Annotated in this window: 49 protein-coding genes (1 of these 49 cut by a window edge); 27 read left to right on the top strand and 22 right to left on the bottom strand. The window is 62.8% G+C overall.

All coding sequences use genetic code 11. The features are described from left to right. The 4 genes from NCHOL11_RS14335 to NCHOL11_RS14350 form a co-directional block, all read right to left on the bottom strand. On the bottom strand, positions 1-338 hold the 5' portion of the coding sequence (locus tag NCHOL11_RS14335; protein WP_176502295.1) for a spinster family MFS transporter. Its footprint begins 1,012 nt before the window's first position; 338 of the gene's 1,350 nt are visible here — the first part of the coding sequence; the start codon lies at positions 336-338; the stop codon falls past the left edge of the window. A 198-nt stretch (positions 339-536) separates the two neighbouring features. Further along, a complete protein-coding gene (locus NCHOL11_RS14340; RefSeq protein ID WP_097093232.1) occupies positions 537-1,466 on the bottom strand; it encodes a phytanoyl-CoA dioxygenase family protein in 930 nt (309 codons plus the stop codon). 75 nt (positions 1,467-1,541) lie between these two features. After that, complete coding sequence (locus NCHOL11_RS14345) at positions 1,542-2,897, bottom strand: spinster family MFS transporter (protein ID WP_097093233.1); 1,356 nt, start codon at positions 2,895-2,897, stop codon at positions 1,542-1,544. Between the two features lie 122 nt (positions 2,898-3,019). Further along, positions 3,020-5,107 carry an acyl-CoA dehydrogenase gene (locus NCHOL11_RS14350; RefSeq protein ID WP_097093234.1) on the bottom strand — a complete coding sequence of 696 codons (2,088 nt, stop codon included), beginning with the start codon at positions 5,105-5,107 and terminating at the stop codon, positions 3,020-3,022. A 154-nt stretch (positions 5,108-5,261) separates the two neighbouring features. Here NCHOL11_RS14350 and NCHOL11_RS14355 point away from each other — a divergent pair, with 154 nt between their 5' ends. From NCHOL11_RS14355 to NCHOL11_RS14395, 9 genes are all read left to right on the top strand, one after another. Then, complete coding sequence (locus NCHOL11_RS14355; RefSeq protein ID WP_097093235.1) at positions 5,262-6,077, top strand: enoyl-CoA hydratase; 816 nt, start codon at positions 5,262-5,264, stop codon at positions 6,075-6,077. Then, positions 6,074-6,865 (top strand): enoyl-CoA hydratase-related protein, encoded by a 792-nt coding sequence (locus NCHOL11_RS14360; protein WP_097093236.1) that lies wholly within the window; start codon positions 6,074-6,076, stop codon positions 6,863-6,865. Before NCHOL11_RS14355 ends, NCHOL11_RS14360 begins: the two co-directional genes overlap by 4 nt. Before the next feature lie 145 nt (positions 6,866-7,010). Continuing rightward, positions 7,011-8,897 carry a flavin-containing monooxygenase gene (locus tag NCHOL11_RS14365; protein WP_097093237.1) on the top strand — a complete coding sequence of 629 codons (1,887 nt, stop codon included), beginning with the start codon at positions 7,011-7,013 and terminating at the stop codon, positions 8,895-8,897. A gap of 10 nt (positions 8,898-8,907) precedes the next feature. Further along, on the top strand, positions 8,908-9,804 hold the full coding sequence (locus NCHOL11_RS14370) for an IclR family transcriptional regulator (protein WP_097093238.1): 897 nt from the start codon (positions 8,908-8,910) through the stop codon (positions 9,802-9,804). 4 nt (positions 9,805-9,808) lie between these two features. Further along, complete coding sequence (locus NCHOL11_RS14375; RefSeq protein ID WP_097093239.1) at positions 9,809-10,900, top strand: Zn-dependent alcohol dehydrogenase; 1,092 nt, start codon at positions 9,809-9,811, stop codon at positions 10,898-10,900. After that, entirely contained in the window at positions 10,897-11,772 is an 876-nt protein-coding gene (locus NCHOL11_RS14380; RefSeq protein WP_097093240.1) for an alpha/beta hydrolase, read from the top strand. Before NCHOL11_RS14375 ends, NCHOL11_RS14380 begins: the two co-directional genes overlap by 4 nt. Positions 11,773-11,863: 91 nt before the next feature. After that, positions 11,864-13,054, top strand: a complete 1,191-nt coding sequence (locus tag NCHOL11_RS14385) for an amidohydrolase family protein (protein WP_097093241.1) — start codon at positions 11,864-11,866, stop codon at positions 13,052-13,054. A gap of 28 nt (positions 13,055-13,082) precedes the next feature. After that, positions 13,083-14,564 carry a class I adenylate-forming enzyme family protein gene (locus NCHOL11_RS14390; RefSeq protein WP_255254849.1) on the top strand — a complete coding sequence of 494 codons (1,482 nt, stop codon included), beginning with the start codon at positions 13,083-13,085 and terminating at the stop codon, positions 14,562-14,564. Positions 14,565-14,594: 30 nt separating this feature from the next. Continuing rightward, positions 14,595-15,401, top strand: coding sequence for an SDR family NAD(P)-dependent oxidoreductase (locus tag NCHOL11_RS14395; RefSeq protein ID WP_097093242.1), 807 nt, complete (start codon positions 14,595-14,597; stop codon positions 15,399-15,401). A 9-nt stretch (positions 15,402-15,410) separates the two neighbouring features. Here the strand turns inward: NCHOL11_RS14395 and NCHOL11_RS14400 are convergent, their stop codons facing one another. Continuing rightward, entirely contained in the window at positions 15,411-16,316 is a 906-nt protein-coding gene (locus tag NCHOL11_RS14400) for an alpha/beta fold hydrolase (RefSeq protein ID WP_097093243.1), read from the bottom strand. Between the two features lie 190 nt (positions 16,317-16,506). On the opposite strand from NCHOL11_RS14400, the gene NCHOL11_RS14405 reads away from it, so the two are divergent. After that, positions 16,507-17,346 carry a helix-turn-helix domain-containing protein gene (locus NCHOL11_RS14405; protein ID WP_176502296.1) on the top strand — a complete coding sequence of 280 codons (840 nt, stop codon included), beginning with the start codon at positions 16,507-16,509 and terminating at the stop codon, positions 17,344-17,346. Here the strand turns inward: NCHOL11_RS14405 and NCHOL11_RS14410 are convergent. Further along, on the bottom strand, positions 17,340-17,960 hold the full coding sequence (locus tag NCHOL11_RS14410; RefSeq protein ID WP_176502297.1) for a cysteine hydrolase family protein: 621 nt from the start codon (positions 17,958-17,960) through the stop codon (positions 17,340-17,342). The two genes, NCHOL11_RS14405 and NCHOL11_RS14410, sit on opposite strands and share 7 nt — an antisense overlap. A gap of 173 nt (positions 17,961-18,133) precedes the next feature. On the opposite strand from NCHOL11_RS14410, the gene NCHOL11_RS14415 reads away from it, so the two are divergent. Beyond that, entirely contained in the window at positions 18,134-20,086 is a 1,953-nt protein-coding gene (locus tag NCHOL11_RS14415) for a flavin-containing monooxygenase (RefSeq protein ID WP_097093246.1), read from the top strand. Positions 20,087-20,128: 42 nt separating this feature from the next. Here NCHOL11_RS14415 and NCHOL11_RS14420 read toward each other — a convergent pair whose 3' ends face one another. The 6 genes from NCHOL11_RS14420 to NCHOL11_RS14445 form a co-directional block, all read right to left on the bottom strand. Further along, a complete protein-coding gene (locus NCHOL11_RS14420) occupies positions 20,129-20,923 on the bottom strand; it encodes a hypothetical protein (protein WP_097093247.1) in 795 nt (264 codons plus the stop codon). Positions 20,924-21,022: 99 nt separating this feature from the next. Continuing rightward, on the bottom strand, positions 21,023-21,928 hold the full coding sequence (locus tag NCHOL11_RS14425) for an NAD-dependent epimerase/dehydratase family protein (protein WP_097093248.1): 906 nt from the start codon (positions 21,926-21,928) through the stop codon (positions 21,023-21,025). A 208-nt stretch (positions 21,929-22,136) separates the two neighbouring features. Beyond that, positions 22,137-22,883, bottom strand: a complete 747-nt coding sequence (locus NCHOL11_RS14430; RefSeq protein ID WP_097093249.1) for a glucose 1-dehydrogenase — start codon at positions 22,881-22,883, stop codon at positions 22,137-22,139. Continuing rightward, entirely contained in the window at positions 22,880-23,920 is a 1,041-nt protein-coding gene (locus NCHOL11_RS14435) for a hypothetical protein (protein WP_097093337.1), read from the bottom strand. The genes NCHOL11_RS14430 and NCHOL11_RS14435 overlap by 4 nt, the downstream gene beginning before the upstream one ends. Before the next feature lie 85 nt (positions 23,921-24,005). Then, positions 24,006-25,052, bottom strand: coding sequence for a hypothetical protein (locus NCHOL11_RS14440; protein WP_097093250.1), 1,047 nt, complete (start codon positions 25,050-25,052; stop codon positions 24,006-24,008). 135 nt (positions 25,053-25,187) lie between these two features. Further along, entirely contained in the window at positions 25,188-26,804 is a 1,617-nt protein-coding gene (locus NCHOL11_RS14445; protein WP_097093251.1) for a class I adenylate-forming enzyme family protein, read from the bottom strand. A 115-nt stretch (positions 26,805-26,919) separates the two neighbouring features. On the opposite strand from NCHOL11_RS14445, the gene NCHOL11_RS14450 reads away from it, so the two are divergent. The 8 genes from NCHOL11_RS14450 (at position 26,920) to NCHOL11_RS14485 (ending at position 34,364) form a co-directional block, all read left to right on the top strand. After that, entirely contained in the window at positions 26,920-28,098 is a 1,179-nt protein-coding gene (locus tag NCHOL11_RS14450) for an acyl-CoA dehydrogenase family protein (protein ID WP_097093338.1), read from the top strand. Further along, a complete protein-coding gene (locus NCHOL11_RS14455; protein WP_097093252.1) occupies positions 28,095-29,153 on the top strand; it encodes a phosphotransferase in 1,059 nt (352 codons plus the stop codon). Before NCHOL11_RS14450 ends, NCHOL11_RS14455 begins: the two co-directional genes overlap by 4 nt. A 19-nt stretch (positions 29,154-29,172) precedes the next feature. Beyond that, a complete protein-coding gene (locus NCHOL11_RS14460) occupies positions 29,173-30,147 on the top strand; it encodes an NAD(P)H-dependent flavin oxidoreductase (RefSeq protein ID WP_097093253.1) in 975 nt (324 codons plus the stop codon). Positions 30,148-30,149: 2 nt separating this feature from the next. Continuing rightward, the gene (locus tag NCHOL11_RS14465; RefSeq protein WP_097093339.1) at positions 30,150-31,034 is read left to right on the top strand and encodes a crotonase/enoyl-CoA hydratase family protein; all 885 of its coding nucleotides are present in this window, start codon (positions 30,150-30,152) and stop codon (positions 31,032-31,034) included. 21 nt (positions 31,035-31,055) lie between these two features. Further along, positions 31,056-31,475, top strand: coding sequence for a nuclear transport factor 2 family protein (locus NCHOL11_RS14470; RefSeq protein ID WP_097093254.1), 420 nt, complete (start codon positions 31,056-31,058; stop codon positions 31,473-31,475). Positions 31,476-31,492: 17 nt separating this feature from the next. Next, positions 31,493-32,254: a 3-hydroxyacyl-CoA dehydrogenase gene (locus NCHOL11_RS14475; RefSeq protein ID WP_097093255.1), complete on the top strand. Its 762-nt coding sequence runs from the start codon at positions 31,493-31,495 to the stop codon at positions 32,252-32,254. Positions 32,255-32,315: 61 nt separating this feature from the next. Beyond that, entirely contained in the window at positions 32,316-33,551 is a 1,236-nt protein-coding gene (locus NCHOL11_RS14480; RefSeq protein WP_176502298.1) for a serine hydrolase domain-containing protein, read from the top strand. 18 nt (positions 33,552-33,569) lie between these two features. Continuing rightward, complete coding sequence (locus NCHOL11_RS14485; protein WP_097093257.1) at positions 33,570-34,364, top strand: SDR family NAD(P)-dependent oxidoreductase; 795 nt, start codon at positions 33,570-33,572, stop codon at positions 34,362-34,364. Positions 34,365-34,428: 64 nt separating this feature from the next. Here NCHOL11_RS14485 and NCHOL11_RS14490 read toward each other — a convergent pair whose 3' ends face one another. Beyond that, on the bottom strand, positions 34,429-34,710 hold the full coding sequence (locus NCHOL11_RS14490; protein ID WP_097093258.1) for a hypothetical protein: 282 nt from the start codon (positions 34,708-34,710) through the stop codon (positions 34,429-34,431). A 217-nt stretch (positions 34,711-34,927) separates the two neighbouring features. On the opposite strand from NCHOL11_RS14490, the gene NCHOL11_RS14495 reads away from it, so the two are divergent. Next, on the top strand, positions 34,928-36,247 hold the full coding sequence (locus NCHOL11_RS14495; RefSeq protein ID WP_097093259.1) for an MFS transporter: 1,320 nt from the start codon (positions 34,928-34,930) through the stop codon (positions 36,245-36,247). Positions 36,248-36,275: 28 nt separating this feature from the next. On the opposite strand, the gene NCHOL11_RS14500 is transcribed toward NCHOL11_RS14495, so the two are convergent. Genes NCHOL11_RS14500 through NCHOL11_RS14515 form a run of 4 tightly spaced genes read right to left on the bottom strand, consistent with a single transcriptional unit; the run spans position 36,276 to position 41,173 of the window. Further along, positions 36,276-37,721 (bottom strand): FAD-binding oxidoreductase, encoded by a 1,446-nt coding sequence (locus NCHOL11_RS14500; protein ID WP_255254850.1) that lies wholly within the window; start codon positions 37,719-37,721, stop codon positions 36,276-36,278. 2 nt (positions 37,722-37,723) lie between these two features. Continuing rightward, a complete protein-coding gene (locus NCHOL11_RS14505; RefSeq protein WP_097093260.1) occupies positions 37,724-39,448 on the bottom strand; it encodes an N-acyl-D-amino-acid deacylase family protein in 1,725 nt (574 codons plus the stop codon). Next, the gene (locus tag NCHOL11_RS14510; RefSeq protein WP_097093261.1) at positions 39,445-40,299 is read right to left on the bottom strand and encodes a Coq4 family protein; all 855 of its coding nucleotides are present in this window, start codon (positions 40,297-40,299) and stop codon (positions 39,445-39,447) included. Before NCHOL11_RS14510 ends, NCHOL11_RS14505 begins: the two co-directional genes overlap by 4 nt. Positions 40,300-40,312: 13 nt before the next feature. Continuing rightward, positions 40,313-41,173, bottom strand: coding sequence for a TauD/TfdA dioxygenase family protein (locus NCHOL11_RS14515; protein WP_176502299.1), 861 nt, complete (start codon positions 41,171-41,173; stop codon positions 40,313-40,315). A gap of 122 nt (positions 41,174-41,295) precedes the next feature. Here NCHOL11_RS14515 and NCHOL11_RS14520 point away from each other — a divergent pair, with 122 nt between their 5' ends. Together NCHOL11_RS14520 and NCHOL11_RS14525 are read left to right on the top strand one after the other, a co-directional pair. Further along, the gene (locus NCHOL11_RS14520) at positions 41,296-42,546 is read left to right on the top strand and encodes a TetR/AcrR family transcriptional regulator (protein WP_097093262.1); all 1,251 of its coding nucleotides are present in this window, start codon (positions 41,296-41,298) and stop codon (positions 42,544-42,546) included. A gap of 537 nt (positions 42,547-43,083) precedes the next feature. Then, positions 43,084-44,340 (top strand): MFS transporter, encoded by a 1,257-nt coding sequence (locus NCHOL11_RS14525; protein ID WP_097093263.1) that lies wholly within the window; start codon positions 43,084-43,086, stop codon positions 44,338-44,340. 7 nt (positions 44,341-44,347) lie between these two features. Here NCHOL11_RS14525 and NCHOL11_RS14530 read toward each other — a convergent pair whose 3' ends face one another. Together NCHOL11_RS14530 and NCHOL11_RS14535 are read right to left on the bottom strand one after the other, a co-directional pair. Next, the gene (locus NCHOL11_RS14530) at positions 44,348-45,067 is read right to left on the bottom strand and encodes a TetR/AcrR family transcriptional regulator (protein ID WP_097093264.1); all 720 of its coding nucleotides are present in this window, start codon (positions 45,065-45,067) and stop codon (positions 44,348-44,350) included. Between the two features lie 130 nt (positions 45,068-45,197). Further along, the gene (locus NCHOL11_RS14535) at positions 45,198-45,857 is read right to left on the bottom strand and encodes a TetR/AcrR family transcriptional regulator (RefSeq protein WP_176502300.1); all 660 of its coding nucleotides are present in this window, start codon (positions 45,855-45,857) and stop codon (positions 45,198-45,200) included. 177 nt (positions 45,858-46,034) lie between these two features. On the opposite strand from NCHOL11_RS14535, the gene bktB reads away from it, so the two are divergent. From bktB to NCHOL11_RS14560, 5 genes are all read left to right on the top strand, one after another. Further along, positions 46,035-47,216, top strand: a complete 1,182-nt coding sequence (bktB, locus tag NCHOL11_RS14540) for a beta-ketothiolase BktB (protein WP_097093342.1) — start codon at positions 46,035-46,037, stop codon at positions 47,214-47,216. Positions 47,217-47,391: 175 nt separating this feature from the next. Beyond that, positions 47,392-47,703, top strand: a complete 312-nt coding sequence (locus NCHOL11_RS14545) for a hypothetical protein (protein ID WP_097093266.1) — start codon at positions 47,392-47,394, stop codon at positions 47,701-47,703. Between the two features lie 124 nt (positions 47,704-47,827). Further along, positions 47,828-50,212 (top strand): PAS domain S-box protein, encoded by a 2,385-nt coding sequence (locus NCHOL11_RS14550; protein ID WP_217991093.1) that lies wholly within the window; start codon positions 47,828-47,830, stop codon positions 50,210-50,212. A 194-nt stretch (positions 50,213-50,406) separates the two neighbouring features. Continuing rightward, on the top strand, positions 50,407-52,155 hold the full coding sequence (locus NCHOL11_RS14555; protein WP_097093267.1) for an N-acyl-D-amino-acid deacylase family protein: 1,749 nt from the start codon (positions 50,407-50,409) through the stop codon (positions 52,153-52,155). Positions 52,156-52,218: 63 nt separating this feature from the next. Beyond that, entirely contained in the window at positions 52,219-52,743 is a 525-nt protein-coding gene (locus NCHOL11_RS14560; RefSeq protein ID WP_255254851.1) for a VOC family protein, read from the top strand. Between the two features lie 73 nt (positions 52,744-52,816). Here NCHOL11_RS14560 and NCHOL11_RS14565 read toward each other — a convergent pair whose 3' ends face one another. The 3 genes from NCHOL11_RS14565 to NCHOL11_RS14575 all read right to left on the bottom strand — a co-directional run bounded on the left by NCHOL11_RS14565 (position 52,817) and on the right by NCHOL11_RS14575 (position 57,245). After that, entirely contained in the window at positions 52,817-53,707 is an 891-nt protein-coding gene (locus NCHOL11_RS14565; RefSeq protein WP_097093344.1) for a Coq4 family protein, read from the bottom strand. A gap of 25 nt (positions 53,708-53,732) precedes the next feature. Continuing rightward, positions 53,733-56,201, bottom strand: coding sequence for a TonB-dependent receptor (locus NCHOL11_RS14570; RefSeq protein ID WP_097093345.1), 2,469 nt, complete (start codon positions 56,199-56,201; stop codon positions 53,733-53,735). A 294-nt stretch (positions 56,202-56,495) separates the two neighbouring features. Continuing rightward, on the bottom strand, positions 56,496-57,245 hold the full coding sequence (locus NCHOL11_RS14575) for a helix-turn-helix domain-containing protein (RefSeq protein WP_097093269.1): 750 nt from the start codon (positions 57,243-57,245) through the stop codon (positions 56,496-56,498). Positions 57,246-57,384: the final 139 nt, after the last annotated feature.

Below are 57,384 nucleotides of genomic sequence, written 5' to 3' on the forward strand. Positions count from 1 at the left end.
CCGACCATCAGGCGGGCAATGCTCATTTGCAGCATGTTGCCAGCCGCACCGCATGCCGCCGTCGCCGCGCTCCAGAGCGTGGCCGACAGTGTGAGGACCCCGCGCCGCGACCATCGGTCGGCGAAACGGGCGAGCGGCATGCTGAACAACACATAGCTGGCGACGAAACCGGGCCCGCCGACGAGGCCAAGCAGCGAATCGGACGCGCCGAATTCCGTCTTGATTGCCGGGATGAGGACAGAGAAGACGTGGCGATCCGCGTAGCTGAGCGAATTGATCGCCAGCAGCAGCAGCAAGATATAAAGCGCATAGGCCGGGCGGGCCGGCCTTTCCTCCATGGGCGCCATCATTCTCTCCTCACATTGCGGGCACCCGGTCCGCGCAGCTGAAACTTCATGGCCGGGTGCAATTATCCGAGGAGGCATGGCGCAGGCGCATCAAATTCGCAAGCGCTGAGGTGCACTGATCCGCAAATGTGGAGCGGCGCCGGACGGGCAGGCCCGGCCGGTCCGGCGCCGGCAAACCTCTCCTTTACCTCACCATTCCATCTCTGGCGGGACGATCAGGTCCTTCACGGCGTCAGGGGCATAGGTCCAGGGTTCCTCGAAGCCGACGGAGACCGAACTGTAGCCGAGGATCTGGCGCAGGACCTTGGACGAGCCCTTCATCACTTCAGGGTCGATCGTCATCGGGAAGTTGATCATGGGCTTCCACCAGGGCGGGCAATAGCCGACGATCACGCCAGCGCGCTCCAGGTCCGTCGATGTGTTCGCGCCCGTGCCGTGCAGCAGCAGGTCGGTGTAGATGAGCACGGACCCGGCTGGCGCTTCGGCAGGCACGGATTCATATTGGACCGCCCAGGATTGCGGTTCCGTGTCGCGATGGCTGCCGGGGACCATGCGGGTCGCGCCGTTGGCTTCGACGAAATCATCGAGGCACCAGATGAAGCGGGTCTGCGCGGCACCGGCGGACAAAGGCATCGCGCCGCTGCGGTCGCGGTGAATGCCCTGCTGCGCGCTGCCGGGACGGGTGACGTTGGCGCCATAGCTGTGCACCAGATAGGATTCGTCCAGTGTCTGCGGCCCCAGCAGTTCGCGGGTGAGCTGAAGCGGCATTTCATGTTCCAGAATGTCGCGGAAGAAGCGTTCCCGGTTCATCAGATGGCAGCCCGACATGCGGCGGTTGAGATCGTCATTGTCGGTGTAGAAACGGCGCACGCGCTCTTCGTCGATCGCTTCTTCGCGGGCGATTTCGGCGGCGAGGAAGTCGCGCATCTCGCGCGCCTTGTCCCGGCTGACGACCTCTGCCGCGATCGCATAGCCCGCGCGGTCGAGATCGGCGCGGATCTGATCCATGTCCTTGGTCGGTTGCGGCAGGGGACCGTCAAATTCCAGATGTTTTACGGGGCGGGTGTCCATCGCGCCCATATTGTGCGTGACTTGGCGTTTCGCGTTTCCGGTGGCCATGGCTTATCCTCTCTCTCCTATTCGTCCGTGTTCCGGATCGTCCTTATTTTATAATCCCGGCCTCACGCAATCAATTCAAACGGCCGTTGTACTTTCCTGCTTGAGGGCGCGCACCGCCATGGTCCAGTGCCAGGCGGCCCACAGGAAGAAGGCGGTGAGGCAGATCAGCGCATCCCGCAGGCCAAGCGCCGCGTCACCCCCGCGCAGATAGGCGAAAGCGTCGCTGAGCACGCCTGCGGCAAGTGGCCCCATCGATACGCCGATCAGGTTCGCCGCCACGATGTTCACGGCGCTCGCCCGCGCACGCATCGACACCGGCGCGAGGCTTTGGATGAGGGCGATGGAGGGCGCGGTCCAGAAGGAGCCGACAATGTAGCTGGGGATCAGGATGAGTAGAACGCTCTGCCCATCCGCCATGCTGAGCGCGACAATGTCCAGCGGTATGGAGAGGAGCATGCCGACGATCGGCAGCCAGAGCGCCATGTGGAGGCCTGACTTGGCAAGGCGCGTCCCCTGCCAGCCGCCTGCCCAGGTGCCGATCGCCCCGCATATGCCGGTCAGCAGGCCAAGGCCGATGCCGACATGCGCCAGGCTCATGCCATGGTTGCGGATGAGGAAGGAGGGCAGCCAGGTCGAAATGCCGGTCTGGGCGAAGGCCATGATCGCCGTACCGGCGACGATGTGGACGAAGGCGCGCCGTCGCGCCAGCACACGCAGGCTCTGGAAGAAAGTCAGCGACTCTGGCGTTTGTGCCGGTTGATCGGAGGGATATTCGGTTCCGCCACGGATCGGCTCGCGGGCGATGAGGGGAAAGAGGATCGCGATCAGGATACCGGGGACACCCGCCAGCAGGAGAGCCGTGCGCCAGTCCGTCGCCTGCGCGACGATGCCGCCGATCGAAAGGCCCGCCATGACGCCGACCGGCACGCCGATGGCGAAGAGGCCTGCCGCAGCGGGGCGCTCGCGGGGCGGGTAGAGATCGGAGATGAGGGAGTGGGCGGCGGGGGCGAAGCCTGCTTCGGCAAGTCCTACGCCCATGCGCGCGGCGAAGAAGGCGCCGAAACTGCGGGTGAGGCCGCAGAGCGCCGTCATGACGCTCCAGCTGGCGGTGAAGAGCGCGATCAGCCGCACTCGATTGACGCCACGATCGATCAGCTGGGCGATGGGAATGCCCATCAAGGTGTAGAAGATGCCGAAGGCCCCGCCGGTCAGCAGGCCGAGTTCCCAGTCAGCGAGCTTGAAGTCGGCCTTTATGGGTTCCTGAAGGATGACGACGATCTGGCGGTCGAGATAGTTGAGGCTGTAGATGAAGGCGAGCATCAGCAGCATTGCCGTGCGGCGTCGGCCCTGGAGCGGGGGTGATGCGGCGATAGCGTCCGGTCCAACCGCCGGGAGGGCATCTGACATGGTCAGCGGTGCCGGGTTCGTCATCAGCTTGTCTCCCAGGGAGCCGCCACATGCGCAACGGTTCAGGTCATGGGAGCCAAGATCATCGGATCGCGATCAGGATCAACGCGGGTGCGCAACTTTCCGCGCATATGGAAGCCCGCAGGTCAGGCGCGGGGCAGGCCGAGGTGATGCTGCGCGATGATGGTGCGGTGAACCTCGCTGGTGCCGCCATAGATGGTCTGCCCGATTGATTGGCGGTAGGATTCCTCGATCTTTGCCAAGGCTGGCGTTTTATGAGCGAGCGTGCCGGGCGCGGCCAGCGCGGCGAGATCGGCAGCGTCAGCCATGTAGATTTCGGTGGTGAACATCTTGGCCATCGGGCCGATGGAGCGGGTCATCCGGCCTGCCTCTATCGCCCAGGTGACGCGGCGACACATGAGGTCGGCGATTTCCAGATGGGTGCGCACGCGGGCAAGGCGGGCGCGGACGGCTGGCTTGTCGATCGAGCGCTTGCCCGCCGCGTCGCTGCTGCCTGCCCAATCGAGCGCGGCGCGCATGAGGCTGTGGTGATAGATGTGATAGCCTTCGCCGCCATGTTCGATTTCCATGGCAGCGGCCATGACCTTGAGCCCGCCATTGACTTCGCCCAGCCGGTAGCGATCGGGCACGCGCACTTCGTCATAGAAGGTGATGTTGGTGCGTTCATCCTGGAGCGTGTCGACCGGCTGGATCGTGATGCCCGGCAGGCTCATGGGGAAGAAGAAGATGGTGATCCCCTTATGCTTGGGCGCGTCGGGATCGGTGCGGGCGAGCATCAATATATAGTCGGAGATATGGGCGCCGGTGGTGAACATCTTTTGCCCGGTGATGATCCAGTCATCGCCATCGCGCACGGCACGGGTGCGGGCGGCGTACATGTCCGATCCTGATGCGGGCTCGGTAAAGCCAAGGCAGGCGAGCGCCGATCCGTCGGCGAGGCGCGGCAGCACTTCGGCCTTCAGTTCGGGCGAGCCGAACTTCATCGTCATGCGCGCGCCCATGTTGGTGCAGCCGATCGGGATGCGGGAGATGCCGAATTCCTCGAACACGCGGCCGAGCGCGGTGACTTCCATGGGGCTGCGGTCCTGACCGCCCCATTCACGGGGCCAGTCGGGATAGGCGAGGCCCGCTGCGGCAAGCTTGCGGTGGAGGTCGGGCAGGTGGCCGTCGGTGGAGGTGGCGGCTGCGCTTTGCAGTTCGGGCGTCACGACGGTTGCGAGGAAGGTCCGTACTTGCGCTGCGAAGGCTTCTTCGTTTGCGGTGAAGCCCATGTCCAGGCCGGGATCGCCCGCCTCGGGCAGTGCGGTCGTCGTGCCTGCCCAGAGGCGATCGCCCGCGTCGACCAGCCGGTCCTCCGGATCGCCTTCCGCCAAGGCCACGCGATCGATCGCCAGGAAATAGAGGTGGATGTCATATTCGTCGGACAGGCCATAGCCGCCGAAGGTGCGCAGCGCTCGGCGCACGGCGGCTCGCGCGGTGGTGGCGGTCCACCAGCTGGTCATGGCGGTGAGCGCGCCTGCTTCGGGCTGTTGCTGGGCGACGCCCCAGATGGTGCGCCATAGCAGCAGGCGGCCGCCCTCCATGTCGGTGATGGAGTCGGCGAGGGGGAAAGCCACCCCCTGAAACGCGCCGATGGGCTGGTCGAACTGCTTGCGTTCGGTGGCGTAGGCGGCGGCCATTTCGATGGCGCGGGTGCCCGCGCCGACCAGCCAGGCCGAGCGGAGCAGGGTTCGTTCGGTGAGGGCGGCTTCGAATGATTGCCGGGCCGCGTTGCCGCCGGCGATGATGCGCGCTTCGCCATTGGGCATGGCGGCGTGGATGGCGTCGGATTGCCAGCTGAGCCGGATGCAGCCGTCCTGCGCGTCGAAGCTGATGGGCGTAGAGGATGCCTGTTCGAGCAGCGCGGCGGCGGCTTCTCCTTCCAGTTGGCCCAGAAGCGCGCAGGCGGCGATGCCGTCCGCGATCGGTAGGGGGGCCGCGCCCCGCCCTGCCGCTTCGCAGATCAGCGCGGCTTCCATGAGGCCCATGCCAAGGCCGCTGCGGTCTTCTGGCGCGCGCATGGTGATGAAGCCCATCTCGCCCGCCTGGCTCCAGAGGCTGGCGTCGACGGCGCCTTTGGACGCGCGGGCGGCCTGCACCACCTCTTCGCGATCGAAGAAGCGCAGGGCTGCTTCCTGCATCATCGCCTGCTGTTCGCTGAGTTCGAGATTCATGCCGTTTTCACCTTGTTCGCGCCCTTCTGCTTGGCCATCCTGAAGCGCAAGATGTCAATTTGGCGGCGGCGCGCTTCCGGCAGTGCGGAAGGGCGCGGGTAACGGATGTCCGCAGCGCCGATCGCGCGCAACCAGCGGTCCAGGAGTAAGGCAGATGGTAGAATATATCCGTTACGCGGTCGAGGAACGGGTGGCGACGATCACGCTGGATCGCGCTGACCGGGCGAACGCGCAGAATGAACCTTTTTTGCAGCAGTTGAACGAAGCGTGGGAAAAGGCGGCGGCGGACGAGTCTGTGCGCGTCATCCTGCTGCGTGCGGAGGGTAAGCATTTTTCCGCCGGGCATGATGTGAGCGCGGAGGCCATTCGTGACGGGTCGTTCAACCGCATTCGCGAGACGATCCCGGAGCGTGGGCTGCTGGGCATCCATGAATGGGAAGCCAAACATTATCTCGGCTATTCCAAACGCTGGCGGGATATTCCCAAGCCTTCGATTGCCGCGGTTCAGGGCGCTTGCATCGCGGGCGGGCTGCTCCTTGCATGGCCATGCGATCTGATCATCGCGGCTGACGATGCGCGCTTTTCCGATCCGGTGGTGCTGATGGGCATCGGCGGGGTCGAATATCATGGGCATACGTGGGAACTGGGGCCGCGCAAGGCGAAGGAGATGCTGTTCACCGCCAAGCCGATCAACGCGCATGAGGCGGAACGGCGGGGCATGGTGAACCGGGTCGTGCCGCGCGCTGAGCTGGATGCCGAGGCGCTGGCGCTGGCGCGCGAAATTGCGCAGATGCACCCGCATGCGCTCGCCATGGCGAAGCGGGCGGTGAACCAGACGCTCGACATCATGGGGCAGAGCGCGGCGCTGCAAAGCTGTTTCGATATTCACCAGCTGGGCCATGCGTCGGCCTATGGCCAGACCGGCGAGTTCATCGTGGCGGGCATGGACAAGGTGAAGTCCCACTCATGAGCATCCTGACGCAGGTGGAGGGGGGCGTCGCCACGCTGACGCTGAACCGGCCCGACCGGCTGAACGCGGTGACGGAGGCGATGCTGGACGAGATCGCGCTGACCCTGCGGGGTTGGTCGGTCGATCCGGCGGTACGCTGTGTCGTGCTGGCGGGTGCGGGGCGCGGGTTCTGCGCGGGTTATGATTTGTCGGGCGAGGGTAAGGAGACGCGGGCGGAGCCGATGCGGGCCGATGAGGCCGCGGCGCGGATGAGCATTCATGCCGAGATTCCGCTGTTGCTGCACCGCATGCCCAAGCCGACGATTGCTTGTTTGCGTGGGCCGGTGGCGGGGAGCGGGCTGGTGATGGCGGCAGCGTGCGACCTGAGGATTGCGTCGCGCACGGTGAAGTTCAAGCTCGCCTTTGCCAGCGCCGGGCGGTGCGGCGATCCGGGGGGCAGCTATCTGCTCACCCGGCTGCTCGGCGCGGCGCGGGCGCGGGAGATGTTCCTGCTCGACGAGCCGATGCTGGGGGACGAAGCGCTGGCGAGCCGGTTAGTCAATCGGCTGGTTGAGGATGAGGCGCTTGAGGGTGAGTGCGCCGCCCTGGCGGCGAAGCTCGCCAGCGGGCCGACGGCGGCTTTTGCGGCGATGAAGCGCAATCTCAACGCGGCGGGAGTTATCGCGCTGGAGGAAAGCATGGCGCAGGAGGCGGCGGCGAACGCGCAGATCAGCCTGTTGTCGCATGATGCGAATGAAGCAGCGCTGGCGTTCATGGAGCGGCGCACGCCCAATTTCCTGGGCCATTGAAACGCAAGGAATAGCGGCTCTTTAAGAGGCCGTTCCGGCATTGCGGAAATGGCACGGGTTCGGCTTACCTCGGTCTTAAGTTTCGATATTGCAAAAAATGAGACGGGCGCACTCGGACGCGTCTGAAAAGAATGGGACGGGATGAATGGCCACGGCGGCAAAGGCGATCGACACTGATAGCATCCAGCGCGCGGTTGAACTGGCGGACCTCAATGCTCTGCGGATCGCGCTGTACCAAAATAGCGGGGATGAGGAGATTGGGGCTCTGCCCGCTGCTGCGCAGATGAGCGACGGGCAGAAGGCGCTGCTGAAGGAGCGCGCAGTCGAATGGTTGGCGGACAATGCCGGTCCGGTGGATCTGCCAGAGCCGCCCGAGGACGAACTGCGCCGCCTTATGACGATGCTGTCGGGCGAGATGACGGATGTCGAGTTCGAGGCGCGGCGTGATCTTCCGGCCTTCCGTGCCGTTCCCTGCGCCGTCGAATGGGAAGGCGAGAAGCCGGAGATTCCCGAGGATTTCCGCATCGTTATCATCGGCAGCGGCCCGGCGGGGATTGCGGCGGGGGTGCAATGTGAGTTGCTGGGCCTGCCCTATCTGCTGCTCGATCGTCAGCCGGAGGCGGGGGGCACCTGGACGATCAACCGCTATCCCGATGTGCGGGTCGATACGCCGTCCATCACCTATGAATATAGCTTCGAAAAGCTCTATCCCTGGGGCGAGCATTTCAACCGGGGCGAGGATGTGCGCACCTACCTCCAGCATGTCTCGCGCAAATATGGGGTGATGGCGAACAGCCGCTTTGGCCATGATGTGAAGGGTGCGGTGTTTGACGAAGGGCGCAACGTCTGGAAGCTGGACGTCGAAACGCCCGGCGGACGTCAGGAGATCGTCGCTAATGTGGTGATCACCGCATGCGGCACCTTCGCCAATGCGCAGCTGCCCGACATTGAGGGTGTGCATGATTTCGGCGGGCAGATCATCCATCCGTCCGCCTGGCCGGAGGGGCTGGACCTTAGCGGCAAGCGGGTCGCCATCATCGGCAATGGGTCGACCGGCGTGCAATTGTTAAGCGCGGTGGCGCAAAAGGCGGGGCATGTCAGTGTCGTGCAGCGCACCCCCCAATGGATCAGCCCGCGCGAAAAATATGGCGCGCCGATCGAGCCGGAACTGGCGTGGCTCAACGAGAATATGCCCGGTTACTGGAACTGGTCCCGCTATACCGCGACGATGCCGCTGTTCGACATCGATCGGTTACAGCGCGTCGATCGTGAATGGCAGGCGCAGGGGGGCAAGGTCAGCAAGGCGAATGATGATCTGCGCGCCTTCCTCACCAACTATATCCGGCAGGAAACCGGTGGACGCGAAGACCTGATCGAAAAGCTGATACCCGATTATGCGCCCATGTCGCGCCGCCCGGTGGTGGACAATGGATGGTATCGCGCGCTGACCCGCGACAATGTGGAGTTGCTGACCGGATCGGTGGCGCGCTTCACGAAGAGCGGCTTTGTGATGGCGGACGGGACGGAGCGGGACTTCGACGTCGTGATTGCCGCGACCGGTTTCGACGTGCTCAAATATCTGTGGCCCGCGCGGTACAAGGGGCTGGAGGGCAAGGACCTGCACGACACCTGGGACGCAGGCGACGGGCCGCGTGCCTATCTGTCGATGATGGTGCCGCAATTCCCCAACCTGTTCATGCTGTACGGCCCCAATTCGCAGCCGCTGACGGGGGGCACCGGCCTGCCGCAATGGTGGCTGATCTGGGCGAGCTATGCCGCGCAATGCGTCATGCGCATGCTGAAGGAAGACAAGCGGCGCGTCGATGTGAAGCCCGAGGCGTTCGAGCGCTATAATCGCGAACTGGATGCCGAGGCTCAGAACTGGCTTCAGATGACGCCTGAAGGCGGTATCGAGAAGAATTATTATGTGAACCGGGAGCATCGCAGGCTTCAGGTCAACGCGCCCTGGCTCAGCCCCGATTACCACCGCATGTGCACGGTGGTGAATTGGGACGATCTGGAATTGAGCTGAAGGAACGGCGATGCCCCGCCCGGCCCTGGCCGCGTCACGCGCCATCGACATATTGAACTTCATGGCGGCAGCGCCCTTGCGCGGCTATTCGCTGACGGAGCTGGTGCGGCAGCTGGACCTCAATCCCGCATCTTGCCACGCGCTGCTGGGCGCGATGACCCGGGACGGTTATCTCGTCCGGGCGCAACGGGGGAAGGATTATCGCCTTGGCCCGGCGCTGATCGCGATCGGTCATGCGGCGCTGCAATGCCATCCGGTGGTGGCGGCGGCGCGGAACCAGATCGCGCTTTTGTCGGCTGAGCTGGACCTGGACAGCCTGCTCACCGCACGGCTGGATGACCGGCTGATCGCGCTCGCGTCGGAAGGGCCGGGGCGTATGCCCGGTCTGGCGGTGGGGCAGCGGGTGCCGCTGATCCCGCCGCTGGGCACGCCCTTCCTCGCCTGGGCGGGTGAGCGGGAGGTGGATAGCTGGCTGGGCAAGGCGGCGGGGGCGATCGATGCCGACCGGCTGCGCCAGTCGCTCGCGATGGTGCGGCAGCGCGGCTATGCCGTCACGCAACGCAGTCCGGAGCAGGCGGCGACGGGGCTCGCCGTTCTTGGCATGACGGAGGAACCGCTGGCCGGAGACTGGCAGAAGCGCGTCGCGGAACGGATCGGGCAGATGGGCGAGGATTACCTGATGATCGAGGCGCAGCCCGACCGGCTGCATCCGGTGATGATGATCTCCGCCCCCGTGTTCGGCGCGGATGGCGCGGTGCTGTGTACCCTGTCGCTTTTCGGTTTCGACCGGCCGCTGCCGCTGAGCCGGATCGCCGCGCTGGGCGACGCAGTCGCGCGGCACTGCCGCGCGGCGAGCGGTATGCCGGGCGAGCCGGACAAGCAGATTAATGAAGTTGGGAGAGGCTGAAAAAATGCGGGCGCTGATCTACGAAGGGCCGGGCAAGATCCGTTTTGTCGAGGATGTCGAAGTGCGCGAGCCGGGCGCGGGCGAAGTGCTGGTGCGCATCGCGGCGAGCGGCATTTGCCATTCGGACATTTCGGTCATCAACGGCACGATCGACTGGCCTGCGCCTGCGGTGTTGGGCCATGAAGGGGCGGGCATCGTCGAGAAGCTGGGGCCGGGCGTCACCGAATTGGCGGTCGGCGATCATGTGGCATTGCATACGCTTGCCAATTGCGGGCGTTGCGGACCGTGCGAGAGCGGCAGGCCGACCCATTGCCGCCAATCCTATGGCAACCGCGCCCAGCCATTCAGCCGTAACGGAGAGCCGGTGTCGAGCTTTGCAGCGACATCGACCTTTGTCGAGAAGACGGTGGTGAAGGCTAATCAGGCGGTCCGGATCGACCGGACGGTGCCGCTGGATATCGCCTGCGTCGTGGGCTGTGGGGTGCTGACGGGGGTGGGATCGGTCGTCAACCGGGCGCGGGTGAAACCGGGCGAGACGGCGGCGGTGTTCGGCATCGGCGGCATTGGCCTCAACGTGCTGCAGGGGCTGCGACTTTCGGGCGCGAGCCGGATCATCGCGATCGATTTGCTGGCGACACGTGAGGAGAAAGCGCGGGAGTTTGGGGCGACCGACTTCATCGATGCTTCGCAGGGCGATGTGCCGCAGCGGATCAAGGACATCGTATCGGGCGGCAATCCCGACCATGGCAGCGGCGTCGATTGGGCATTCGAGTGCGTCGGCAATACGCGCGTGCTGAACGATGCCATGGCGAGCCTTGGCTGGGGCGGCAATTGCGTGATCGTCGGGACGACTGCGATGGGCACGATGGCGGAGGTATCGCTGACGCCGCTCTCCTTTGTCGATCGCGGGGTGATGGGTGCCCGCTATGGGGCGTCGCGGCCGCATCAGGATATCCCGTCCTATATCGCCCAGTATCGGCAGGGTAAGCTGCTGCTGGATGAGCTGGTGACGCAGCGTTATGATCTGGCCGACTTCGAACGGGCGTTCCACGACCTGGAGGAAGGCAAGCTGGCGCGCGGGGTGTTCGTGCTGTGACCGGCGCCGGTGCCTGGAATCTGCCGCCGCTGCGAGAGGGCTATGCCGCCGATGACGCGCTGATCGAGCGGCGGGCGCGGGCGGCTGGTCCTGCCGATGCTGCGGAGCGGGCGGGCGCGGCGGTGATTGGCAGCGTGCGTTGTTTGGTCATCGAGCCGCGTGGGTGTGATGCGCGGGGGGAGATGATCTACCTGCATGGTGGGGGGTATCGGCTGGGGTCTCCGCTTGCCTATGTGGATTATGCGCAAAGGATCGCGGATGAGGCGGGGTGGCGGATCATCCTGCCCTTTTACCCGCTGGCTCCCGAGCACCCCTTTCCGGCGGCGTTGCACGCTGTTGTCGCGGTTTATCGCGGGTTAGAGAACAGGCAGTCGGTCGTGGTCGCGGGCGACTCTGCCGGTGGCGGGTTGGCGGCGGCGCTGTGCGTTATGGCGGCGCGTGCTGGTGAGCGGCCTGCGGCTGCCGTGCTGGTGTCGCCGATGCTGGATTTGACGGCGCGGGGCGAGAGCCTTGATCGTAATGCGGCGCGTGACCCGATGTTTTCCAAGGCGGCCGTGCTGGATAGCGCGCAGTTATATTTGCAGGGGCATGATCCGCGCGATCCGCTGGTTTCGGCGCTGGAGGCTGACCCGGCGGACTTTCCGCCGACATTGGTGCTGACCGGCGGGGCGGAGGTGTTGCTGGATGAGGCGGTTGCCTTTGCCACGCGGCTGGCGCTGGGGGATCGGCGAGTTACGTTGCATGTCGCGCCGGAGATGGGACATGTGTGGCCCTTGCTTGCGCCCGGAACCAAGGAAGCGCGGGATGCGATCGCGGCGATTGCGGGCTTTGTGAAAGCGTTGGAACCGGCTCGATCCGGGGATTCCACGTAGCCGGAAAGCCGGTCCGCTCAATTGACCGGAAGCGGGCCGGTGCAGGACAAGTGTAGCATCAACTTATCATAGCTGACCGAAAGACATTCTGATGACGACGCCCAGCCTTCCTTTTCCCGTCTATGACGCGGACAACCATTTTTACGAGCCTGAGGATGCGCTGTTCCGGCATCTGCCCAAGAAGTGGCACAAGGATTTCCGCTTCGTGGAAGTGGATGGCCGCAAGCGGTTGGCGATCAAGGGGCAGATTTCGGACTATATCCCCAACCCGACCTTCGAGCGGGTCGCGGCGCCGGGGACGCATGTAAAATATTACAAGGCCGAGAACCCTGAAGGCCTGACCATGCGGCAGATGACGGGGAAGCCGATCGCTCCGCCTGAATCCTGGCGCACAGGCAAGGAACGGCTGGCGGTGCTGGACGGGCATAATGTGCACGCGGCGCTCATGTTCCCCACCCTCTTTTCGGTCATCGAAAAGTGGATGAGCTATGACCATGAGTTCCTGCACGATGCCCTGCATGCGCTCAATCAGTGGACGAGCGAGGAGTGGGGCTTTGCGCGCGAGAACCGGCTGTTCGGCGTGCCGGTGGTGTCGCTGGCTGACATGGACCGGGCGCTGGCCGAGACCGATTGGCTGATCAAGCAGGGCGCGCGAACGATCTGCATCCGGCCCTCTCCCGTGCCGGGCTATCGCGGCGGGCGGTCCATGGGGCTGAAGGACTTCGATCCGTTCTGGGCGCGGATCGAGGAGGCGAAGATCTTCGTGTCGGTCCATGCGTCCAATTCCGACTATGATCATCTGATCGAGATGTGGACCGGCGGGGCGGAGTGGCTGCCGTTTGAGTCCGATCCGTTCGTCAATTGCCTGAGGATCATCGAGCGGGCGATTTCCGACACGATCGCGGCGATCATCTGCGGCGGCGTGTTCGATCGCTTCCCGGGAGTGCGGATCGTCAGTGTCGAGAATGGCGCGAAGTGGGTCATTCCGCTGATCGAGCAGTTAAAGCATGTTTATGGGCAGATGCCGCAGAAATTCATGAATGATCCCGTTGACCAATTTCATCGGAATATTTTCGTGACACCCTTTGTCGAGGATGATTTCGGGCAGTTGAAAGAGCATATGCAAGTCAATCGCATATTGTTCGGCAGCGACTATCCGCACCCCGAGGGGACTGAACACCCACTCGACTTCCTTCATGAGTTGACGAACTATTCCATGGCCGAAAAGGAAATGGTGATGTCGTCGAACCTCAAGGGCCTGTTGGAAGGCGTGCGCAATTAAGGACGGCGGCCAATTAGGACTACCATCAGTGATCCAGGACGTTATCGAGCAGCTTCGCGCCAATCTGCGCGACCATAGGGATGATCGCGGCATTGAGTTCGAGGGCCGGTGGGTGAGCTGGGGCGAGGTGGCGCGCTATGGCGATGCCGTCGTCGCGCTGCTCGACGCCGCCGGTTGCCCGCCATCGGCGAAGGTCGGCATCATCATCCGCAACCGGCTGGCGCATGCGGCGGCTGTGGTGGGGCTGCTGGCGCACAGGCGGTCAGTGAGCTTCGTCTATCCCTTCCTCCCCGCGACCGCGATTTCGGACAATATCGAGAATTTGGGAGCCGCCGCGATCCTGGCGGACCAGCAGGATTGGCCGAATTTCGCGCAAGCAGCGGGACAGGCGGGCTGCGCAGGGGTAGCCTTTGGCGGGATCGACGACGCACCCAGCCTGGTTGAGGGCCTGGAAAAGTGCAAGCGATCCTCGTTCGACGATGCCCTGCCCGATGGGGGGATCGAGGTACTGTCGAGCGGGACGACCGGCACGCCCAAGCGTATTCCCATGCCGCTGAAGCTGCTGGAGCGGGCGGTGATGAGCGCGCCGGGCGCAGAGTCCGGCAGCGCGCCGCCGGTGCAGATCAATATCTGGCCGCTGGGCGGTGTGGGCGGCGTGTGCCTGCTGACCGGCGCTGCCGTCAACAACACGCCGCTGGTGCTGATGGAGCGCTTCACGGTCGATGGGCTGGTGGACGCCCTGCGCCGCCACAGGCCGGACACGCTGGGCCTCAATCCCACGGCGATCGCGATGATCATGGACGCCAATGTGTCGCCCGAGGACATGGCGAGCGTGAAGAGCGTGTCGGGCGGATCGGCCTATCTGGACCCCGACCTTCAGGAGCGGTTCGAGGCGCGCTATGACCTGCCGATCCTTTGGGGCATGGGGGCGACCGAATTTTGCGGCACTATCGTCCGCTGGACGCCGCAGATGCGGGCGGAGCGCGGAGACAGCAAGCGTGGCAGCACCGGCCTTCCCATGCCGGGCGTGGAGATACGCGCGATCGATCCCGAAAGCGGCGCGGAAGTGCCGCGCGGGACGGAAGGGCTGCTGGAGGTGCATTGCCCATCCGTGCGGCCTGATTGGGTGCGGACCACCGACCTGGTGATGATCGATGAGGACGGATATGTCTTTCACCGCGGGCGGCATGATGGGGCGATCGTGCGGGGCGGTTTCAAGATATTGCCCGAGCGTGTGGTCGACGTGCTGCGTCAGCATCCGGCTGTGGTCGATGCTTCGGTGGTGGGAATACCCGACGCGCGATTGGGCGCGGTGCCGGTTGCGGCGGTCGAACTGAGCCAGAGCGCCGGGGCGGTGGATGAACAGACGCTGCTGGCGCACGTGCGGGCCGAATTGCCGCCGACCCATGTGCCGGTGGAAATCCGGATCGTCGATGCGCTGCCCCGCACGCCGTCGCTGAAGGTCAGCCTGACCGAGATCAAGAAGATGTTCCTGGCCGACGCCGCATGAGCGGGCGCGCATAACGAAGAGGATGGGAGGATGACGGTGTCATTGCTGGGCCTTGAAGGAAAGAAGGCGCTGATCGTCGGTGGCGGGCGCGGCATGGGCGAGGCGAGCGCCCTGCTGCTGGCGGAGGCCGGATGCGACATCGCGGTGCTGGACAGCGTCATGGAACGCGCCGAACAAGTCGCCAACGAAGTGCGCGCGACAGGGCGGGCGGGCATTCCGATCGAGGCCGATATATTGGACGAGGCATCAGTCAAGAAAGCGGTGGCGGATGCGGAAGGCGCGCTGGGCGGGCTCGACATATTGGTGACGATCGTGGGGCAGGCGCTGTTCAAGCCGCTGCTCGACGTGACGTTGGAAGAATGGGATTATGACCAATCCCGGAACCTGCGCTACTTCTTCGTGACGGCGCGTGCCGTCGCCCAGTCGATGATTGCGCGCGGGGCGGGCGGATCGCTGATCTGCATCGGGTCGGTGGATGGAGCGGTCGGATCGCCGATGCATGCGCCCTATGGCGCGGCGAAGGCGGGCCTGATGCATCTGGTGAAGTCGATGGCGACGGAATGGGGGCGGCATGGTATTCGCGCTAATGCCGTGGCTCCGGGCAGCATCACGACGCCGCGCCTGCCCGAAACGGCGGAATCCCGTGCGCTGATGGAGTCGAGCGTGCTGCCGATCGGACGTCCGGGCACGACGCGGGACGTGGCGGGGGCCGTGCTGTTCCTGGCGTCGGGATTGTCGGAATATGTGACCGGTCACAGCCTGTTCGTGGATGGCGGATGGATGGCCGCGAACCATTTCGACCCGAGGGTCATGGCGACCAAGAAGAGCAACGAATAGGAACGACGTTCACTCCGCAAGGAAGCGCCTGATCGCAGACAGGCATGTGTCGAAGGCGTCATGCTGGGGCCAGTGGCCGCTTTCGGGCAGGCGCAGTTCCCGCACATCGGGGATATGGGTGAGCAAATCGGCGGGCAGGCCGGAAGGCCAGCTGCGTTCGCCATAGAGGAGAAGGGTCGGGCAGGCGATGTTGCGCCACAAGGCCCGGACATCCTCCATCGGAATGTCGGGAAATGCCCAGACGGCGAGATAGGGATCATGCTTCCATTGCCATCCAGCCTTGCCAGGCCGCCGCAAGCCATGACGCGTCATGTGCCGCGCCTGCGCAGGGGTGAGGAAGGCATGGCGTTCCCGCATCCGTTCGACCGCTTCGTCCACCGATGCGAAGATGCGCGGGGCGGTGCGGGACGCGGCTCGCCGCTCCCCGAGCCAGTTACGGGCGGTTTGGTCGATGCTTTGGCTGGAACGATGCGCCTCGATCGAGAGGGGCGCGCCGACGGCCTCGATCGCGACGATCCGGCTGATCATGTCGGGATAGGTTCCGGCAAAGCGCAAGGCGATGTGCGCGCCGAGAGAATGGCCGATCAGGATGGCCGGGCGCTGCGGACCCAGAGCGAGATGCTCCGCCAGCGCGTCGAGATCGGCCAGATAGGCCGCGAAGTCGTAGCGCCCGTCCTGCGCCCAGCCGCTATTCCCATGGCCGCGAAGATCGGGGGCAATGATGTGATAGTCGGGCAGCAGGGCATCCGCCAGCGCGTCCCAACTGCGGCCATGATCACGGCTGCCATGCATGAGGATGGCGAGCGGCGCGCCCTCCTGCGCCCATTCGGTATAGCTGAGCGGCATGCGGCCGTTGAGGAAGCGTCGCCTGACGGGCTTTGTCCTGATGGCGGAGCGGCGTTGTCTGTCATGCATGCTGGCAGTTTAGAGATGAGCGACAACGCGCTGGCGACCGGCAATGGCGGCTTTCCATATTCGCGTAATCACGTGCGTCGTAGCGGATTCCGGACGCTTGAATCCCTGTTGCGCTCAGAATATGGTAGTCTTCACCAAAATTCCGGTGACCGGCAGAACCGGCGCCCGCAAGGACGATGTAGGAGGCGGGATGAGCGCTAACTCACAGACGGAAGGCAGGTCTGGCGGCCGGGGTAGCGTGAAGTCGTGCCTGCGCACCCTGGAAGTGCTGGAATATTTCATGAAGTCGGGCGAGCCTGCGCGCACGATCGAGATCAGCGAAGCATTGGGCATTCCCAATTCAAGCGCGGACGAGATTTTGCGGACGCTCGCGAGCACGGGTTATCTGAGCTATAGCCAGGCGACGAAGCTTTATGCGCCGTCCTACAAGATCATCGCCAATGCCACAGCGATCGAGCAGAGCTTTTTCGGAAGCGGCCGGATCAATGAGGTGATGGAGGATATGCGGCGCGAGACCGGCGGGTCGGTCTTCGTCACGCAGCAGAATGATTGCTGGTCGGAAAGCGTCGCGGAGATGTCCGGCGGCTGGGCGGCCAAGCCGGACGTCGAGCCTTATTATCCGACCGAGATGATCTGCTTTCAGCGTAACAGTTGGCGGCCGGGCACCAATTTCGCCGCCGCGATGCTGGCGCAGCAATCCAATGTCGACATCATCCAGCTGGCGACCCGGACGCAAAAGCTGGGCCTGGGTCCGAAGGGGCCGACGCTGATGAAGCATCTGGTGGACCGGATTTCAACGACGCGGGCGCGCGGGTTCGCCCTGTGCCGCCGGAGCGCGTCCATTCCGGTGGACTCGATCGCCGTGCCGCTGCGGGTGCCGCATGGCGTCGCCTCCTACGCGATCGGCGTGGTGGGTGATCCGCTGTTCGTGAACGACAATGATGTGCGGCAGATGCTGTCGGGCATGCAGTCGGTCATCTACCGCTATAATGATCGCATCCGCCGCAAGACGACCGTCAGCGTTCAGTAATCGCCCGGCGTGACGAGCGCCTGCGCTATGTCAGCGGCGCTGGCGATGCGTGCCACCATGCGGAGTTGATCCCGCACGATGATGTCGTGGGTGGCGGGATCGGCCGCCGCGATGCAATCTTCCGCGACGATCGCGTGATAGCCAAGGTCGGTCGCTGCCAGGGTGCAGCCTGCGACGGCGACGTTGGTGGACACGCCGGTGATGACGACCGTCCCGATGTGCAGGCGGCGCAACAGGGCGTCGAGGGCGGTGCCATGGAAGCCGATGAGGCCGGAGCTACGCTCTATGATGAAATCTTCAGTGGCAGGGGCGAGTTGCGGCATGATCTCCGCCGCTGGACTGCCGGTCACGAGCGAGCCGCCCTTGCGCGCCATTGCCGCAAGCATGCTGTTGCGCTGGACGTCCGCGAAGTCGGGGCGATGGGCGATTGTGAGGTGGAAAACCGGGAGGCGGGCGGCGCGGAAGCGGGCGGCGAGATCGGCGATGCGGGCGATGATGCCGCGTTCATCGACTTGGGCGATAAGGCCGGAAAAGCCGCCCATGCCGGGTTCGACGATGCCGCGCTGACATTCGCTGATGATCAGGGCCGGGCGGCCATGAAGTGGAACGGGCAAAGTCTTGGCTCCTGAACAAATTCCGATGGCAAAGGAGCGCCGCGCGCGCGGCTTCGGCAACAGCGGAGCGGGCCGCTCCACAGATACGGAAAGGCGGGGTTGGCGGTTGGTTGCCGACCCGCTGCCGGTAGACATGCGGGCATAGAAGAGTGAATTTGCGTAGGAGTTGGTGAATGGCCGCGAAATATGCCGATGTGGCGGGGACTGCCCGTGCCGATTTACGGGCACGCAAGCTGCCGTTGAAGGACAGCCCGGAATTGCGTCAGGCTCTGGCCGAGGGCGAGATCCACACGCTGCTGATGACTTATGTCCATCTGAGCGGGGACGAGGCGATGCTGGACAAGTTCGTGCCCCACATCAAGTCGCCCTACGCCTATCCGCCAGAAGAGATTCCCGGCGACCTGGTCGAGGAGCTGAAGGAAAAGCTGCTTCATGTGCTGACCACGCCTGGCGCTGCGATGGACGAGGAGCCGTCCGACGCGCTGATGCACCGGATGATGTCAGCTGGCTTGGCGGAGGAGGTGGCTGACGAGTTCCTGCCGCTGCTGTTCGACCAGATCGGCTTTCGCCCCGAGCAGCCCCGCCGCGCGCGCAAGGACCGAAAGCCTGCGCCTGCCGGGTTCAAGGTGCTGGTGATCGGCGCGGGGATGACGGGCATCGCGGCTGGCGTGAAGCTGGCGGAGGCGGGCTATGACTGGGAAATCATCGAGAAGAATGAGGAGGTCGGCGGCACCTGGTGGGAAAACCGCTATCCGGGCGTGGGCGTCGATACGCCGAGCCATTTCTACTCCTTCTCCTTCGCGCTGAATTCGGAATGGCATAATTATCATCCGCTGGGCACCGACATGTTCGCTTATCTCAAGCGCGTGGCGGATGATTATGAGCTGCGGCCGAATATCCGTTTCAACACGCGGGTCGAAAAGCTGGTGTGGGACGAGGATGCGGCGGTGTGGAACGTCACCGTGCGCAAGAAGGATGGCAGCGCGGAGGTGATCCGCGCCAATGCGGTGATCAACGGGCATGGGCCGGTCAACCGGATGAAGTGGCCCGCCATCCCAGGGCTGGAAAGCTTTGCGGGCACGCGGCTGCACACGGCGGCGTGGGATAGCTCGATCGACCTCAAGGGCAAGCGCGTCGGCGTGATCGGCACGGGCGCAAGCGCGGCGCAGCTGATCCCCGCGATCGCTGGCGATGTGAGCGAACTGCACATCTTCCAGCGCAGCCGCCACTGGGTGATGCCGAGCCCGGCCGGGAATGACGAGGTCACGGACGGCGTCAAATATGCGATGCGGCATATTCCCCATTATCTGGAATGGTTCCGTTTCCGCATTTACTGGTATGCGGCGGACGGCCTGTATCCCAATGTGCTGCTGGACCCCGAATGGCCGGAGGATTCGCCATCGGTTTCTGCCGTCAATGAGACGATGCGCAAGTTTGCGGTCGGATATATCGACAAGATGTTCGCCGACCGGCCGGACCTCAAGGAAAAGCTGACGCCCGATTTCCCGGTCTTTTCAAAGCGCATCATCCTGGATCGCGGTCCCTATTTCCCCACTTATCTCCAGCCGCATGTGCATCTGGAGCAGACTGCCATCACAGAGGTCACGCCCAAGGGGCTGGTGCTGAAGGATGGGCGCGAGATCGAGCTGGACGTGCTGATCTGCGCGACCGGGTTCGATGTGGCAAACATGCTGGGCGATCTTGAGATCGTGGGCATTGGTGGCAAGCATCTGCGCAGCGAATGGGGCGCGGAAGATCCGCGCGCCTATTTCGGAATGCTGGTGCCGGGCTTCCCCAATTATTTCCACACGGTGGGCCCCAACAGCGCGCCCAATCATGCGGCGGGGCAGAACCTGATTTCGGAGCGGCAGGTCAATTATGCGATCGAATGCCTCGACTGGGTCAATGCGCAGGAGAAGAAGGCGCTTCAACCGAGCCGGTCCGCCTTCGACGCATGGCAGACCAAGGTCGAGACGCAGATGGTCAAGATGATCTGGAGCCATCCGCGCGCCTACAGCTATTATAACAATAGCAAGAAGCGGAACTTCCTATCCTGGCCGTGGCGGCTCATCGATTTCTGGAACGAGTGCCAGGGACCGCGCAAGGAAGACTTTGAACTGCTGTGAATGGAATGAGGGGCGGCCTTCGCTGGGCCGCCCCTCAAGCTTTCAAAGCTGGTCGGTGTAGGTGTCCGTGCCCGGGATCGTCGGGATGAAGGGCGATGCGATCGCGATGCGGCCGATGCCGCTTTCCTCGATCGCCTGGGCGAGGGGGACATAGGCGCTGTCCCAGACGGCTTTCGGGTCCTTGATGGAAAAGCTCAGGAAGACCGCGCGGTCATTGACCTCTACCGGCACATCCTTGGGGCTGGTCGGATCGAGCGGCAAGGGGGAGCCGGTGAGTGCCACGTCACCCGGCAGGTCGCGGGCGCGCAGCAGCGCGGAGAGGTCCGCGCTGGTCTTCCCGGGGTTCAGATCGACGATGAAGGCGACGAGCCCGCCAAAAGGGCGATCAAGCGCGAGTTCGATCGGCATGGTGCTGCCGGGCCTATTATATTCCGCGTCGAAATTGTAGAAGCTGGTGTGGATATGGTCGCGTTCCTTGAACATGCGGCCGGCGGCGTGAAGATCATTGACCTGTTTGACCGCCCACGCGTCCCAATCCTTGTGATGCCCGTCGAGGATCCAGTAGAGTGCGAGATAGGAGCCCTTCGACAGGTCCATGCTGCCTGAACCGAAGCGCTTCGCCTTTTCCGCGCGGGTGGCGACGTAGCGGCCGCCTGAAACCGTGTAGGCGCCGATCATGCAGCCGCTGTAGAAATGATCGCGCTCATACCAGCGATTATAGGCGACCTCATAGCCGGGGCGCGGTTCAACCATGGTGAAGAGCAGGGAGCCCAAGCGTATCGGCCGGTCGGCGCGCGCTATGTCGGCCCTCTCATATAAGGTTTCGCAGCTTTGCATGGGCCTCTCCTGAAATTGATGGCGCACTGAAGCGTGCGCGGGAGCCGGATTAAAGCAGTGCGGCGCCTCTTCCGGGTCGGCGGAAGGTCGCGGGTGGCACTACCGGCCTGCCAAGGCGCGATAGGCGGGGTGGCCGATGTCGCTCAGCACATCGAAATGGCGGGGCGTCCAGCCCAGTTCCCGGCGGGTACGGGGGCTGCGCGAGCGGCTGCATGTCGCCATGCCGATCAAAGTTTCGAACTTGCCCCAGCGGCGGACGCCTTCGGCAAAATCGATGCTGCGCGCCTCGATGCCGAGGTCGCGCGCGACCGCTTCAGCCAGAGTGCGGTTGTTCAGTTCGCCCGCGACCGCGTGATAGAGGGCTCCGGCTGAACCCCGCTCCAGCGCGAGGCGGTAGACCTCTGCAAGGTCATCGACATGGACGTTGGAGTAGAGGTTGAGGCCTTCCCCGAGATAGCCGACTTCGCCGGTGCGCCCCGCATCGGCGTAGAACATGCGCAGATGCCCGCAGCCGCCATGTCCCCAGATCATCGGCGGCCTGATCACCATGGCGCGCGCGCTGCCCGCCGATCCGGCGCGACGGACCATGGTTTCGGTGTCGAGGCGGGGGCAGATATATTTGGAGGGCTCGAACGGGTCGTCTTCGGCAAAACTGTCCTCGCTCCAGAGCCCGTCGGTGCGTTGCGACAAAAGGCCGGTGCCGCTGGTGAAGATGAAGTGATGGCCGCGCCCGTCAGCGGCATTCAGCAGCCTTTTGACGGCGTCATGCTCCTGCTGAAGCAGCAATTGGGCTGCGTAGATGGTGGCATCGTGATGGCGCATCATGTCGATCACCGCGTCCAGATGCGAAAGGTCGCCCCGCAAGGGGGTTATGCCATGATCGGCGAGCGTCCGATCGCCTTCGCCTGTACGGCTGAGGCCGCTGACCTGATGGTCTGACGCCCTGAAATGCCGGGCGATGTGCGATCCGAGATATCCGGTCGCGCCAAGGACGAGAATGCGCATCGGGTTCCTTCCGCGCGGGAGGAAGCAACAGCGATGCACCCGGCGTCAAGAGCCGGGCCGTGCGTTCCGGAGAGGCGGAGGCGACAGGGGAGCGTCCGCAATCAGGTTCTTGCCGTCACTCCCGAGTCCCGCTCTTTCGGCAGCGTGAGACAAGAAGTGGGACCCCGGATCAAGTCCGGGGTGACGATTATTTAGAACTGATCTTACGCTAAAGCGAGCTGACGAGATGGCCTCCGTCGACTGCCAGTTCCGCGCCGGTGATGTAGGCGCCAAGGTCCGACGCGAGCAGGAGCAGGGCGCCGTCAAGATCTTCCGGACTTCCGATGCGGCGCTGCGGGATCCTGTTGATCATCGCCTTGCCCGTGTCCGTTTCCCAGACATGCTCGTTCAGCGGCGTGACGATATAGCCCGGGCAGAGGGCATTCACGCGGATGCTGTGGCGCGCCCATTCCAGTGCCATTGCCTTGGTCATCTGTACCACGGCGGCCTTGGAAATCGAGTAGGGGCCAAGCTGAGCCCCTTGTCGAAGGCCCAGGATGGAGGCGATGTTGATGATGCTGCCCGGCGTGCCTGCCGCTACCATCGCGCGCGCCGCCCCGCGCGCGACGAGATAAGCGCCGCGCGCGTTGGTATCCATCACGCTGTCGAATTGGGTCACGTCCTGATCGAGCATTGGTCCGGTGGTGGCGATGCCCGCATTGTTGATCAGGATGTCGACGGCGCCAACCGCATCCCACAAGCGATCGATGGAGGTGGCGTCCTGCACGTCGAGCGTGATGGCTCGCGCGTTGGGGAGCGATGCGGCGAGGCTTTCCAGCTGGTCGCCCCTGCGCGCGGTCAGGACCAGCTCAACACCCTCTGCAGCGAGCGTGCGCGCGAAATGCGCGCCGAGTCCGCTGCTTGCGCCGGTGATGAGCGCGGTCCTGCCCTCAAGCCCGAAGGTGCGTGCCGTCATGCAGCCATCTTGTGCCGGGACTCCAGCGGCGCATCTGGGTGATAGCTGGTGGGGCTGGTGGCATAGGCAGCCGCCAGCGTCGCGATGAAATCGGGGTCGGACATCGGGTCTGTCGGCACCGTTACTGGAATCCCCTTCGCCTTCAGGTCCGCGATCATGATGTCGAAGGCTTGATCGGTGGTGAGGTCATCGGTGTGATCGTAGAAGCGCTTCAGGTCCGCCATGTCGGTGAACACATGCGCGCTGTAGTGGAAGAGCATGCGCATATCGCTGGCTTCATAACGGGCGACGATGCGATCGCCGTCGATGATGCGCCACCCATCTTCGCCATCCGCTTCGATCATCGATTGAAGCGTCATGCCGACCGCCATGTCGCGCTTTTCGCGCGGGCCGGATGCCTCGCCCCGGTGGAACATATGCTGATTGTCCGTCACCAGGCCACTGTTCCAGATGGGTGCGGTCAGGCGCTGCGGCGCGCGATCCGGGCCATCGGGCCAGTAGGTAAAGCCGCCATCGATGTCGCAGTCATAATACCAGGCGATCACCTGGCCCGCCTTAACTTCCCAATGGTCGAAGAGGCAGGATTTCGCCATGACCGCGCCCAGCCATGCGGGCATGTTGGTCGGATCGAGCCCGCGCCAGCTGCGACCGTCGATATGACCCGGGTCAAAGCCGTGACAGGGTGCGTTGATGTTGAATTGGAAGAGATAGGGCGCTCCGTATCGCGCTCCGTGCATTTGCCTGACCAGATCGAGCAACCTGCGGCTGTAGAATATGTCATGCGCTTCATCGATATAGGGCAGGCCATTATTGCCGAAGGTGCCGCGAAACGCCGGGGTCAGAAGGTCCGCCAATGTGATATTATGATTTCGTTCGCCCTTGGGCGTCGAGACGGCAAGCATTTCTTCCGCTGAACTGAAGTGGATGGCCTGTATCAACTTCCACGGACCCTGGGTGCGCAGGATGTCCATCATCTGTGCATTTTCAGCATCCGTGAAGATGTCGCTGATCGGCCGGGGCGGGACGATCGGGGTCATGGGGCGGCGGCGCTTCGATGGTTCCATGGGTCCTCTCTCTTATCATTAGAACTTCGTACGGCCGCCGCTGTCAGTGCATCTGTCGTCAGGCGGCCAGTGCTTCCTCCGGTTCCGGCGGGAAGATGGATGGCTTGCCGGGATCATAGGTCTGGACCAGCAGGCGGATGAACTGCTGATCGGTGAGCGGGTCGCTCGGCACTTCGAAAGTGGCGCCGCGCGCGCGCAGATCGGCGATCAGCATGTCGAACACCTGATCATTGCTGATGTCGTCGGTGTGGTCGAGCGAGCGCTTCAGTTCGCTGTAATCCATGAAGATGTCCGCGCCCCAGTGGATGAGGAAGCGGAACTCGTCTTCGGGTATCTTCTGGATGACCTTGCCGTCGGTGGTGATCTGCCAGCCGTTTGGATCTTCGGGGTCGGCGCTGATGAGCGAGTTGATCGCAAGTCCTTCGGGTTGGCGAAGGGCGGCAGGGCCGCTGGCTTCGGCCGTGTGGTACATCATTTCATTTTCAACGACGACGGCGCGGCTCCACATCGGTGCCTTGATCTGGGCGGGCTGGCCCTGCGGACCATCGGGCCAATAGTTGAAGCCGCCGCCGATCTTGCCCTTGTAATACCAGGTGATCACCTGCGCCTTTTTCGCGCGCCAATGTTCGAATAGGCCGGACTTCACCATGATGTTCATCAGCCAAACCGGCGATGTCTGCATGGAGATGCCGCGGAAGCGGGTGGCATCGACATGAGGCGTCTCGCTGCCACGGCAGGGGCCCTGAATGTTGAACAGCATATTGTCGGGGCGAGCATAGTCCGCTTTCCAGTAGCCGCGAACCAGATCGAGGAATTTATGGTTGAAGAAGCAGTCTTCGATCTCTGGATGCTGGACTGTCGATCCTTGCGCGAAATAGCCCCGGAATACCGGCGAGAGGAACATGTCCCATGTGGGCGTGAAGCCCTTTGGAAGGCCGCCGGAGGTGGTAGCCACGACTTCCTCGGGTGATTTGAAATGCTGTGCCAGGATCAAGGACCAGGGGCCGTTTTCCCGGACGACATTCAGCATGCGGCGATGCTGGTCGTCGGTATAGGCGTTTTCGATGATCTGCGGCGGGGCCACGGGGCGGAACTGGGTGGTCATGTCAACTCTCCTGAGTACCTACATCGCCGTCCGCCGTTTGGTTTGCAGCCCGTGAGAGCTGTGGCGGTTCGGTTACTGAGTGAATCCTAACTTATTCTTCCGGGGTGCGCAAGATATGACAACACATGCTGTACTTCAGGCAGGTTGGTCCGCCGACATCTCGGGCAGCCATTCACGGACTGCGGTTTTCAGCAACTTGCCGTTGGGATTGCGGGGGAGCGGCCCCTCTACGATGTAGACATGGTCGGGCACCTTGTAGTCGGAAAGATTGCGCGCGCAGAAGTCGCGCAGGGCCGTGCCATCCAATTGGCCGGGGGCGACCACGAAAGCCTCGACTCGTTCGCCGAGTACCGGGCAGGGCCTGCCGACGACAACGGCTTCGGTGACGGCTTCATGCGACATGAGCATGTTTTCGACTTCCACCGAATAGATTTTGAAGCCGCCGCGATTGATCATGTCCTTCATCCGGTCGAGCACGCGGATATAGCCTTTCGCGTCCATGGTGCCGATGTCGCCGGACCTCCAATAGCCGCCGGTGAAACCGCGCTCCGTCGCTTCTGGATTGTTCCAGTAGCGGGGTATGGTCATCGCCCCTGCGATCCAGATTTCTCCCTGTTCCCCGCGCGGGAGTTCGCGGCCTTCCTCATCCATGATGAGAATGTCGGCATAGGGCAGCGCCTTGCCGACCTTGTCCGGATGAGCGGGACAGTCGCCGAGCGGCATCATGACCGCCGGGGAGGAGGTCTCGGTCGACCCGTAGATGTTCACCAGCGTCAGTTGGGGGAGCTGGGCGGCAAGCGTTTCGATGCAGGATTCGGCCATGGGCGCGCCGCCGAATGCGCCGATCCGCCAGCTCGACAGGTCGAAGTCAGCAAAATCCGGCTCCATCAGGCACAGCTTGTACATGGCCGGGACCATGATGGCGTAGCTCATGCGTTCGGCCTGGGCGAGTTCCAGGAAGGGGCGGGCCTTGAACGCCTGCTGCATCACCACCTTGCCCGCGACTCGGATGCTGAGCATCAGGATGAGCGCGATGCCGGTTACGTGAGAGGCGGGTACGGCAAGGATCATCGACTCGCCATCGCGCAAGCCAAGATGCTGCTGGCTGCCGATGCAGTTGGTGACGAGGCCGAGATGGGTAAGCACCGCGCCCTTGGGGCGGCCGGTGGTGCCGGAGGTGTAGAGGATGCAGAAGGGATCGTCCTCGCCAACGGCGGAGCGGTGCGGGGCGTCGGTTGGCGGCTCGGCTTCAGCGTTGGACCATGAAGCGGCTTCGTCGGAATAGCGCAGCCAGTGGCGCAGCTGAGGATGGTCGGATCGGTCGGGCAGCTGGTCCTCCAGCGCGTCGTCAAAGATGATCGCCGCCGCGCCGCTGTCATTCAGCACATAGGCGGTTTCGGGGGCACGCTGGCGGATATTCATGGGCACGGCGATCAGGCCCAGCCTTGCCGCCGCCAGCAGCAGGGTCGAATAGTCTGCGCGGTTGGACAGAAGGATGGCGAGCCGGTCGCCCGCTGCCAGGTCCAGGGATGTGAGGCGCGCCGCGCAGATGGCGACGCGGGCGGCGAGGAAGCTATAGCTCCACCGCTCTTCGCCATCGACCAGCGCGATGGCTTCGGGCGACCGGCTGACGGCGTCCAGGAACATGGCGTAAATGTCTGCGGGGCGGTCCTGATAGCAATCGACCAGCCTGCCGTGATGCACTTCCTTGCGGAGTTGCAGATGCTTCATCTCTTTATCGGTCCTCTCCATCCGGCCTGTTATGCTATGCCGGTCACGAAGCCCTTGCAGGGCTTTCTAATTACACCTTGCATTGTGCTTCTTCCCTTGGCAAGCGCCAGCCAACGAAAAGGAGCGGAGAGAAGCCATGGCAGATCATGAGGATGATGCGGCAATTGTCCGCAGGGTCGAAAATTTCGTTCGCGACGTGGTGATCCCCTATGAAAAGGATGATCGGCGGGACGATCATGGCCCGCTGGACGCGCTGGTGCAGGAAATGCGCGCCAAGGCGCGTGAGGCAGGCGTCCTGACGCCGCATATCCGCGCCGACGGAACGCACATTAGCCATCGGACGACGGCGCGCGTGCTGCGTGCTTCGGGGCTTTCGCCGCTCGGGCCGCTCGCTTGCAACACCAATGCGCCCGACGAAGGCAACATGTTCCTGCTAGGCAAGGTCGCGACGGCGGAGCAGAAGCGCCGCTATCTCGATCCGATGGTCGCGGGCAACGGACGCTCCTGCTTCCTGATGACCGAGCCGGCGGCGAAGGGCGGAACCGGATCGGACCCGTCGATGATGCAGACCGTTGCGCGGCTGGAGGGTGGCGAGTGGGTGGTCAATGGGCGCAAGGCGTTCGCCACCGGGTTTGCCGGGGCCAGTTTCGCGATCCTGATGGCCAAGACGGAGCGGGATGACGGCGCGGCCGGTGCAACGATGTTCCTCGTCCCGCTGCCGCATCCCGCGCTAGTGCAGGAACGGCTGATCGGTACGATCGACAGCTCGATGCCGGGCGGCCATGCGGTGGTGAAGGTCGAAGACCTGCGCCTGCCGCCCGACGCGGTGCTGGGCGCGCCGCATGAAGGCTTTGCCTATGCGCAGGTGCGGCTCGCCCCGGCGCGGCTCACCCATTGCATGCGCTGGCTGGGCGCTGCCACGCGGGCGAACGAGATTGCGACGGACTATGCGGTCAAGCGGCAGGCGTTCGGCAAGCCGCTGATTGATCATGAGGGCGTGGGCTTCATGCTTGCCGACAACCTGATCGACCTGAAACAGTGCGAGCTGATGATCGATTGGTGCGCGGATGTATTGGACTCGGGCCAAAAGGCGATCACGGAAAGCTCCATGGCGAAGGTCGCCGTATCGGAAACGCTGTTCCGGGTGGCAGACCGGTGCGTTCAGGTGATGGGCGGGACCGGGGTCAGCCATGACACGATCGTGGAGCAGGTATTCCGCGAAATTCGCGCCTTCCGCATCTATGATGGGCCGACTGAGGTGCATAAATGGTCGCTCGCCAAGAAGATCAAGCGAGAGGCGCTGGCGAAGTCATGAATGCCGAGGAGCTGAACGCCGGGCTTTCCGACGTGCGAGAGGCGCATCGTTTCGATGAGGGCGCATTACAGGCATGGCTGCGCGAGAATGTGCCCGAAGCGCAAGGCCCGCTGACCGTTCGCCAGTTCAAGGGCGGGCAGTCCAATCCGACTTTCCGACTGGACGTGCCCGGACGCTCCTTCGTCATGCGCCGCAAGCCGCCCGGTGTGACGGTTCCGGGTGCCCATGCCGTGGATCGAGAGGCGCGGGTGATAGGCGCGCTTGGCAAGCAGGCTTTCCCGGTGCCCCGCATTTACGGTCTTTGCACGGACGATGCGGTGATCGGCAGCTGGTTCTACGTGATGGAGTGCGTCGAAGGACGCGTCTTCTGGAATTCACGTTTCGAGACCGTCGCGGCGGAAGAGCGGGTTGCGTATTTCGACGCCATGAACGCGACTTTGGCGCAGCTTCACAATTTCGATCCGGTGGCGTTGGGTCTCGATGATTTCGGGAAGAAGGGCAATTATTTCGAGCGGCAGATCGGGCGCTGGTCGCGCCAATATCTGAGCGACGAAGCGGCTGGCCGTGACGCAAACATGGACCGGCTGATCGAATGGTTGCCGGCGAATATTCCGGCAGGCGATGAAAGCCGGATCGTCCATGGCGACTATCGTGCCGACAACATGGTGTTCCATCCGACCGAGCCACGCGTGGCGGCAGTGCTGGACTGGGAGCTTTCGACGCTGGGCCATCCACTTGCCGATTTCGTCAATCATCTGATGATGTACCGGCTGCCGCCTAGCATTCTATCCGGCCTGCGGGGTGCCGACTTCGCCGCGCTCAAGCTGATGCCGGAAGAGGAGTATATCGCCGCCTATTGCCGCAGGACCGGACGAGAGGAGATCGGCCATATCGGCTTTTACCGCGCCTTCGCCCTTTTCCGGCTTGCGGCCATCTATCACGGCATTAAGGCAAGGGCACTACGCGGAACGGCCGCATCAGCGCATGCAGAAGAACTGGCGGCGCAATATCCCCTGCTCGCCCAATTGGGATGGAGCGAGGCGGAAGCGGCTTGATCAAAAGGGGAATGGTGGAATGAAGACCCGGATTACCGAGCTTACCGGCACGCGCTATCCCATTATTCAGGGTGGCATGCAGTGGGTGGGCCGCGCCGAGCTTGCGTCGGCGGTGTCCAATGCCGGCGGTCTGGGCATCCTGACGGCGCTGACGCAGCCGACGCCCGAGGCGCTGGCCGCCGAGATCGAGCGGTGCCGGACCATGACCGACAAGCCGTTCGGCGTGAACCTGACCATTTTGCCGACCGCACAGCCTGTTCCCTACGAGGCCTATGCCGAAGTCATTGCGGGATCGGGCGTCGGCGTGGTCGAGACAGCCGGGCGCAGTCCGGCCGAGTTCATCGCCCGTTTTAAGCAGGCAGGCGTCAAGATCGTCCATAAATGCACCGCCGTGCGCCATGCGCTGTCGGCGCAGCGCGCGGGGGTCGATGCCGTGTCGATCGACGGGTTCGAAGCGGCGGGCCATCCGGGCGAGGACGATATTCCGGGCATGGTGCTGATCCCCGCTGCGGCGCGGGCGCTGGACATTCCGATCCTGGCGGCAGGCGGCATGGCTACCGGGCGCAGCATGGCAGCGGCGCTGGCTCTGGGCGCTGAAGGCGTGACTATGGGCACCCGGTTCATGCTGACCAAGGAAGCCCCGATCCACGAAGCCATCAAGCAGGCGGTTGTGCAGGGTACGGAGCGCGATACGACGCTGATCTTCCGCCAACTGCGCAACACGGCGCGTGTGTTCCGCAATGCCGTTGCCGAGGAGGTGAATGTCAAGGAACGGGAGCCTGCCGCGACGTTCGAGGACATCCGGCCGCTCGTGGCAGGCGCGCGAGGGCGCGCGGCGCTGGAAAGCGGCGAAGTGGATGGCGGGCTGGTCTGGGCCGGGCTCGGCATCGGCCTGATGGACGACATTCCGACTTGCGCCGAATTGATCGAGCGCGTCGTGGGTGAATGCCGCGAGGCGCTGAGCCGCGCCGTGGCGCTGACCGGGGAGGCATGAGCATGCACTACAATACGATCCGCTACGAGGTCGAGGATGATGGCGTCCTGCTGCTGACGCTGAACCGGCCGGACAAGCTCAACGCCTTCACCGTCGAGATGTGCGAGGAACTGATCGATGCCTATGGCCGGGCGAGCCAGGATGATGCCGTCCGGGTGATCGTGGTCACGGGCGAGGGCCGCGCCTTCTGCGCGGGGATGGACCTGTCGGTCGGCGGCAATGTCTTCGGCCTGGACGAGAGCATGACGCCGACCATGGAGGATCTGCGCGAGCGTGGCGATGATCCGGCAATCCTGAAGGGCGTGCGGGATACCGGCGGGCGCGTGGCGATGGCCATGTATGATTGCCTGAAGCCGATCGTCGGGGCGGTGAATGGCGCGGCGGTCGGCATCGGTTCGACCATGCTGTTGCCGATGGATTTCCGCTTTGCATCGGAAAAGGCGCGCTTCGGCTTTGTCTTTGGACGGCTAGGCATCACGATGGAGGCGTGCTCCTCCTTCTTCCTGCCGCGCATCGTCGGTTTGGAGCAGGCGCTGGAATGGGCTTACAAGGCCGATATCTTCGATGCCGCCGAAGCGCATGAGAAGGGACTGGTTCGCGCCGTGTTCCCGGCTGAGACGCTGGTCGAGGAGGCGAAGGCCTTTGCCCGTTCGCTGGTCAAGGACCGATCGCCCGTATCGATCGCGCTGATCCGCCAGATGCTGAACCGCAACAGCGCGCAGCCCGATCCGTGGCAGGCCCATCTGACGGAATCGTTGGCGGTATTCTACACCAGCCAGGCGGACGGCCGCGAAGGGGTTCGCGCCTTCAATGAAAAACGGCCAGCGGAGTTTACGGGGAAGGCGTCGCAAATGCCGTCCTTCTTCCCCTGGTATGGCGACAAGTAATTCGAACGGAAAGGATGCAAGATGATCACATTGGAAGACAAGATCGCGATTCAGGAACTGATCGCGCGCTTCACCCGCTGCTCCGACTATGGTGATTGGGAAGGCCTGGCCACCGTTTACACGCCTGATGTCGAGGTGGAGATGGAAGGCCTGGAGATCCGTTACACTGGTGTGGAGGCCCAGGTCGAACATGCCAAGGAGTCCGACCGGCAGGCCGAGGGCAAGAACCGCCACTTCAATTTCAACATGATCGTGTCAGAGAAGGATGGCGCGGTATATGCGGAATATGCTTTCATGAACGTCAATGCGGGCAAAGCTCCCATGGACGCGAAGATCGTCGTCAGCGGCCGCCAGCGCGATACTGTCGTGAAGACGGGCGAAGGGTGGAAGATCGCCCACCGCTTCATCCAGTTCGACCAGTCGTTCAGCCTGGACTTCTAAGCCACGGAGGAGCGGTCGTGAACATCAAGGATCTGTGCGTCGTCATCACCGGCGGCGCTTCGGGGCTTGGCAGCGCAACTGCCGAACGGCTGTCGGAACTTGGCGCGCGCGTCGCGATCTTCGACTTGAACGAGGAAGCTGGCGCGCGTCTTGCCGAGCGATTGGGCGGCAGCTTCCATCATGTGGACGTGACCAGCGCCGAGTCCGTGGACGCCGGGCTGGCAGCGGCAGAGGCGAAGCTGGGTACGCCGCGTGTGCTGGTGAACTGCGCTGGCATCGCGCCCGGCTTCCGTGTCGTGGGCAAGGATGGTTCGCCCCATCCGCTGGACGCGTTCCGCAAGGCCGTTGAGATTAACCTGATCGGCAGCTTCAACGTCATTTCCCGCTTTGCCGCCAAGCTTGCCGCCGCGGGGTTGGACGGGGAGGAAGCGGGCGTGATCGTCAATACGGCGTCCGTCGCTGCCTTTGACGGGCAGATTGGTCAGGCTGCTTACGCTGCATCCAAGGGCGGTATCGTGGGCATGACGCTGCCGATCGCGCGTGATCTGGCACAGCATCGCATCCGCGTGATGACGATCGCACCGGGCATTTTCCTGACGCCGATGCTGCAAGGGCTTCCGCAGGCGACGCAGGATTCGCTGGGCAAGCAGGTGCCGCACCCCTCGCGGCTGGGCAAACCCGAAGAATTTGCGAAGCTGGTTCAGAATATCATTGAAAATCCGATGCTGAACGGGGAAGTCATCCGTCTGGACGGCGCCATCCGCATGGGACCGCGCTGACCATCCGTACTGAATGAGGAGGCGGATCGCCTTCTTGGAGAATGTGGGAAGGAAAGCTGCCGTGACCGAGATCAGCCGGGATGTGACCAATTTGCCGGAAACCGAGGCGAAGCTGCGCGACTTTGTCGAGCAGGGCGTCATATCGGGCGGCATCCTTGCCTGGGGAACGGCAAATGGTCCGGTCCGCTATCATGGCGAAGGCGTGCTGGGCTATGCGCGCAAGGATGTGGTGGACGAGCGGTCCATCTTCCGCGTCTATTCCCAATCGAAGCCGGTTACGGGCATCGGCGCGATGATGCTGATCGAAGATGGCGTCATCGGCCTGGACCAGCCGATCGGCGAGATACTGCCGGCCTTCGCAGAGATGCGCGTCATCGAAGGGGAAGACCCGGAAGTGACGCGGCCCGCGGCCCGCCCGATCACCATCCGCCATCTGCTGACCCATACGGCGGGCTTCGGCATGGACGGCATGACGCTTGGCGCCCTCTATGCCAAGCATGGCGTGACGCCTGGCACGCGGGAGTGGGTGCCGGGTCCGGGTGACCTCCCGGTTCCGGCGACCCTTGCCGAATTGGGTGAGCGCATCGCTGCGCTGCCCTTGGCGACCGACCCCGGCACACGTTTCGACTACAGCGTTGCGCTCGACGTTCTGGGGCTGGTGATCGAAGTGGCATCGGGCATGCCCTTCGAGACATTCCTGAAGACCCGCTTGTTCGATCCGCTCGGCATGGTGGACACGGGCTTTTCAATTACGGCGGATCAGGCCGCCCGCTTTGCCGACCTCCCACAGCAGGAGGAGGACGGGACATGGGCATTGGCCGATGATGCGGCAGACAGCCTCTACGCGCGGCCTTATTATCCCTCTGGCGGCGGTGGCCTGGTGTCGACGGCGCAAGATTATTCCCGCTTTGCCGCCATGCTGCTCAACGAGGGTGAGTTGGATGGCGCGCGCGTGCTGAAGCCGGAAACGGTGCGGCTCGCCCGGTCGAACCTGCTGCCCGAAGCAGTGACGCATGTCGACCTTCCGATCGGCAACACGCTGTCGAATGTCGGCATGGGCGCGGGCATGTCCGTGTCCTTGCAGGCAAGCGAGCAGACCAACAGCTTCTTCGACTGGCCCGGCGCGGTGCCCGCCGGGGTGTTCGGCTGGCCGGGCGCGGCAGGGACGGCATGCTGGATGGACCCCGAACGCAAGTTCTTCCTGCTGTACCTGACGCAATATTGGCCGTCCTGGCTGAACGGCAGCATGCGGCCGGAGATCGTCGCGGCGGCCTACCGGGATTTGGAGAAACAATAAGAAATAGGAGTGGCTGCCATGCCGGTACTGGATAACGACGCCGATTTCACGCCAAGCCTGGGATCACCGGGCACCGGGGTTGTCATCACGGGTGGCGCGTCCGGTATCGGCCTGGCGGCGGCTCACGCCTTGGCTGCGGTGGGGCGGCCCGTGGCGCTGTGGGACATCAATGCAGAAGGCGCGGCCGGATCGGCGGGCATCATCGAGGGCCGCTACGGCGTCCGTGCGGCCGGGCTTAGCGTTGACCTGCGCAACCCGCAGGCCGTGACACCGGCGGCGATAGCGACCCGCGCGGCGATCGGCGCGATCGGTGGCATCGTCCATTGCGCGGGAACCGCCGAAGCGACGGGCATTGACGGGGTGACGCCGGAAAATTGGGACGCGGGGCTGGCGCTTCATGTCCGGTCGCTCGTGTTGATTACCCAGGCTTTCCGCGAAGATTTGCGGTCCTTGCCAGGGAGCGCGATCGTGGCGCTTTCGTCGATCAATGCGACGCTCGGCAATGGGATGATCCCGATCTACAGCGCGGCGAAGGGCGCTGTAATCTCGCTCGTCCATTCGATGGCCGATGAACTGGCAGCGGATAGTGTCCGGATCAATGCCGTGAGTCCGGGCATGATCGACACGCCGATCATCGCGGAAACGAAGGCCCAATTGCCGGGCCATTTCGAGCGGCGGATCATGCTAGGCCGCTATGGTGCGCCCGAAGAATTGGGGCGCGTGATCCGGTTCCTGATGTCGGACGAGGCGAGCTATATGACTGGCGCGGAAATCGTCGTCGATGGCGGAAACATCAATTCGCAACGGCAATAGGAGGCGGCAGAACCGATCCTGGCAACGGGCGCCGCGTTCGAGACGCAGCGCCCTCTGGCAAGATTTAGAGGCGGTTTACTTCCTTGGCCGTCAGGCTGGTGACCAGGCCCTTTTCCGCCGCGCTGAGCGTGGTGGCGGGGATGACGACGAAGCGGCCGCTGTAGATGATCTGGACGGCGGTCGGCACGCCAGCGCTGTCCTTCAGGATGCGGTCGATATAACCGACCTTGCGGCCGTCAGCGGTCTTCACCAGCGCGTTCTGCTTGATGACAGGTGCGTCGGCAGCGATAGCGGCTGCGGAAACGGACAGCGACAGAGCCGCCGCGAAAGCAAAGGAAAACTTCATGATGGAACCCCTTTTAAATGGACGGCCGGGCCGATAGCACGCGATAGAAGAAAAAATAAGACACCCCTTGTTGCAAAAAATGCAATTTGCGTTTCCGGTTCGGAAATTCGGCGGATTTCGGTGGTACAGGCGGTTGGGAAAGCTTCGATATGCACTGTGGAGAGGGTTCAGGCAGGATGATTGAAGGGCTTATACAGAGTCCCAAGGGGTATCGTGCATGACCAGCCAGACGCGCGAGTCGGGGCCACGCCTCGCAGGATTTTCAGTTATCAGCATCGCGACAGGCGGGTTCAACATCCCGCTTCAAACCTATTTGCCTGCATTTTACGCGACTGTGATCGGCATGGACCTGGCGACCGTTGGCCTGGTCTTCATGATCAGCCGGTTGTGGAGCGCGGCGGCCGACCCGATGATCGGGTGGGCATCGGATCATACCCGCACGCGGATCGGGCGGCGCAAGCCCTGGATCCTGGGCGGCGGCCTGCTGTTCCTGCTGTCGCTCCTGGCGGTCTTTTCACCACCTGCCGGAGCCACGCCGCTCTATCTAGGCGGATGGCTGTTGCTGCTGTGTCTGGGTTGGACCGCGACATCCACGCCGCTGTACGCCTGGGGTGGGGAGATGGCGTCGTCGCCAGTCGAGCGGGCGCGTATCCAGGCCTATATACAGACGGGTTCGTCCATCGGCATCTTCCTGGTATTGGTCTTGCCCGCAGTGCTGGACGCTCTGGGGCGCGGCAATCCGGAGGCGCGGGTAGGATCGATGGGAGCGCTGGTGGCGGTCGTCCTTGCCATTGGCATGCTGCTGATCGCTTTACTGTTCCGTGAGCCGCCGCTTGGTCCGCGCACATCGGTGGCAGCGAATTGGCGCGAGGGTATCAGGACCGTGCTGACCGACCATGCGCTCTGGCGGATCGTGGCGTCGGATTTCTTCGTTGCGCTCGGGCAGGGTTTCCGGACTGCCGTATTCCTCTTTTTCGTGACGCGCTACATGGGCATGGCATCGCCTGCCCTGCTGCTGATGCTGCAATATGCATTCGGCATGTTTGCGGCTCCGCTATGGGCGCGGATCAGCTACAGGTTCGGGCGGCTAAGGACGCTGATCATGGCCGAGGGCGTTCAGGTCGTGATCAACCTGATGGTCCTGTTCCTGACGCCTGACCGCATGTGGCTGTTCATCCTGCTGATCATTGGACAGGGGCTGACGCAGGGATCGGGCAACCTGATGCTGCGATCGATGATCTATGACGTGGCGGACCGCCATCGCGAGGCGAGCGGCGTCGAACGGGCAGGGCTGTTTTCGTCCGTGTTCAACGTGACGACCAACGCGGCCTATGCGGTGGCGGTGGGAATAGCCCTGTCGGTCGTCGGGTTCCTGGGCTTCGACCCCCGGTCATCCGGCACAGAGGGGATCACGGGCATGCATATGTTCTTCGCCATCGGCCCTGCCGTGGGGCACCTGCTGTCCATTCTGGTCATCAGTTGGAAGCGGGGGAAGTCGGGCGGCTCACTGGTCGAAAGCCAACTGCCTTCTGCCTGAAGAATGGGCTTGCGCGGCGTGAGCTGCGTCAGACGTCGATCACCTTCGCCGGATTCATGATCCCGGCCGGGTCAAGCGCCCGCTTGATCTGGCGCATCACCTCGACGGCGGGGCCATGTTCCGTGACGAGATGCGCCTTCTTGCCAATGCCGATGCCATGTTCGCCAGTGCAACTCCCCTCCATGGCGAGGGCGATTGCGACGATCTGTTCCGACAACGTCTTTGCCCTTTGCGTTTCGTCCGCCGAGTTCGGATCGAAGACGAGGACGACATGGAAGTTGCCGTCACCGACATGACCCACGATGGGCGCGGTCAGTCCGCTGTCGTCGATGGCGCGGCGTGTTTCCTCTATACAGTCGCACAAGCGTGAGATGGGGACGCAGACATCCGTGGCGATGGCCTTACAACCGGGCCGCAGAGCGAGGTTGGCATAGTGCACCTTATGCCGGGCGTCCCACAGGGCGGTACGATCCTCGGTATTCGTCGCCCAGTGGAAATTGCCGCCGCCATTCTCGGTGGCGACCTGGCCGAAGCTTTCAGCCTGTTCCGCAACGCCTGCGGGCGTGCCGTGGAATTCCAGGAACAAGGTGGGACATTCGCGGTGATTCATGCGGCTATAGGCGTTGATCGCGCGGATCTGTAGCGGATCAAGCAGTTCTATCCGGGCGACGGGGAGGCCGATCTGGATCGTCTGGATGACGGCGTTCACCGCGCCCCGCAGAGTTTCAAATTCGCAGACGGCAGCGGAGATGGCTTCCGGCTGACCATATAGGCGCAGGGTGACTTCGGTGATGATGCCCAATGTGCCTTCAGACCCGACGAACAGCCCGGTAAGATCGTAACCGGCAGCGGATTTCCTGGCCCGCCCGCCGGTGCGGATAACTTGCCCGTCCGCAAGGACGATGGTCAGTCCCAGCACGTTCTGGCGCATGGTGCCGTAGCGGACGGCGTTGGTGCCCGACGCCCGTGTCGAAGCCATGCCGCCAAGGGATGCGTCTGCGCCGGGATCGACGGGGAAGAACAGGCCGGTGTCCCGAAGCTCAGTGTTCAGCTGCTTTCGCGTGACGCCTGCCTGAACCGTGCAGTCGAGGTCGTCCGTACTGACGCGCAGCACCTGATCCATGCGGGAGAGGTCGATGCAGAGACCGCCGCGCGCGGCAAGGAAATTGCCTTCAAGCGACGTGCCGGTGCCGTAAGGCGTGACGGCAATTCCCTGTTCGTTGCAGAAGCTGACGGCGGCGGCTACTTCCTCAGTGTTCAGGGGATAGACCACCGCGTCCGGCGGCATGGCAGGATAAAAGGTTTCTGCCCGGCCATGATGATCGCGTACGGCCGCGCTGTCGCTGAACCGGTCGCCGAAGATCGTGCGCAGCGCAGTCCAATCGGTCTGCTGGATCTTTGCCGCCGTCGCCATCTGCGTCTCTCCCGTGGTCGATGAGATACGATACAGCGGTTCGGCATGTTGCTCCACCATCTTCAAGCTGGGGCAGTCTGAGCGCCTCTGACGAGCCTTCCCGGTCGTGCACCCGTCGCGCCGTCGCTGCGGCGAATGACGTCGCCTGACACGATGGTCGCGACGAAGCCGGTCGCTTTCTGGTCCAGCCGACGACCGCCTCCGGGCAGATCGTGTCGCACATGCGGGGCATGGAGGTGCAGCGCTTCAAGATCGATGATGTTGATGTCCGCCTTGTAGCCAGGAGCAATCCTGCCCCGGTCGCGCAGGCCCATGGTCTCCGCCGGGCGGGAGGTGAGCGCGCGGACGGCCTGAGGGATGCTGAGCTTTTGCCCGGCTCGGTCACGGGTCCAGTAGGTCAGCAGGAAGGTGGGGTAGCTTGCGTCGCAGATCGCGGCATAATGAGCGCCGCCATCGCCAAGTCCCATGACGGTGTCAGGGTGGGTGATCAGGTCATGCACCGTGTCGAGGCGGCCATTATAGAAATTGCCGAGTGTGTTGTAGAGCATTCCCCGGCCATCGCCGCCGTTCATCATGAGATCGTAGGCGACTTCTTCCGGGGTGATGCCGAGGCGGCGGGCCTGCGCGCCGACGCTGCTTTCCGCCGGGGGTTCATAGTTGGGTGGGTCGGAGAGCGGGAATATCCAGTCCCAGTTGCGGGTCATCATCGCCAATGGATGGCCTTCATGCGGCTTCTCGGTGGTGAGCCTGGCGCGGAAATCGCCATCGCGCAGATGCGTGAGCTGCTGGTCGAGCGGCAGGGCGGCGATCGCTTCATAGCTTGGGCAGAGCGAGAAGGGGTGGCTGGATAGTTCAAAGCCGCAGATCATGCCGACGGGGCGTGGAAGTATTTGCGGGCTGATCTTCAGGCCCTGCGCATTGGCTTCCTCACAGATGCGCAGCGCCTCCTGCCAGACCGGCTCGCCCGTGTTCGACGTGCCCAGGGTGAAGGTCGCGGGCCGGTTCGCTGCCTTTGCGACCGTGAGAAGGTGGGCAAGTTCGTCGGGCCAGCTGGAGAAGGGGGCGTCCAGCACCATCTGCAAGACGCCGGTGTCGGCGTCGCGCATGGCGCCCGCTATGGCCTTCAGTTCCTCCACATCGGCCTGATAGCTTGGGATATTCTCTCCCGCCTTGGTGCGGTGGATGAGCAGGCGCGAGGTCGCAAAGCCAATCGCGCCCGCATCCAGCGCCTCGCGGGTGAGGGCCTGCATCTTTTCGAGGTCGGCAGGCGTCGCGAGTTCGCGCTGCGCGCCGCGTTCGCCCATCACGAACACGCGCAAGGGGCTATGGGGCAGAAGGGCAGCGACGTCGATGTCGCGGGGGCGAGCTTCAAGTGCGTTCAGATAGTCGGGGAAGCTTTCCCAATCCCAGCTGAGCCCTTCTGCCATGACGACGCCGGGAATGTCCTCCACACCCTCCATCAGGCGGATCAAACGGTCGTGATCGGCAGGGCGGCATGGCGCGAAGCCGACGCCGCAATTGCCGATCACGACCGTGGTCACGCCATGGGAGGAGGAGGGGGAGAGTTCCTCCGACCAGATGGCCTGACCATCATAATGGGTGTGGATATCGACGAAGCCGGGAGTGACGGTGAGGGCCGCCGCATCGATCACTTCGCGGGCATCGCCGGTAAAGGTGCCGACGCTGACGATCCGCCCGTCTGCGATCGCGACGTCGCCGACGAACGGCTCACCGCCGCTGCCGTCGACGATCGTTCCGCCCCGGATCAGCAGGTCGCATGCGCTCATTCGGCGGCCCTCGCGATGGGTTCAAGGCTGGTTTTGCCGTCCGACGCCCAGAAGGCGCCCTCTTGCGAGGTGTCGACATCTTCGACGCCGCGCACGCCCAGCGCCTCGCGCGCTTCCGCCAGCGGCAGGTGGAACACGGCTTCGAGCTTCTTCATGAAGAGGGCGTCGCTCTGCTGCCCCACCTTCATGCCCCGCTGGATCGCGTTGACGGCGGTCGGCCAGACTTCGGGATAGTGAAGCATCGTGCGCACGGTGTAGCGGAGCGACCCGAATATCTGGATCATGTTCACCTCCGCCGCCAGATGCGGGTTGCGCATATGCTTGGGCACGTTGGTGAGGCGATACCAGTAAGGCACCAGCTCACCCATGAAGTTGAAGCCGCCGCCGCATAGGATATGTTCGAAGTCGTGCGTCTGGCCCGAACGCAGATTATAATATTGAAGCTGCGTTTCCGGTTCTTTCCAGGGCGTGATCTGGATTTCATAATCTCCGGCCGTCATCTGCTGGTAGAAGATGCCGCCGAGAGAGCCGGGCTCATATTGTTTGAAATCTTCGATCGTATATGTGGAGATGAAGCCTTCGCTGAACCATGCATCCAGTTCGGGATTTACCTTTCTTTCCTGCGTGAACATGTCCTCGATCGCGTCGAAATCGCGCAGTGAATCGAGGATCGGCAGGAATTCATACATTTCCGCAGGAGGCGGCACGTCCGGTCCGTTGCGACGCAACAGGATCATCGCCAACCATTCGCGCAGGCGGGGATTATTGAGATATTTGGACGAAGAGATGAGTATGCTGCTGTCTGTTTCCACAGGCATCAGGCCGCGCGCGAGATAGGGAATGTCGACCATGTTTCTCGTTCCTTCAATCCAAAACCAATTGCTTGTTGCCTGAACCCCAGGCGCTGATCCGTTCATCGCCCACCTTGAATTGCGGCAGGAGGTCGAAGAAGCTCTTGTCCGCGACGACGATGCGCTGGAGGCGGCGAGGCGTCATACCCGTCAAGTCGCCGCGGGCATGCTGGAGAGCGATGTTATCCCAGATGACGAGGTCGCCATTGTTCCAATGGTGGCGGTAGACACGATCGTCGCGATAGAGTTCGGCGAACAGGGCTGAGAGCGTGGCGTCGCTGTCCGGCTGGTCCATGCCGACGATACGAGCGGTCTGCATGTCGCTGATGTAGAGGATCGGCTCGCCAGTCCGGGGATGAGGGATGATGACCGGGCGAACCTGGTGCGGCATGTCGGTTGAACTATCGTAGCCGACCGACCGGTGTGTCTGAATCGGCGCGATCATTGTGACCGCTTCCCGGTCCGCGACAGCGGCTTTCAACTGCGATGGCAGGGAGGCGGCTGCAACCGCGCCGTTGGCGAAGTCGGTCCAGCTTTGTCCGTCATTAACGGCAACGGCGTGCAGCGAGATGATCTTGAAGGGCTCTTCCGTGAAAGCCAGATCGCTGTGCCAGGTGAGCGGCCCGGAGCCCAGCGCGCCATCGCTGGAGATTTCGCGATATTCGCCATGTGATCCCAGGACCCGGCCGAAATTTTCGAGCAGCCTCACCTGATCCGCTTCGTCAAGCTGCTGGTTGCGGAACAGGATCAGTTTGTGGCGATCGAACAGTTCGGTCAGCCGTTGTTCGAAACCGTCGGGTAGCGGCCATTGCAACCCGATGCCGATTTCAACACCGAACGGCTCCAGTGGCCGTTCCGTCCATGGCAGTGCCATTTCATGCCTCTCCGTCTTTTTCTCCGACGAACGGTATCGAACCGTTCGGTTGTCGTCAACAACAATGGGTGTATCCTGGCGGTGGGCTGGTATAGCAGCCCGACAATGCGCAAGGATGCTGGATGAAATTGGTGCCAGAAGGCAGGGGCGAGGTGTCATCGCCGCGCGTCCGTCACTTGCTGTTGTCGGCGCGCGCGCAATTTGTGGAGCGGGGCTTCGATGCCGTCAGCATCGATTCGATCGCTCGCACCGCCGGGGTGAGCAAGGAAACCATCTACCGCTATTTCGACGACAAGGAAGCGTTGTTCCGCGCGGCTCTGGAGGCGCAGGGGGCGGAGTTCGACGCGCGGGCGGCGGCGGTGCATGAAAGTGCAGCAACGGGCGGGTCCGAACTGGCGGGGCTGGCAAGGGCCATTCTCGACTCGGCGCTGGACCAGGGTATGTTCAGCGCGCTCTGGGTCGCCGCTGGCGTGGCGCACAAGATGCCGGACCTGGCAGCATCATTGCAGAGCGGGCAGGGGATGCGCCTGGAGCCTGTGCGGCAGGCTTTGGAGGATCATGCGCGGGAGAAGGGCATCGACCGCCCGGTCCCCCTGGAACTGGCATTGGACTTCGGATCGCTCGCGGTTGAGGGGCCAGTCGTGCTCATGGGCTTTCCTGCCCCCTCACCGGAAGGCCGTGAGCGGGCCGCGCGCCATGCCGTTGCGCTATTCGTGCAAGGGGCCGGGGGTGGCGGAGCGGCCGGATTGCCGCCGCCCGAGCCTTTGGCGGATATGAGGCTTTCGCCGTTCGAGGAACCGCTTCCCCATATCCGGACCTTGCTGGACGTGGCAGGGTGCCATTTTCTGCAGGAAGGCTTTGAGGGCGCGAACCTCAACCTCATCGGGGAGGAGGCGCGGGTGGGGCGTGGTACGCTCTACCGGCATTTCGGGAGCAAGGCCGGGCTTTTCGCGGGAGCCATGCGGATATTGGCGTCCGACTGCGCTTGTGAGGCAAAACCGCCCGTGCTTCCCTTGGGTCGGGCTGATCCCGTCGCACTCCGTCAATATGTGGAGGCGGCGCTCGAAAGCCTGACCTCCACCACATCCATCCGCCTGCATCGTGCCGTTATCAGCCAGTCGCGGCGCGATGCGGCCTTGGCGAGGGAGGTGTATCTCGTCCTGCGCAAGCCCTGGGTGGATGGTCTGATCCCTTGGCTGGAAAGCCTTGGCATCAGAGAGAGTTCTGAGTGGCACGCGCGGCAACTTCTGGTACTCGCCATGAGGGGTAACCGCCTGCTTGCGGGCGGTCATCCGGTCGCGGAGTCCGATAGGCGACATTATGCCGAGCGCGCGGCAACCATATTCCTGCACGGATATTTGGCGACGTTGTGATTCTATCGGCATCCCGTTGGCCCAACGATGCCGATGCGGACCGCCAAGCCTGCCAATGCGTAGCCAAATCTATGAACCCCGCCGCATAGGAATATGCCTGATCCCCGATGGAGGTTTTGGCGGCAAATAGTGCTTTGACAAAGCTACGCAGCCTCGTCATCATCCTTTCGTCCAAGCGCGTCGGAGAATGTGCAAAGGACATGATCTCCGCCTGTCTGGCGAGACATACAGAGGAGGCCGGATATTCGCGAAAACGAGCTGAGCGGGACAGATTTGAATTCGTCCCATTGCTTGCGCGGCGGCCAGCATCAACAGTTCTCATTAATAAAATAATATCGGCTAAAGGGCCGGATTCTCGGGAGAGAGAGGCATGATTATCGTGAATACACGCTATCTGTTCGGCTGCGGCCGCTAATGGTGTCCGCTTATTTTGGCGGGCATGCCATATCGCGTGAATAGGTGACGGATGGACTGCTTTTTGCCAGCGAAGAGGGGTGAACTGGCCTAGCTCTCCAAAGTCCAGCAGGAGACTCATGAATGAATGGGATGACGGGCGCTGTTGCCGCGGGCACTGCCGCGGGCGGCCATGGTGGACGAGCGCGGATGATGGTGTTCCGCGCCTTCCTCGCGCAGAATGTTGCGGTGGGTAGCGCCTTTGGAGGTTTCGGGATCTCCGTTCTGCCGTTGCAGGAACTCCATGGGGCAAGTCGGGGCGCGACGACGCTTGCCTTGGCTTTGGCCGTTCTGATGATGGGCCTTGTCAGCCCGCTTGTGGCGACATTGATCGGGCGGATCGGGCTGCGCTGGACGATGACGATCGGTACGCTGATGTCGGGTATCGGCTATGCCTTGCTGGCGATCGCGCCAAGCATGCCTGTCGTGCTGCTGCTTTATGCCCTGCCCATCGGGGTTGGCCTCGCCATGTTCGGCCCATTTCCTTCGAGCGTTCTCGCCAGCAACTGGTTCAGGCATAATCCTGGGCCAGCACTGGGCGTCGCTAACATGCCGCTGTTCGTAGCGCTGCTGCCGATGGTGGGCATTTTCATCCTGCGCGACCATGGCTTGTCTGCCTTTTACCTGATCCTGGCGGTTCTGCACGTCCTGCTATTGCCGGTGATGCTGGGCGTGGCGGACGGGCCGCAGGACGGCGGGGAGCAGCCGGGACACCCGCATGCCGGGGAGGCGAGTGCAATGCTGCCCAATCGCACCGTGCTGCGAAGCCCTGCCTTCTGGGTGATGTGCCTTGGCGCTGGTTACCTGAATGCTGTCGGCATCACCGGGGTGTCGCACCTTGTCGCTTTTGTCGCTGAACGCGGGGTCGCGGCTGATGAGGCGGCGGGGCTGCTGTCGATCATGGGTGGAGCGGCGGTGATCGGTTCCCTGGCGATCGGCTTCCTGTGTGGCCGGTTGGGGGCACCCCTGGCGCTGGCTCTCATTGCGGGGGGTCTGGCGATCAGCTGGGCATCTCTGCTTTCGACCATCTCCTTTCCGATCATGGCATTGGCATCGCTCATGCTGGGGGCAGGGGGCGCCGGAGTGTTCCCGGCGATCAACATGCTCTCGGGCCGCCTGTTCGGTCAGCAGTCGCTCCCTCGTGTCGTCGGTCTGTTCGGCCTCGTCACCCTGCCGCTGACCTTCTTCCTGCCGCCGCTTGCAGGGGTGCTGCGTGACGCGGTCGGGGGGTATACGCCAGTCGCCTTGATCATCATCGGCGGCTGCGCGCTCGTGGTCATAATTTTCGTGGCGATGGCGCGGGCAACCGCATCTCGCTCCGCAAACCGACTTGCAGAGTAGGAGTCACTCAGTCGGCGTTTGAAGGTGCGACGCTGGCAGCAGGTTTCACAAAGGATGCATCCCCAGGTTCATTCGGCTTCATCTGCTTGAGGAATTTCAGGATGCGCCCTTCGTCCACGCCCAGGCCCCGCGCGCAGAAGAGGATCGCGTCGCGCAAGGCGCGGTCTTCGTCATAGGGGATCGCGACCTTGTCATGGCAGCGGGCCATCATCATCATCGTGCTGACATGTTCCACATAGGCCCCGGCATTGGTGACTGAAAGCGTCTCTCCGGCGATGCCTCCATCAGCCCTCGCCGCTTCGATCGCCCGTTCCAGATTGGGCAGCGTCATGCGCAATGCGCGCCGATAGACGAGGCGGGCATAGCCTCCGTCACCAGCAAGGCTGCCCACGACCATGCGCAATCCTTCCGCGTTGACGGCATGCATGCCCGCCATCGCATAGCTGAACGTGCGGCGCAGTATTTCGAGCAGGCCCTCGCTACTTGCCTCTGCCTCGCCAAATGAGCGCATGACGATATTCTGATCGGTGATGACCTCGCGCAACACGGCGCGGTAAAGATGCGTCTTCGTCGGGAAGTGACGGAACAGCAATGCCTCCGACACTCCAGCAGCGCGCGCAATCTGCTGCGTCCGTGCGCCTTCAAGCCCGTGGCGCGCGAAAACCGCCCTGGCCGCAGCGATGATGGAGGCCCGGCGACCGGCGCTGGAGAGACGGGTGGCTGGCATTGGTGGAAATATACTCCGGGAACAGGCAGCGTCGCGGCAGGCGACGATGGTAAAGTCTAAGGCTTTACGGAAGGGATACAAGTTGCTGCCGCCATCTGCCCCTTTTGAGGGCGAGGCGCTTTCGCCGCCGTCACGGGTCGCTGAGGGGCTTACCTTGTTCGATCGTCGCTATGAAGCGGCTGAGCAAAGCCTTTTGCCGTTCGATCATGGCTGGTGAGAGCGGGTCGATACCTGCCAAGCTCCGCGACACGGGTGCGGCCCAGAAATAGCCGAACATCAGGTTGAAGATCGCCACGGTCTGAAGGATCAAATCCTCTGCCGCAGGCTCCAACTCCGCCGCCTGCGTGATACGTCGTCCATAATCGATCAGCCGCTCCACCCATGCCATGCCGATTTCGTCACGGTCCGACGGGGAGGAAAGAATAGAGCGTATGAGCAGCATGGAGACATTAGGATGCTGCGTCAGCACATCGACCAGCCGATCGGTCAAGGTGCGGAATGAGGCCTCCTGCGGAGACCTGGTGATGGTCGCTTCCATCTCGTCGGCCAAGGGCTGCAATGCGCGTTGCAGGACTTGGCGATACAGGGCGTCCTTGCTTTCGAAATATTTGTAGAGTCCGGGCTGCTGGATGTTCGCAGCCGCAGCGATGTCCCGCAACGCAGTCGCGTCATAGCCTTTCTGCGCGAAGAGCAATTCGGCGGTATCGAGCAACCTGTCGGCCGTGCGTTGGCCCTTGCTGGTCCGTTGGACGATCGGTTCGCTGATGGCGCCTTGCGCGATGCTGGTCATGGATTTCACCCTAACGGGACGATGGTGCTTTGGCCATATGGCGCGCAGTGAGGGAGAATGGGCGAGAGCCCCACATTGGCGCGGCAAGATGCGCATTGTTCTTGACACCCGTGCACAGGGGCGCATGAGCGCGTGCAAGTGCAGCACTGGCACCCCAATCGTGCAGAGGACCAGATGATGGAAGATATCTATATCGTAAGCGGCGCTCGGACGGCGATCGGCGATTTCGGCGGCTCCTTGAAGCCCTTCATGCCGTCGCAGCTTGGCAGCATCGTCGTGAAGGAGGCGCTGTCCCGTGCTGTCGTTCCGGCGTCTGACGTCGAGCATGTGGTCATCGGCCAGGTCATGCCGACCAGCGCTCGCGATGGCATGCTGTCGCGCACCATAGCGTTGCAGGCTGGCGTCCCGCTGGAGGTGCCCGCCCTGACGTTGAACAGGCTCTGCGGGTCGGGCGTACAGGCCATCGTGTCGGCGGCGCAGATGATGAAGCTCGGCGAAGCGGCGATCACCGTGGCTGGCGGCGCTGAGTCCATGTCGAACGTGCCCTATCATGATCATGGCGCACGCTGGGGCCGCAAGATGGGGGACAACCCCGTCGAGGATGCGCTGGTTTGCGGGCTTCAGGATGCAAGCGGCGGCTATCATATGGGCGTAACCGCGGAGAATTGCGCCGAACGCCACGGCATCACGCGTGAGCAGCAGGATGCGCTGGCGGTTGAAGGGCATCAGCGTGCGGTGCGGGCGATTGCGGAAGGGCGCTTCAAGGAGCAGATCGTTCCTGTCGAGATCAAGACGCGCAAGGGCGTCACCATCTTCGATACGGACGAGCATCCGCGCGCGGACACCAGCATCGAAACGCTGGCGGCGATGCGCCCTGCGTTCAAGAAGGACGGCACGGTCACGGCAGGCAATGCGTCCGGCATCAATGACGGCGCGGCGGCCGTCGTGCTGGCTACCGGCAGCGAAGTGGAAAGGCGGGGATTGAAGCCGCTGGCGAAGATTCTTGGCTGGGGACATGCGGGCGTAGAGCCGGAATATATGGGCGAGGGGCCGATCAAGGCGGCGCCCGTGGCGCTGAAGCGCGCCGGACTGACGCTTGATCAGATGGACGTGATCGAGGCCAATGAAGCCTTTGCGGCGCAAGCTCTTTCCGTTGCCAATGCGCTGGCGTTCGATCGCGACAAGCTGAACCCGAACGGGTCGGGTATCGCGCTTGGCCACCCTGTCGGTGCGACGGGCACGATCCTGACGATCAAGGCTGCCTACGAACTGAAGCGGACCGGTGGTCGTTATGCGCTTATAACGATGTGCATCGGTGGCGGCCAGGGTATTGCCTTGGTAATCGAGAATGTCGGCTGATCATTGAGGAGTAGCCGAATGCCGTGGATGCGGCGTTCGGCTCCTTGGCCCATGCTGGCGGCGGACGTCAATGATCCGTCATCTATGTTAAACCTCACCTTCTTTCGAGAACTCAATCACTTGTCGTGCGTTTAGACGGGGCGGCGGTCGATGAACCGCTGGCATGGAGTAGATCATGTCCGTTCTCGTCGAGTTTCCTGGCGGCGTCTGCCGCGAAGTTCCAAGCCAATTGCGGGCGATCGGCTCCCAGAAAAATCGTGCGGACGAATTTGAACAAGTCCCGCTGAACTGCGATCCGCACTGGAAATATGAGCGGGAAGATGGCCGCTGGATCGCTGTGCACCGCCAAGGTCAGCTGTTGAGCATGCGCCCCGCCGCTCCGGCATGGTGGCACTTTATCGAGCTGATGATGGAGCCTGAGCGTCGTGCCCATGGCGCGAATGTCGCAGAGGCCAGCGAAACGGTGAGGCTTCAGTCCGCTGCCTGACCCATCCGAATGAAAAGTTGGGCGAGGCGTGCTGCAGCCAGCCTGCGGAACTCCTTGAGCGATCAGGAGTTCCGGTCGGTCGGAAGCGGCCGCCGCTAAGCCATGAAACTGGCGCTGTGGCCTAATGGGTGTGAAGCGTGTGACGATTTTGGGCGGGCAAGCGGGCGGCAACTATAATGATTTTCTGGGTGGGGGCGGTGAAATGGGCGACCGCATCGCCCAGTTCGACTGGTCCGTCACCAGCATCGGCACGATCGATATATGGCCAACCGCCATGAAAAGCATGCTGGCCTTCGTGCTGCGATCGCCGGTGCCAATCGTCACGCTTTGGGGCGACAAGGGCGTGATGATCTATAATGACGCCTATCGCACGTTCGCGGGCGGCCGTCATCCCGCTCTGCTGGGCACCAATGTCCTGGAAGGCTGGCACGAGGTTGCCGACTTCAATGCCAATGTGATGCAGAAGGTATACCGCGAAGGAGGGACGTTGTCCTACCAGGATCAGGAATTGACCCTGATCCGCGACGGCACGCCCAAGCAATTATGGACAGACCTGGAATATTCCCCTGTTCTTGATGAGGACGGCACAGCGATCGGCGTGGTGGCGATCGTCATCGAGACTACCGAGAAGGTGCTGGCGAACCGCCGCCTTCAGGATGATCGCAACAGGCTCTGGGCGATATCGCGCGACCTGCTGCTTGTCTGCACGTTCGACGGACGGATCACAGCGGTCAACCCGTCCGCCACGCGCATGCTGGGCTGGGCGGAGGACGAGATGATCGGCCATCAACTTGCCGAGTTCATCCACCCTGCCGACGTGGATCGCACTAGTCAGGAGATTGAGAAACTAGGCGAAGGCATCACGACGCTGGCGTTTGAAAATCGTTACCGCATGCGCGATGGCGGATACCGGCTGCTCGCCTGGACGGCTGTGCCTGACGCGGGGCGTATCCATGCCGTCGGCCGTGACATCACCGAAGAACGGCACATGGCGCGAGATCGGGACCGCATCTGGAACCTGTCGCCCGTCCTAAAGGTCGTGACGGACACGCAGGGCCATATCACCGACGTCAATCCGTCATGGACGCAGAAGCTGGGCTGGTCGCGCGAAGAGACGCTGGGCAGGCGCAGCACTGACTTTATGGTGGAGGATGAAAACAGCTGGCAGCAGCGAGTAGATTCCTTGCGCGGAGGCATGCCGCTGCTGGATTATCGCACCACCTTGCGAACAAAGGATGGCGACCAGCGGATCATTCAGTGGACGACGGTGCCGGAAAACGAAACCTTCTATGGCTTCGGGCGCGACATCACAGCGGAGGTCGAGGCCGCTGCCGCGCTGGCCGAAGCGGAAGCCGCGCTCCGCCAGTCGCAGAAGATGGAGGCGGTCGGACAGCTGACAGGTGGCATCGCCCATGACTTCAACAATCTTTTGCAGGGAATCACGGGCAGCCTTGAGATCGTGCAGCGGCGCGTTGCCCAAGGGCGCGTCGATGAGCTGGACCGTTTCATCAGTGGCGCGTCCACTGCAGCCAACAGGGCGGCTGCGCTGACGCATCGCCTGCTGGCATTTTCCCGCCGGCAGCCGCTTGATCCCAAGCCCGTGCGCGTCAATGCGCTGGTCGCCTCGATGGAGGATCTGCTCCGGCGCACGAGTGGCGAACGCATCGAATTGGAGTTCGTGCTGGCAGGCGGGTTGTGGGTTACCAAATGCGACCCGAACCAGTTGGAAAGCGCCATCCTGAACCTCGCGATCAATGCCCGTGACGCGATGCCGGATGGCGGCAAGCTGACCATCGAGACCTGCAACGCGCATCTGGACCGCGCCTATGTCGCTCGCCAGCGTGGCGTCCGGCCCGGGCAATATGTCTGCCTCTGTGTAAGCGACACAGGCATCGGCATGAGTGCCGATACCATCAGCAAGGCATTCGAGCCATTTTTCACCACCAAGCCGATCGGGCAGGGCACCGGGCTTGGATTATCGATGATCTATGGGTTCGCGCAGCAGTCCGAAGGCTATGCGAAAATCTATAGCGAAGTGGGTCAGGGCACGACGTTCAAGCTGTACCTCCCCCGTCATCATGGCAGCGCCGAGGATGAGGAGGCGCTTCCAGAACCCGGCCCGATGCATCATGCGGAGGAGGGTGAGGTCGTGCTGGTCGTCGAGGATGAGTCGGTCGTGCGCGGGCTGATCCTGGAAGAATTGCATGAACTCGGCTACGCCGCGCTGGAGGCTGTCGATGGCACTAGCGGCCTGGAAATGCTGCGGTCAAAGCGGCGGATCGACCTGTTGATCACCGACATCGGATTGCCGGGGCTGAACGGCCGCCAACTGGCGGATGCGGCGCGGGAATTGCGGCCGTCGCTCAAGGTCCTGTTCATGACCGGCTATGCGGAAAATGCTGCCCTTGCATCGGGTTTTCTGGAGCCCGGCATGGAGATGATCACGAAGCCCTTCGCCATGGAAGCGCTGGCCACCCGGATAAGGTCGATGCTTACCGACGCATCCTGAGCCAAGCCGGACGGGATCATCACTCAATACCACGGCGGATCATGGCATGATCCCATCGCCGACTTGTTTGAAGGTGAACTTGCGGCGGCCGTCCCGCTCGCGATAGCCTGTGTCCAGCACGATCGCCCGTAGACAGGCGACACAGATGCAATGGCTTCGGCTCGAGGGAAAACAAGCCTCAAGAGGAGAGAGAGATGACGGACATTCTGATCCGTGGCGGCACTGTGATCGACGGAACAGGCGCGCCCGGTTATCCTGCCGACGTACGCGTGGCAGGCGGCAGGATCACCGAGATTGGCGCGGGCCTGACCGCCGCCGCCGGTGAGGAGGTCGTCGACGCTGACGGCTGCTATGTGACGCCGGGTTTCATCGAGAGCCATACCCATTATGACGCGACGATGTGGTGGCAGCCGGACCTTGATCCGCTGCCCGGCAATGGCGCGACTACGGTCATTCTGGGCAATTGCGGATTTAGCGCCGCGCCGCTTTCGAAGGAAAAGGCCGCGCAGTTGGAGATGATCAAGATCTTCTCCTTCTTCGAGGATATCCCGTTGAAGCCGTTCCTTCAGAACGTCCCCTGGGATTGGGAGAAGTGGTCGGAATATAAGGCATCAATGGCGCGCAACATCAGCCTGCCCGCCAATTACTCCGCCTTCGTCGGTCATATTGCCCTGCGCCTTGCGGCCATGGGCGTCGAGGCATGGGACCGCGCGGCGACTCCACAGGAAATTGCCCGCATGGCCGAACTGCTGGAGGACGCGCTGGCCGCTGGCGCTCTTGGCCTGTCGGACAATCTGCACGACCATGATGGCGACGACCGCGCCATTCCCACATTGCTTGCCGATGATGCGGAGTTCGAAGCGCTGTTTTCCGTGATGGAACGTTACCCCGGCACCACCTACCAGGTCATCATCGACACCTTCATGCGCAAGACCGGGCCTGAGAGTCTGGAACGGCTTGGGCGACTGACGAAGGGCCGGGCGATCCGGATGCAGGTGGCAGGCGCCGTCCCGACGCTGGAATTCCAGAAGGATATTCTGCCCCGGCTGCAGGAAACGCTTGCGAAGCTGAAGGAAGAAGGGATCGATGTGTGGCCCGGCTATGCGCATGTTTCGCCGACCAGCACGCTCAGCCTCGTCAAGTCGCTGATCTTCGCCCAGTCCAATGACTATGTCTGGCATGAGGTCGTGCTCGCCGAAACGCATGAGGAAAAGGCTCGGTTGCTTGCTGATCCCGATTGGCGGGCGCGGGCGCGGGCGAGCTGGGACACCAAGGCCTGGCCGCATTCGCCGATGAACAATCCGCAGGACCTTTATCTGCTGGACAGCGAAAATGGCGCTGGGCCGGTAGGCGGGACGCTGAAGGAGTTCGCGGAAGCGCGTGGGCTGCATCGTTCTGACGCGATGGCGCAGTGGATCCTTGAAAATGGCACCAAATCCACGGTGCACATGGCTCCATTCCCGAAGGACGAGGACCTGACGATCCAGCTGATGCTGGACCCGCAGACGGTCGGCAATATCTCCGACGCTGGCGCGCATCTTCAAATGCTATGCGGTGGCGGCGAGAATATCCTGCTCTTCACCAAATATGTCCGCGAAGGGCTGCTCACTTTGGAGCAGGCGATCCATGTGAAGACTGGCAAGCTCGCCAATTTCTTCGGCCTGCATGACACGGGCGAGATCAAGGTCGGCCGCCGCGCTGACATTGCCGTGTTCAATCTTGGCGAGGTTGAATATCGCAACATGGAGAAGCGGTTCGACGTGCCCGATGGTGACGGCGGCACGACGTGGCGCTTCACCCGTCCGGCCGCGCCGATGCGGCTCACGCTGGTGAATGGCGTCAAGACCTTTGACGGCAGCAGCTACACCGGCGCTCGTCCGGGTGAATATCTGCAACCGACGGCGGCGAATGACGCGCTGGCTTCGTTGGAAGCGGCCGAGTAAAAGAAGGGGATGCGGGAGGCTTACGTCTTCCGCATCCTGCCTTGCGAGAAGGGGATCGGGGATTTGGCTAGATTCGGCGCTATCGACCAGATTGGCATATTGGTGGAAAATCTGGATGCCAGTATCGACAGCTGGATCAGTCATTCAGGCGTGGGTCCCTGGACGGTATTCCGCAATGTCGCCCTGGACGGTGAATATCGCGGCCAGCCGACGCGGGTGACGATGCATGTCGGATTATCCTATCAGGACGGCGTGCAGATCGAACTGATCGAGGCGACGAATGATGCCCCGTCGCCCTATCGTTCCGATGATGGCGAGCGATTGCTAGGGCTTCACCATATCGCCCGCATAGTTGATGATCTGGATGCCGCAGTCGGCGCGGCGGTGGAAGGCGGCATGGAATTGCTGTTCTCCGCCCGTAATCCCGCGACGCGCGTCGCCTATCTGCGCGCTCCGGGTCAGCCCGGACAGTTGTTCGAATTCATCTGCGGCGCGGACATGCGCGGCATGTGCGATGCGGGGATTGCCGCTGCTCGTAACTGGGACGGAGCCGATCCCGTCACTGTGATTGACTTCGCCGCCGCCTGACGGCGACTTTCCATGATTGAAAGCAAAAGAGCTATGCGCTGCCCCTGACATACAGGGACAGCGCCGCTTGGACTTACTCCGCCGCCATGGAGGTCATGCCTTGGTGGTTTGGTCTCGGGTCTTCGCTGATCGCGGTGGTCCATGCCCACTCACCTGACTTGGGCGGGTTGGTGATGCCGAACTCCTCGCGAATGTCCTGCACCTGCCAATCGAGATAGTCGCGATAGGGGATGAGGAAGAGCGGATGCTTCCAGTTCCGGCCCTGCGCTGCGCCGATGTCCTCCGCTTCAAGTTCCACCTTGACGGCCTCTGGATAGAAGAGGCCGCTTTTCATCATCGTCTTGGCACGCAGATAAGAGCTGACGCGGTTGAAGAAGGACGCGAGTTCGGGCACGAAATATTGATAGAGTGCCCGCATATTGGCTGCGATCAGGGCAACCTCGCCGGCATGATTGGTCTCAAAGCCCGTGATCATATGTTCAATGTCATGGGTATGGGTCCGCTCCTTCATGTAGAAGTCGAAGTCGGTTTTGATCTCCATACCCTGGAAGAAATGATCCATATTATAGCCGCTGTTAACGACAAAGTCGTAGATCACGGCGCGGAGGGTTCCGGGTTCCGCGCCTGCGAGTTCCTCGGTCTTGAACAGTGAGACCTTCTTTCCATCCAGCCATGATTTGAACTCGGGTAGCCGTGCTTTTTCTTCCTCGAACAGCTGGAAGATGCGGGGCCAGTCCTCCAGTTCCATCAGTATTTTCACGACGTCGGGAATATAGGCTGTATTGGGTAATTCTGCGCCGTTCCGCCGCAGCATTTCCTGTGCGATCAGAGCCCGTAATTGCGGATGGTTGAGATAGGGCGAGGAACTGATCAGGACCGAGCTTTCGGTCGTGAAACCCGGCCCCGACCCGTTATAATATGCAAAATCCGCGCTGCTCACGCGCGCTGAAATGTCGTTTTCCATCATCTCTCTCCTCTACATTCTGTCTTCAGAAACTTACCCCAAGCTCGACACCATAGGTCCGCCCGCGCTCGTAGCTGGTTATGAGTTGCAGGACGGGCGACCCGAATGGATTATATTGCTGATTGAACAGGTTCTGGCCGAACAAAGAGAGCGACGCTTTCGCTCCGCCCAAGGGCATGTCCACCCAGCCGATCCGTCCATCGACCAGCCAATATGCCTTGGTGTAGGCGTAGCGATTCAGGTCGGCGCTATTGCCTGCAAGGTCGAAGAAGGGTGTCGAGACGAGTGGCGCGCGGCTGCGATAACGCCCGTCCACCCGAGCCGAGATATGGCCGCCCATGTTCATGTCCGGGCTGTCATACTGGACGGAGGCGCGGCCCTGCCATTTGGAAGCGAAAGTGGTGCGTGCAATATCGGCAACTTCGACCCCGTTCAGGATGAAGCTCTTATAATCAAGGTCAGTGTAGCTCAAATTGCCGCTGAGCGTTACCCCCCGTACCGGAACCAGGTCCGCCTCAAGCTCGAAGCCCTTGATGCTCGCCTTGCCCGCATTGTCGAAGAACTGGCGGCCGTTGATGAAGTTCTGGGTCTGAAGGTCCTTATAGTCGCTGTAGAACAGGGCGATGTTGGTCCGCAGCCTGTTGCCCCAGCTTTGCGTCTTCAGGCCAAGCTCATAGGCGGTCAGCGTTTCCGGCTTATAGGGGATGCCGCTCAAGATGCCGCCGGTCACATAGCCAGTGGAGACCTTGCCATAGGCGGTTACATTATTGTTCGGCCTCCATGTCAGGATGGCCGCCCAGGTCGCCTTCTTGTAATCGACCTTATAGTCACCGACGCCCAGCTGCCCGCCTTGGCCGCCTGATACGGCGAAGATCCGGTTTTCGCGCTTGTCGATGGTGTAACGCAGGCCGCCGGTCAGATCGAGCGTGTCGGTCAGATGGTAGGTGAGCTGGCCATAGGCTGCGTAGCTGTCATTGATGGCGCGGGTGCGGGTCAGGCCGCTGCCGAATATGCTGTCGAGCGATGGGTTGAAGTCCGCCGCATCAATGACTCCGTCGCCATTGATGTCGGCGGCAACTGGCCCGACCGGTAGGTTGGGAATGACGCCCACGGTCGATGTATTTAGGACAACGCCGTTCGCGACGGGCTGAAAAATACCCAATATGTCTGTCGCCGGGGTATTTTCATGGAAGTAAAAGAGGCCCGCAGTCAGGTCGAATGCTTCAGATGTGACTTGGACCTGAAATTCCTGGGTGAATTGTTTCTGGCTGGTCGATCGGGATGTCAGCAGGGAAAAGAAGGAATCATTTGGATTAGGAGCATTGTCAGGGTCGACCACAAACGGGATATTGCCAGCCAGCAGCGCCTGCAGTTGTTCGGTCGTGAACCGCAGCCCTCCGGTGGCGCCAAGGTCGTAGATGTTCGGGTCCTGTCGGAACTTGCGAAAGGCAGTGATGCTCTTGAGCGTGATCTCATCGCTCACGGGATAGGTGAAAGTGAGGCTATGCCCTTGCGTCACCACATGTTCCGCGCTCGTGGCATTGGCGACGGAGGTCAGCCGGTCGGTCGAGATATTGGTGATCCCGCCGAACAGCGGTTGGAAAGCGATGATCGGCGCCAGCAATTGGCCTGATGCATCCGGGATGACGCCGAAGCTTTGTATCGCGCGGCCGGTGGAACGGGCATCGGTATAGTCGAAGCGATAGTCGGCAGTGAGGTCGCCCAAATCCAGTCTTGCCGCGACGCCTATACCATCGACATTGCGTTCGCCCAGCCGGTCGGCAATGCGTTGCACGCCGAAGGACGGATCGCGCTGGCGCAGGTCTATCGTGCGGCCCCCCAGCCGGTTGCGATAATCGCCCTCAATCTCGTCGTGCAGATAGGACAGCTTGACCGACAAAGGGCCGAAGGCGGGCAGGTCGACGGAGACTTTCGTGCGAAACGCATCATAATTGCCATAGGAAATGGTCCCGCGAACCCCGAACTCACCCGATGGAGCTGCCGTCACAAGGCTGATTGCGCCGCTGGTGGCGTTGCGACCGAACAGGGTTCCCTGTGGGCCGCGTAGCACTTCGACGCGTTGGATGTCGGACAGATCGAAGATCGATCCTACCGTTCGCCCGATATAGACGCCGTCCAGATAGATGCCGACCTTTGGATCCACGGCATTGTTAGAGGTGCCGGATGCCACGCCACGTATAATGATGGTGGGATTGGATTGCAGGCCCTGCGTGTTGATCTGAAGGCTGGGCGCCAGTCCGGCCAGGTTGCGGACATTGGTGACGCGCAGCTGGTCGAGCTGCTCCGCGCCGATCGCGGTCACGGCCACGGGCACCTTTTGCAGGCTCTCCTCGCGCCTTTGCGCCGTCACGATGATGTCGGCCAGCTGCCCTTGAACCGTGGCCTGCCCGGCCGGGTCGGCAGTCTGCGCCAGGGCCGCTGTCGTGGCGGACGATGATATGCCCGCTAACGCAACGGCAATGAATGAACGCATGGCAATCCCCTTCCTTTCGTCGGGCGATGCCATCCCTCGATACGGCCGCACTCCCAGTTAAGAGCCCGGACCTTCGACCGCGGCCAAATGCGCCTATGCGCATCCGGCAACGGACGCTTGGCGGTGTGCCGCCATTATCTTCTTCCTGATGCAGCCTGGTCGCCGGCACATGGCCGCGAGCCCTTTCTGCATCCTCTCCTGATAGCGTCAGCCAACGATCAGCTCTTCGGCCGCGCTATCTTGTTTGCATGCAGCGTGTCTTGAAATGATCCCTTCGTCAAGCACCATCAGCGATCAACGTGGTATGAGCGGAGTGACTGGCGACGCCACCGCCAGGATGGCGTGCCATTCGCCCGGCAGAGCGGACGTGCGGCGGTCCACCTGCGCGATTTCACGCAATTCCGCCCTGAACCGTTCGATCCGTTCAGCAACGCGCGCGATGCCGACGGGCGAGAGTTTGACGGTTTCGACTCCGAAGATCGTATCGGGATCGCCATAATCCAGATTGAAGAACAGATGCTTCATATGCTGCTCGAAATGTCGCCGCATTGGTTCGCGTTGCCATACGTGCGCGGGGTCTAGCCGTGCGCGGAGCCGTCCTCCGGGCAGCCGGTCGATGAGGGCCAGCCTTTCCAGCCTTTCGACATGCTGTGCGATATGTTCGGGCGGAATGCCGAACCCCTCCTCGGCCTCCGACACCGGCCATCCCGTGACAATGATGAAGAAGACAGTCGATAGTTCAGGGCTGGCGGTCAGCGCTTTTTCCTGGGCGAGCGTGAGCTTGTCGGATGACCGGTCGCGGACAGCCGCCTCCTCGGCGATTTCGGTAAGGGTGGTATCGGCGAGAGCGCACAGTTGCGACAAAGTGCGCAGGCCAAGGCCCCGGCCGTGCAGCCATCTCTTCACCGTTGCGGTGCCCACACCCAGCTTTTGCGAAACATCTGCCTGGGTGAGTCCCGCCGCTCTCAATCGGCGGCGCAACGCCGCGAGCAGGAGTTCATGTTCCATGCCGAAGGGGTCGCTGGAGGGATGAGGGGGGCTCATCAGATGATCCCTTTCGCTGCTCGGAGGATGATGTCTTCCAGCCATGGCGCTAGATTGTGGACCGCGATGTTTGATCGCGGACGTTTCCGTGGTCGATATCCATCCCTCGACTCTTCGGCTGCACGATATTCGTGCAGCC

Source organism: Novosphingobium sp. Chol11, assembly GCF_900218065.1.
Classification (GTDB): domain Bacteria; phylum Pseudomonadota; class Alphaproteobacteria; order Sphingomonadales; family Sphingomonadaceae; genus Sphingobium; species Sphingobium agri.

Bases quoted from the DNA above. Each gene is read 5' to 3' on its own strand.
- NCHOL11_RS14340 (WP_097093232.1), bottom strand. From the start codon at position 1,466: ATGGCCACCGGAAACGCGAAACGCCAAGTCACGCACAATATGGGCGCG.
- NCHOL11_RS14345 (WP_097093233.1), bottom strand. From the start codon at position 2,897: ATGACGAACCCGGCACCGCTGACCATGTCAGATGCCCTCCCGGCGGTT.
- NCHOL11_RS14350 (WP_097093234.1), bottom strand. From the start codon at position 5,107: ATGAATCTCGAACTCAGCGAACAGCAGGCGATGATGCAGGAAGCAGCC.
- NCHOL11_RS14355 (WP_097093235.1), top strand. From the start codon at position 5,262: ATGGTAGAATATATCCGTTACGCGGTCGAGGAACGGGTGGCGACGATC.
- NCHOL11_RS14360 (WP_097093236.1), top strand. From the start codon at position 6,074: ATGAGCATCCTGACGCAGGTGGAGGGGGGCGTCGCCACGCTGACGCTG.
- NCHOL11_RS14365 (WP_097093237.1), top strand. From the start codon at position 7,011: ATGGCCACGGCGGCAAAGGCGATCGACACTGATAGCATCCAGCGCGCG.
- NCHOL11_RS14370 (WP_097093238.1), top strand. From the start codon at position 8,908: ATGCCCCGCCCGGCCCTGGCCGCGTCACGCGCCATCGACATATTGAAC.
- NCHOL11_RS14375 (WP_097093239.1), top strand. From the start codon at position 9,809: ATGCGGGCGCTGATCTACGAAGGGCCGGGCAAGATCCGTTTTGTCGAG.
- NCHOL11_RS14385 (WP_097093241.1), top strand. From the start codon at position 11,864: ATGACGACGCCCAGCCTTCCTTTTCCCGTCTATGACGCGGACAACCAT.
- NCHOL11_RS14395 (WP_097093242.1), top strand. From the start codon at position 14,595: ATGACGGTGTCATTGCTGGGCCTTGAAGGAAAGAAGGCGCTGATCGTC.
- NCHOL11_RS14400 (WP_097093243.1), bottom strand. From the start codon at position 16,316: ATGCATGACAGACAACGCCGCTCCGCCATCAGGACAAAGCCCGTCAGG.
- NCHOL11_RS14405 (WP_176502296.1), top strand. From the start codon at position 16,507: ATGAGCGCTAACTCACAGACGGAAGGCAGGTCTGGCGGCCGGGGTAGC.
- NCHOL11_RS14415 (WP_097093246.1), top strand. From the start codon at position 18,134: ATGGCCGCGAAATATGCCGATGTGGCGGGGACTGCCCGTGCCGATTTA.
- NCHOL11_RS14420 (WP_097093247.1), bottom strand. From the start codon at position 20,923: ATGCAAAGCTGCGAAACCTTATATGAGAGGGCCGACATAGCGCGCGCC.
- NCHOL11_RS14425 (WP_097093248.1), bottom strand. From the start codon at position 21,928: ATGCGCATTCTCGTCCTTGGCGCGACCGGATATCTCGGATCGCACATC.
- NCHOL11_RS14430 (WP_097093249.1), bottom strand. From the start codon at position 22,883: ATGACGGCACGCACCTTCGGGCTTGAGGGCAGGACCGCGCTCATCACC.
- NCHOL11_RS14435 (WP_097093337.1), bottom strand. From the start codon at position 23,920: ATGACCCCGATCGTCCCGCCCCGGCCGATCAGCGACATCTTCACGGAT.
- NCHOL11_RS14440 (WP_097093250.1), bottom strand. From the start codon at position 25,052: ATGACCACCCAGTTCCGCCCCGTGGCCCCGCCGCAGATCATCGAAAAC.
- NCHOL11_RS14445 (WP_097093251.1), bottom strand. From the start codon at position 26,804: ATGGAGAGGACCGATAAAGAGATGAAGCATCTGCAACTCCGCAAGGAA.
- NCHOL11_RS14450 (WP_097093338.1), top strand. From the start codon at position 26,920: ATGGCAGATCATGAGGATGATGCGGCAATTGTCCGCAGGGTCGAAAAT.
- NCHOL11_RS14455 (WP_097093252.1), top strand. From the start codon at position 28,095: ATGAATGCCGAGGAGCTGAACGCCGGGCTTTCCGACGTGCGAGAGGCG.
- NCHOL11_RS14460 (WP_097093253.1), top strand. From the start codon at position 29,173: ATGAAGACCCGGATTACCGAGCTTACCGGCACGCGCTATCCCATTATT.
- NCHOL11_RS14465 (WP_097093339.1), top strand. From the start codon at position 30,150: ATGCACTACAATACGATCCGCTACGAGGTCGAGGATGATGGCGTCCTG.
- NCHOL11_RS14470 (WP_097093254.1), top strand. From the start codon at position 31,056: ATGATCACATTGGAAGACAAGATCGCGATTCAGGAACTGATCGCGCGC.
- NCHOL11_RS14485 (WP_097093257.1), top strand. From the start codon at position 33,570: ATGCCGGTACTGGATAACGACGCCGATTTCACGCCAAGCCTGGGATCA.
- NCHOL11_RS14490 (WP_097093258.1), bottom strand. From the start codon at position 34,710: ATGAAGTTTTCCTTTGCTTTCGCGGCGGCTCTGTCGCTGTCCGTTTCC.
- NCHOL11_RS14495 (WP_097093259.1), top strand. From the start codon at position 34,928: ATGACCAGCCAGACGCGCGAGTCGGGGCCACGCCTCGCAGGATTTTCA.
- NCHOL11_RS14500 (WP_255254850.1), bottom strand. From the start codon at position 37,721: ATGGTGGAGCAACATGCCGAACCGCTGTATCGTATCTCATCGACCACG.
- NCHOL11_RS14505 (WP_097093260.1), bottom strand. From the start codon at position 39,448: ATGAGCGCATGCGACCTGCTGATCCGGGGCGGAACGATCGTCGACGGC.
- NCHOL11_RS14510 (WP_097093261.1), bottom strand. From the start codon at position 40,299: ATGGTCGACATTCCCTATCTCGCGCGCGGCCTGATGCCTGTGGAAACA.
- NCHOL11_RS14515 (WP_176502299.1), bottom strand. From the start codon at position 41,173: ATGGCACTGCCATGGACGGAACGGCCACTGGAGCCGTTCGGTGTTGAA.
- NCHOL11_RS14520 (WP_097093262.1), top strand. From the start codon at position 41,296: ATGAAATTGGTGCCAGAAGGCAGGGGCGAGGTGTCATCGCCGCGCGTC.
- NCHOL11_RS14525 (WP_097093263.1), top strand. From the start codon at position 43,084: ATGAATGGGATGACGGGCGCTGTTGCCGCGGGCACTGCCGCGGGCGGC.
- NCHOL11_RS14530 (WP_097093264.1), bottom strand. From the start codon at position 45,067: ATGCCAGCCACCCGTCTCTCCAGCGCCGGTCGCCGGGCCTCCATCATC.
- NCHOL11_RS14535 (WP_176502300.1), bottom strand. From the start codon at position 45,857: ATGACCAGCATCGCGCAAGGCGCCATCAGCGAACCGATCGTCCAACGG.
- bktB (WP_097093342.1), top strand. From the start codon at position 46,035: ATGGAAGATATCTATATCGTAAGCGGCGCTCGGACGGCGATCGGCGAT.
- NCHOL11_RS14545 (WP_097093266.1), top strand. From the start codon at position 47,392: ATGTCCGTTCTCGTCGAGTTTCCTGGCGGCGTCTGCCGCGAAGTTCCA.
- NCHOL11_RS14550 (WP_217991093.1), top strand. From the start codon at position 47,828: ATGGGTGTGAAGCGTGTGACGATTTTGGGCGGGCAAGCGGGCGGCAAC.
- NCHOL11_RS14555 (WP_097093267.1), top strand. From the start codon at position 50,407: ATGACGGACATTCTGATCCGTGGCGGCACTGTGATCGACGGAACAGGC.
- NCHOL11_RS14565 (WP_097093344.1), bottom strand. From the start codon at position 53,707: ATGGAAAACGACATTTCAGCGCGCGTGAGCAGCGCGGATTTTGCATAT.
- NCHOL11_RS14570 (WP_097093345.1), bottom strand. From the start codon at position 56,201: ATGCGTTCATTCATTGCCGTTGCGTTAGCGGGCATATCATCGTCCGCC.
- NCHOL11_RS14575 (WP_097093269.1), bottom strand. From the start codon at position 57,245: ATGAGCCCCCCTCATCCCTCCAGCGACCCCTTCGGCATGGAACATGAA.